The sequence below is a fragment of the Qipengyuania pacifica genome, assembly GCF_019857205.1.
GTDB classification, from domain to species: Bacteria; Pseudomonadota; Alphaproteobacteria; order Sphingomonadales; family Sphingomonadaceae; genus Qipengyuania; species Qipengyuania pacifica.
The window spans coordinates 166258-223328 of record NZ_JAHWXO010000006.1 but is presented as its reverse complement, the minus strand read 5'-3'; the positions used below and the strand labels follow the sequence as shown (position 1 = coordinate 223328).

52 protein-coding genes and 1 pseudogene (2 of these 53 only partly in view) are annotated in these 57071 nt (G+C 60.0%); 27 read left to right on the top strand and 26 right to left on the bottom strand.

Translation table 11 applies throughout. The features are described from left to right. Positions 1–362: the 3' portion of a LysR family transcriptional regulator gene (locus KYK83_RS11735; RefSeq protein WP_222828365.1), read on the top strand. Its footprint begins 556 nt before the window's first position; 362 of the gene's 918 nt are visible here — the last part of the coding sequence; the start codon falls outside the window, past its left edge; the stop codon is at positions 360–362. 163 nt (positions 363–525) lie between these two features. On the opposite strand, the gene KYK83_RS11730 is transcribed toward KYK83_RS11735, so the two are convergent. From KYK83_RS11730 to KYK83_RS11705, 6 genes are all read right to left on the bottom strand, one after another. Then, positions 526–2709: a TonB-dependent receptor gene (locus KYK83_RS11730; protein ID WP_248284415.1), complete on the bottom strand. Its 2184-nt coding sequence runs from the start codon at positions 2707–2709 to the stop codon at positions 526–528. A 161-nt stretch (positions 2710–2870) separates the two neighbouring features. Further along, on the bottom strand, positions 2871–3785 hold the full coding sequence (locus KYK83_RS11725; protein WP_011413167.1) for an SDR family oxidoreductase: 915 nt from the start codon (positions 3783–3785) through the stop codon (positions 2871–2873). A 16-nt stretch (positions 3786–3801) separates the two neighbouring features. After that, positions 3802–4947: an acyl-CoA dehydrogenase family protein gene (locus tag KYK83_RS11720; RefSeq protein WP_222828364.1), complete on the bottom strand. Its 1146-nt coding sequence runs from the start codon at positions 4945–4947 to the stop codon at positions 3802–3804. Between the two features lie 12 nt (positions 4948–4959). Further along, positions 4960–6198 (bottom strand): thiolase family protein, encoded by a 1239-nt coding sequence (locus KYK83_RS11715; RefSeq protein ID WP_011413165.1) that lies wholly within the window; start codon positions 6196–6198, stop codon positions 4960–4962. Next, positions 6195–6995: an enoyl-CoA hydratase/isomerase family protein gene (locus tag KYK83_RS11710; RefSeq protein WP_222828363.1), complete on the bottom strand. Its 801-nt coding sequence runs from the start codon at positions 6993–6995 to the stop codon at positions 6195–6197. Before KYK83_RS11710 ends, KYK83_RS11715 begins: the two co-directional genes overlap by 4 nt. Positions 6996–7018: 23 nt before the next feature. Continuing rightward, on the bottom strand, positions 7019–8563 hold the full coding sequence (locus KYK83_RS11705; RefSeq protein ID WP_222828362.1) for a class I adenylate-forming enzyme family protein: 1545 nt from the start codon (positions 8561–8563) through the stop codon (positions 7019–7021). A gap of 296 nt (positions 8564–8859) precedes the next feature. Between KYK83_RS11705 and KYK83_RS11700 the strand changes: the two genes are divergently transcribed. Further along, on the top strand, positions 8860–9999 hold the full coding sequence (locus KYK83_RS11700; protein WP_222828361.1) for a CaiB/BaiF CoA transferase family protein: 1140 nt from the start codon (positions 8860–8862) through the stop codon (positions 9997–9999). Positions 10000–10650: 651 nt separating this feature from the next. Here KYK83_RS11700 and KYK83_RS11695 read toward each other — a convergent pair. After that, complete coding sequence (locus tag KYK83_RS11695) at positions 10651–12036, bottom strand: alkaline phosphatase D family protein (RefSeq protein ID WP_222828360.1); 1386 nt, start codon at positions 12034–12036, stop codon at positions 10651–10653. After that, positions 12036–14351, bottom strand: a complete 2316-nt coding sequence (locus tag KYK83_RS11690; protein WP_222828359.1) for a TonB-dependent receptor plug domain-containing protein — start codon at positions 14349–14351, stop codon at positions 12036–12038. The genes KYK83_RS11695 and KYK83_RS11690 overlap by 1 nt, the downstream gene beginning before the upstream one ends. Positions 14352–14492: 141 nt before the next feature. Here KYK83_RS11690 and KYK83_RS11685 point away from each other — a divergent pair, with 141 nt between their 5' ends. Further along, the gene (locus KYK83_RS11685; protein WP_011413158.1) at positions 14493–15494 is read left to right on the top strand and encodes a DUF2855 family protein; all 1002 of its coding nucleotides are present in this window, start codon (positions 14493–14495) and stop codon (positions 15492–15494) included. Then, positions 15491–15919, top strand: coding sequence for a PaaI family thioesterase (locus tag KYK83_RS11680; protein ID WP_011413157.1), 429 nt, complete (start codon positions 15491–15493; stop codon positions 15917–15919). The genes KYK83_RS11685 and KYK83_RS11680 overlap by 4 nt, the downstream gene beginning before the upstream one ends. An 8-nt stretch (positions 15920–15927) precedes the next feature. Here the strand turns inward: KYK83_RS11680 and KYK83_RS11675 are convergent, their stop codons facing one another. The 4 genes and pseudogenes from KYK83_RS11675 to KYK83_RS11660 all read right to left on the bottom strand — a co-directional run bounded on the left by KYK83_RS11675 (position 15928) and on the right by KYK83_RS11660 (position 17844). Further along, positions 15928–16632 carry a LysR substrate-binding domain-containing protein gene (locus tag KYK83_RS11675; RefSeq protein WP_222828358.1) on the bottom strand — a complete coding sequence of 235 codons (705 nt, stop codon included), beginning with the start codon at positions 16630–16632 and terminating at the stop codon, positions 15928–15930. 12 nt (positions 16633–16644) lie between these two features. Next, positions 16645–16713 (bottom strand): annotated as a pseudogene (locus tag KYK83_RS17620) (helix-turn-helix domain-containing protein); the annotation flags it as partial. Positions 16714–17138: 425 nt separating this feature from the next. Next, positions 17139–17360: a helix-turn-helix transcriptional regulator gene (locus KYK83_RS11665; protein WP_041685475.1), complete on the bottom strand. Its 222-nt coding sequence runs from the start codon at positions 17358–17360 to the stop codon at positions 17139–17141. Then, entirely contained in the window at positions 17353–17844 is a 492-nt protein-coding gene (locus KYK83_RS11660; RefSeq protein ID WP_222828357.1) for a hypothetical protein, read from the bottom strand. The genes KYK83_RS11665 and KYK83_RS11660 overlap by 8 nt, the downstream gene beginning before the upstream one ends. Positions 17845–18196: 352 nt before the next feature. Between KYK83_RS11660 and KYK83_RS11655 the strand changes: the two genes are divergently transcribed. After that, positions 18197–18781, top strand: coding sequence for a lytic transglycosylase domain-containing protein (locus KYK83_RS11655; protein WP_222828383.1), 585 nt, complete (start codon positions 18197–18199; stop codon positions 18779–18781). After that, a complete protein-coding gene (locus KYK83_RS11650) occupies positions 18757–18975 on the top strand; it encodes a DUF5818 domain-containing protein (protein WP_011413095.1) in 219 nt (72 codons plus the stop codon). Before KYK83_RS11655 ends, KYK83_RS11650 begins: the two co-directional genes overlap by 25 nt. A gap of 18 nt (positions 18976–18993) precedes the next feature. Here the strand turns inward: KYK83_RS11650 and KYK83_RS11645 are convergent, their stop codons facing one another. The 3 genes from KYK83_RS11645 to KYK83_RS11635 all read right to left on the bottom strand — a co-directional run bounded on the left by KYK83_RS11645 (position 18994) and on the right by KYK83_RS11635 (position 21374). Next, positions 18994–20163: a tyrosine-type recombinase/integrase gene (locus KYK83_RS11645; RefSeq protein ID WP_233457121.1), complete on the bottom strand. Its 1170-nt coding sequence runs from the start codon at positions 20161–20163 to the stop codon at positions 18994–18996. Between the two features lie 261 nt (positions 20164–20424). Beyond that, complete coding sequence (locus KYK83_RS11640; RefSeq protein ID WP_222828356.1) at positions 20425–20697, bottom strand: hypothetical protein; 273 nt, start codon at positions 20695–20697, stop codon at positions 20425–20427. Positions 20698–20750: 53 nt separating this feature from the next. Then, positions 20751–21374: a TetR/AcrR family transcriptional regulator gene (locus KYK83_RS11635; RefSeq protein ID WP_222828355.1), complete on the bottom strand. Its 624-nt coding sequence runs from the start codon at positions 21372–21374 to the stop codon at positions 20751–20753. A 126-nt stretch (positions 21375–21500) separates the two neighbouring features. Between KYK83_RS11635 and KYK83_RS11630 the strand changes: the two genes are divergently transcribed. Next, entirely contained in the window at positions 21501–23822 is a 2322-nt protein-coding gene (locus KYK83_RS11630; protein ID WP_222828354.1) for a TonB-dependent receptor, read from the top strand. 61 nt (positions 23823–23883) lie between these two features. On the opposite strand, the gene KYK83_RS11625 is transcribed toward KYK83_RS11630, so the two are convergent. Continuing rightward, positions 23884–25188, bottom strand: a complete 1305-nt coding sequence (locus KYK83_RS11625) for a sulfotransferase family protein (protein WP_248284413.1) — start codon at positions 25186–25188, stop codon at positions 23884–23886. Between the two features lie 125 nt (positions 25189–25313). Between KYK83_RS11625 and serS the strand changes: the two genes are divergently transcribed. Genes serS through KYK83_RS11610 form a run of 3 tightly spaced genes read left to right on the top strand, consistent with a single transcriptional unit; the run spans position 25314 to position 28525 of the window. After that, the gene (gene serS / locus KYK83_RS11620; RefSeq protein ID WP_222828353.1) at positions 25314–26594 is read left to right on the top strand and encodes a serine--tRNA ligase; all 1281 of its coding nucleotides are present in this window, start codon (positions 25314–25316) and stop codon (positions 26592–26594) included. Continuing rightward, a complete protein-coding gene (surE, locus tag KYK83_RS11615) occupies positions 26594–27358 on the top strand; it encodes a 5'/3'-nucleotidase SurE (protein WP_222828352.1) in 765 nt (254 codons plus the stop codon). Before serS ends, surE begins: the two co-directional genes overlap by 1 nt. A 48-nt stretch (positions 27359–27406) precedes the next feature. Then, complete coding sequence (locus KYK83_RS11610) at positions 27407–28525, top strand: potassium channel family protein (RefSeq protein ID WP_103022462.1); 1119 nt, start codon at positions 27407–27409, stop codon at positions 28523–28525. A 1-nt stretch (position 28526) separates the two neighbouring features. On the opposite strand, the gene KYK83_RS11605 is transcribed toward KYK83_RS11610, so the two are convergent. Next, positions 28527–28925 (bottom strand): DUF1761 domain-containing protein, encoded by a 399-nt coding sequence (locus tag KYK83_RS11605; protein ID WP_222828351.1) that lies wholly within the window; start codon positions 28923–28925, stop codon positions 28527–28529. Positions 28926–29002: 77 nt separating this feature from the next. Between KYK83_RS11605 and rimO the strand changes: the two genes are divergently transcribed. The 8 genes from rimO to KYK83_RS11565 all read left to right on the top strand — a co-directional run bounded on the left by rimO (position 29003) and on the right by KYK83_RS11565 (position 39631). After that, positions 29003–30379 carry a 30S ribosomal protein S12 methylthiotransferase RimO gene (gene rimO, locus KYK83_RS11600; RefSeq protein WP_222828350.1) on the top strand — a complete coding sequence of 459 codons (1377 nt, stop codon included), beginning with the start codon at positions 29003–29005 and terminating at the stop codon, positions 30377–30379. Positions 30380–30616: 237 nt separating this feature from the next. After that, a complete protein-coding gene (locus KYK83_RS11595) occupies positions 30617–32983 on the top strand; it encodes an EAL domain-containing protein (RefSeq protein ID WP_222828349.1) in 2367 nt (788 codons plus the stop codon). 196 nt (positions 32984–33179) lie between these two features. After that, the gene (locus tag KYK83_RS11590) at positions 33180–33977 is read left to right on the top strand and encodes a transglutaminase-like domain-containing protein (RefSeq protein ID WP_222828348.1); all 798 of its coding nucleotides are present in this window, start codon (positions 33180–33182) and stop codon (positions 33975–33977) included. 82 nt (positions 33978–34059) lie between these two features. Continuing rightward, positions 34060–35502, top strand: coding sequence for a glucose-6-phosphate dehydrogenase (gene zwf, locus KYK83_RS11585; RefSeq protein ID WP_221597957.1), 1443 nt, complete (start codon positions 34060–34062; stop codon positions 35500–35502). Further along, a complete protein-coding gene (gene edd / locus KYK83_RS11580; RefSeq protein ID WP_222828347.1) occupies positions 35492–37309 on the top strand; it encodes a phosphogluconate dehydratase in 1818 nt (605 codons plus the stop codon). Before zwf ends, edd begins: the two co-directional genes overlap by 11 nt. 2 nt (positions 37310–37311) lie before the next feature. After that, positions 37312–38283 (top strand): glucokinase, encoded by a 972-nt coding sequence (glk, locus tag KYK83_RS11575; RefSeq protein WP_222828346.1) that lies wholly within the window; start codon positions 37312–37314, stop codon positions 38281–38283. Then, on the top strand, positions 38280–38891 hold the full coding sequence (gene eda / locus KYK83_RS11570; protein ID WP_222828345.1) for a bifunctional 4-hydroxy-2-oxoglutarate aldolase/2-dehydro-3-deoxy-phosphogluconate aldolase: 612 nt from the start codon (positions 38280–38282) through the stop codon (positions 38889–38891). Before glk ends, eda begins: the two co-directional genes overlap by 4 nt. Positions 38892–38974: 83 nt before the next feature. Further along, complete coding sequence (locus KYK83_RS11565) at positions 38975–39631, top strand: L,D-transpeptidase family protein (protein WP_222828344.1); 657 nt, start codon at positions 38975–38977, stop codon at positions 39629–39631. A 9-nt stretch (positions 39632–39640) separates the two neighbouring features. On the opposite strand, the gene tilS is transcribed toward KYK83_RS11565, so the two are convergent. The 5 genes from tilS to KYK83_RS11540 all read right to left on the bottom strand — a co-directional run bounded on the left by tilS (position 39641) and on the right by KYK83_RS11540 (position 45127). Continuing rightward, the gene (tilS, locus tag KYK83_RS11560) at positions 39641–40561 is read right to left on the bottom strand and encodes a tRNA lysidine(34) synthetase TilS (protein WP_222828343.1); all 921 of its coding nucleotides are present in this window, start codon (positions 40559–40561) and stop codon (positions 39641–39643) included. Positions 40562–40625: 64 nt separating this feature from the next. Then, positions 40626–41555: a tetratricopeptide repeat protein gene (locus KYK83_RS11555; RefSeq protein WP_103022451.1), complete on the bottom strand. Its 930-nt coding sequence runs from the start codon at positions 41553–41555 to the stop codon at positions 40626–40628. A gap of 104 nt (positions 41556–41659) precedes the next feature. Further along, entirely contained in the window at positions 41660–42487 is an 828-nt protein-coding gene (locus KYK83_RS11550) for a helix-turn-helix domain-containing protein (RefSeq protein ID WP_222828342.1), read from the bottom strand. A gap of 142 nt (positions 42488–42629) precedes the next feature. Further along, positions 42630–44900, bottom strand: coding sequence for a phosphoenolpyruvate--protein phosphotransferase (gene ptsP, locus KYK83_RS11545; protein WP_222828341.1), 2271 nt, complete (start codon positions 44898–44900; stop codon positions 42630–42632). 71 nt (positions 44901–44971) lie between these two features. Next, a complete protein-coding gene (locus tag KYK83_RS11540; RefSeq protein WP_103022448.1) occupies positions 44972–45127 on the bottom strand; it encodes a YdcH family protein in 156 nt (51 codons plus the stop codon). A gap of 165 nt (positions 45128–45292) precedes the next feature. Between KYK83_RS11540 and KYK83_RS11535 the strand changes: the two genes are divergently transcribed. Together KYK83_RS11535 and KYK83_RS11530 are read left to right on the top strand one after the other, a co-directional pair. Continuing rightward, entirely contained in the window at positions 45293–45502 is a 210-nt protein-coding gene (locus tag KYK83_RS11535; protein WP_103022707.1) for a YdcH family protein, read from the top strand. Between the two features lie 94 nt (positions 45503–45596). After that, a complete protein-coding gene (locus tag KYK83_RS11530; RefSeq protein WP_103022447.1) occupies positions 45597–46052 on the top strand; it encodes a DUF1465 family protein in 456 nt (151 codons plus the stop codon). Here KYK83_RS11530 and KYK83_RS11525 read toward each other — a convergent pair whose 3' ends face one another. Then, a complete protein-coding gene (locus KYK83_RS11525; RefSeq protein WP_222828340.1) occupies positions 46053–47516 on the bottom strand; it encodes a glycerol kinase in 1464 nt (487 codons plus the stop codon). Between the two features lie 62 nt (positions 47517–47578). Between KYK83_RS11525 and KYK83_RS11520 the strand changes: the two genes are divergently transcribed. The 6 genes from KYK83_RS11520 to KYK83_RS11495 all read left to right on the top strand — a co-directional run bounded on the left by KYK83_RS11520 (position 47579) and on the right by KYK83_RS11495 (position 54564). After that, positions 47579–48451, top strand: a complete 873-nt coding sequence (locus KYK83_RS11520; RefSeq protein WP_222828339.1) for an MBL fold metallo-hydrolase — start codon at positions 47579–47581, stop codon at positions 48449–48451. Continuing rightward, a complete protein-coding gene (locus tag KYK83_RS11515) occupies positions 48436–49122 on the top strand; it encodes a DUF4230 domain-containing protein (protein ID WP_103022444.1) in 687 nt (228 codons plus the stop codon). The genes KYK83_RS11520 and KYK83_RS11515 overlap by 16 nt, the downstream gene beginning before the upstream one ends. Positions 49123–49212: 90 nt before the next feature. Continuing rightward, on the top strand, positions 49213–49989 hold the full coding sequence (locus tag KYK83_RS11510; protein ID WP_248284411.1) for a hypothetical protein: 777 nt from the start codon (positions 49213–49215) through the stop codon (positions 49987–49989). A gap of 70 nt (positions 49990–50059) precedes the next feature. Further along, entirely contained in the window at positions 50060–51046 is a 987-nt protein-coding gene (gene nadA, locus KYK83_RS11505; protein ID WP_103022442.1) for a quinolinate synthase NadA, read from the top strand. Between the two features lie 24 nt (positions 51047–51070). Further along, positions 51071–53188 (top strand): prolyl oligopeptidase family serine peptidase, encoded by a 2118-nt coding sequence (locus KYK83_RS11500; protein ID WP_222828338.1) that lies wholly within the window; start codon positions 51071–51073, stop codon positions 53186–53188. A gap of 59 nt (positions 53189–53247) precedes the next feature. Next, positions 53248–54564, top strand: a complete 1317-nt coding sequence (locus KYK83_RS11495; protein WP_222828337.1) for a DUF2254 domain-containing protein — start codon at positions 53248–53250, stop codon at positions 54562–54564. A gap of 2 nt (positions 54565–54566) precedes the next feature. Here the strand turns inward: KYK83_RS11495 and KYK83_RS11490 are convergent, their stop codons facing one another. Further along, positions 54567–55475 carry a DMT family transporter gene (locus KYK83_RS11490; protein ID WP_222828336.1) on the bottom strand — a complete coding sequence of 303 codons (909 nt, stop codon included), beginning with the start codon at positions 55473–55475 and terminating at the stop codon, positions 54567–54569. Positions 55476–55529: 54 nt separating this feature from the next. Here KYK83_RS11490 and KYK83_RS11485 point away from each other — a divergent pair, with 54 nt between their 5' ends. Next, positions 55530–56642 (top strand): alkene reductase, encoded by a 1113-nt coding sequence (locus KYK83_RS11485; RefSeq protein WP_222828335.1) that lies wholly within the window; start codon positions 55530–55532, stop codon positions 56640–56642. Between the two features lie 22 nt (positions 56643–56664). Here the strand turns inward: KYK83_RS11485 and KYK83_RS11480 are convergent, their stop codons facing one another. Together KYK83_RS11480 and lipB are read right to left on the bottom strand one after the other, a co-directional pair. After that, positions 56665–56988, bottom strand: a complete 324-nt coding sequence (locus KYK83_RS11480; protein WP_221597971.1) for a hypothetical protein — start codon at positions 56986–56988, stop codon at positions 56665–56667. Continuing rightward, positions 56985–57071, bottom strand: the final stretch of a protein-coding gene (gene lipB, locus KYK83_RS11475; RefSeq protein WP_222828334.1) for a lipoyl(octanoyl) transferase LipB. The gene runs 585 nt beyond the window's last position; only the last 87 of its 672 coding nucleotides appear in the window; its start codon lies off the right edge, out of view; the stop codon is at positions 56985–56987. The genes KYK83_RS11480 and lipB overlap by 4 nt, the downstream gene beginning before the upstream one ends.

The following is a 57071-nucleotide window of genomic DNA, read 5'->3' as shown; positions in this document are numbered from 1 at the left end:
AGATGTTGGCGCGATGCGACTTCGTCGTCCCTTCGTCGTCCGAGCCGTATACACCTATCATTCGACAGATATACGAAGTGAACGATCAGCGCCCGGAAGATCGCATCCATATGACGGATTATTTTCCGCTCGTTCGCAGGATCGTGGCCGCTACCGATTCCGTCGGATTGGTGGCTAGCGCATTCACCTCTGCCGGATGGTTTCGCGACGAATTTGTCACGCTGCCACATACTGGTCTGCTGGAACCGCTGGTGCTAGCGTACGCCGCACGTGCTCGCTGGCCGGTCAAGCCCGCCGCTAGGGATCTCATCGCCCGAGTGCGACAGAATTGGTCATCAGAGTCTAATGCTCAGAAACAGTAGGCTGGAGCAAGTATATGTCCGGCCATATGCATGCTCGCATCGTAAAGGTCAAATGACAGACCCTCAGTATATAGCCTGTCCCGATTTTGTGGAATCGGAACAGGCTATGACCTTTTTATCTTCGTTTGTTCGTGTGAAGTTGGTCAATCAATCACAGATCACTCTAGAAACTCAGCGCCACTTCTCCGCCGATCGTCCGACCCTTATTCAGGGGTGACAAGCTGGCGCCTGGGCCACCGAACGCGGCTGGCAACGGCGTATCACCGCCATATGTAACCTCGTTGAGTAGATTGCGCCCATAAACCGAAAAGCGCCAGATCTGGTCCGCGGTTTTGTATGTCAGACTTGCATCGAGCATGTCTGCTGGCGACAGAAACCCAGCATTATTGTCAGTGAACCGGGCACTGTCACGATGAGTGAAGTCTATGCGGGCCGTTGCAGTACCTGCTGAGCCGAGTGTCTGATCGTAGGTCAGCCCGGCACCATAGGTCCACGGTGAAAGCCTGGGAAGCTTCAGGTCGCGATCTACATCGTTGATGACGCCATCGCCGCTTATGTCAAACTGGATATTGCGATATTTCCCGTGAACATAGCCAACCTGTCCTGAGAGCACCAGATTTGGCACAATGAAGAACTGGCCTTCCGCTTCGAAGCCCGTGATTGTTGCATCCGCCGTATTGCGGATCACTTGGCTGACTCCCAGCGGGCCCGGGAGGTTGATTTCGCGTTGGAGGTTCTTCATCTGGTTGTAGAACGAGGCGATGTTGAGGCGGCTTCTTCCGAACTGCTTCTTCGCGCCTATCTCGAAGCTGTCCTGCGTTTCCTGATCGAAAGGGCCGGGCGGAACACCGGGATCGGTATTGCGCAAATTGTAGCCACCGCTGCGGAAGCCGCGGGTATAGAAGCCATAGATTTGGGTTTGATTATCCGGCTGCCATTGTAGCCCAAGCTTCGGAGTAAAGCTTTTCCAGCTTTCGTCATCGATGAAGTTCGTGGCACAGCGCAACGTGTTCACGTCACACCCATTTGCACCCAGCGGTGCGATGCGCACGGCCTTGCGTTCCCAACTGTATCGCCCGCCGATATTGAGCGTGAGCGTATTGCTGAAATGCCAGTCAGCTGACGCGAACGCTCCCCAGGTTGTTTGGTCCTGAGTCCCGCCACCCGATAAGATCCTCGCACCGCCCAAAAGGTCGCGTTGCTCTGCGTATGCCAGGTCCTGCGCGAAGTAATATAGCCCGGTTGTCACCTCGACGGCGCCGATCTTTCCTGAATAACGCAGTTCATCGCTGATCTGTTCTTGATTGATGTTAAAGTAGCCGTTGAAAAAATGCTGTGGCGTCCCGTCAATATCGCTGGCAGCCCTCGACCGAAATTGCCGATAACCCATGATGTTGGTTATCACACCGTCTCCAAGGCCGACATCGATGTTGGTCTCTGCGATTGCTTGATTCCAGGTCGCATTATAGTACCCCGGAAAATCGATCGATATTCCGAACGTGTCGCGCGGGAAAATCGCGTGACTCTGCACTGGCGCGCCATCGCCATCAATGTCGCCGTGCTCATAGCGCAGATCCATCCGGAAGTTGTCGCCGCCCTTTACGCTAAGCGCGGGGCGAATGATGATGTCGCGGGATTTGCCAAAGCTGCTTTGATCAAACTGATTGCGGAACCATCCCTCATCCTTGCTGTAGTAGACGGCCAACTTTGCGGCCAGGACGTCCTCAGCGATCGGTCCTGTGACCATTGCACTGACGGTTTTCTTCAGACCGGTTTCCACCGATGCCTTGGTACTGGCCCTGAAATTGAAATCCGGGCGCGTCGTCCGCATCACGACCGCCCCACCCGTTACATTGCGGCCGAAAAGAAGTCCCTGCGGGCCGCGCAACACCTCGATCCCCTCGAGATCGAAATTGTCGAGCACAACGCCTGCATTGATCCCAAGATAGATTCCGTCGGTAAAGACGCCAACCGTCGGGTCGATGGAAGGGATGGTGCTATTGATGCCCAGTCCGCGGATCGTGAAGTTTGCGTAGCCTGGAGCCGTTCCGACACCCTCGAGCTGGACGTTGGGGACATCGTAGCTCAAGCTTTGAAGGTTTTGCACGAATTTCGCATCGAGCTGCGCTTCGCCAAATGCGGTCACCGCGACAGGCACATTCTGCAGGTTTTCGCCGTACCCCTTCTTGGTCGCCGTCACAATGATGACGTCAGACAAGGCGTCGGCAGTAGTTCCAGACGACGTTTTCTCAGATGGTGCCGTCTCAGTTTGATCGACTTGAGCTTGTTGAGCGAACGCTGGCCCGGACCAGACCAAGGCAACAGATGCCAAAAGCAAATATCTCATAGTTCCACCTCCCTAACTATTTGAAGCAATTTTTGGTGCGAAGGATGATCTGACTTGGGCCAATCGTCAAATTCAATATGCGGCCGATGTATTCCTTTTGCTCATGTCAATGCCAGAGGTGTTGAGCATAGTCCTCGGGCCAGCCAACCAATACGTTTGGATTAATCCCGGCGATCGTCCGCCATGATCCGCTGTACTGCATCGAGGCTGTCGTTCATGACAGTTGGATGCTCAGCGTCTGTGAAATCGACGATACTGTTCCAATGCTGGGCAATTTCTTCGGGCGCGAAAATGCCGTTCCTACCCAAGTGATAACCGCACGTCCGTTCCCAACGAAGTTTCGCGACATAACCGGCACCGATTTCGAACAACCCTTTGGTCTCGTAACAGCTTTCGTGCGCGAGCCAGCCAACCAACGCACTGACCGCCTCAGGCCGCAACCTGTCGAGCAACGCCTTGGGAAAGACCGTTTCAGTCATCCTCGAAGCCGCGATTGGAGCGATCGTATTGACGTTGATGTTCCGCGAACGCCCTTCCTCGGCCAGTGCATTGGCGAGACCTAGGATACCCAATTTGGCAGCTGCATAATTCGCCTGGCCAAAATTGCCGTAGATGCCCGCCGCCGAACTGGTCATGATGACACGGCCGTAGGCCTTGTTGCGCAGCGTCGGCCATGCCGCTTGAGTGACGGCCCGGCTGCCGTTGAGGTGGATGTTCTGGATCAACGTCCAGTCCTGGTCTGTCATCTTGTGGAAGCTGACGTCGCGCAGGATGCCGGCGTTGTTTATCACGACATCGATCGTGCCGAACGCATCGAGCGCAGTTTCGACGATTCGAGCGCCATCCTCGACCGAATCATAATTGGCAACCGCTTCGCCGCCGGCAGATCGTATCTCTTCGACGACCCGATCCGCTGCGCTGGAAGATCGTCCATCCCCCATTCGATCCCCTCCGAGGTCGTTGACAACCAGCCTTGCACCGCGTTTGCCGAACATTAGCGCATGCTCGCGGCCGAGCCCTCCACCCGCACCGGTTACGATCACCACCTTGTCGTCGTATCTTAGTTCTTCGTGCATCGGGTGGCGCCTTCTGTTATCGAAACGCGGCGACGCCTGTCAGCGCGCGCGAGACGATGAGCTTCTGGATTTCCGTCGTGCCATCGGGGATCGGGCAGATAATCGCTTCGCGCACGAGCCGTTCTACGATGAACTCACGCGTAACGCCGTTGCCACCATGGATCTGAAGTGCATCGCGCGTCACTCCAATCGCCATCTCCGTAGCATACCATTTGGCCATCGCGCACTCAGCCTCAGCGCGCACGTCGGCGTCGACCAGCGAGATCGCCCGGTGCGCCAGTAGCCTCGCCGCGTCGATCCGTGTTGCCATGGTTGCAAGCTTGTCGGCGATCAGTTGATGACCCGCAAGCTTGCGGCCATGCTGGGAACGCTCCTTCGAATAGGCGATCGCTTCGTCCAGCGCGCGGCGTGCAATACCGATGCTCCACATTGCCATGTGGCAGCGCGCGATCTCAAAGACTTTCAACGTGTTTCGTAGTCCATCGCCTGGCTGGCCCAGCATGTTGGACGCAGGCACGCGGCAATCGGTAAGAAAAATCTGCGCGGTCGACTGACCATTCAGTGCCATCTTTTCGATATCGCGCACTTCATAGGGACTTTCGGCGCGATCGACCAGGATGTGGCTGATCTCCTTCTCTCCGGTCCGGCAGGTGCAGATAAGTAGGTCCGAATATGCGCCACTTGTAATCCACGTTTTTTCGCCGTTGATCACCCAATAGTCGCCGTCGCGAATGGCTCGCGTTCTTACCGCCGCCACATCTGAGCCTACGTCCGGCTCGGAAATGCCCATTGAGACGAAGAGCTCGCCGGCGACCAAGCCGGGCAGGTAACGCTGCTGGATTTCAGGTGACGCGCTACGCCGGATCAGTTCGGCGCCGACCGCGTTGATGAAACCTGGAATAGCGACATCAAGCGACGAATAAGCGATCTCTTCGAAGATCAGGAGATGCGTCAGCCAACCTATATCGAGGCCGCCCCATTCCTCGCGGTGCGGGGCACTGATATGACCGAAGGCGGCAAGTTCGCTGGTCCATTTTTGCATCAACGGCCGCTCGATGAAGCATTCGCCGTGAGCGCGAATTTCAGGCTCCAGCTTTTCGTCGAGGAAGCGCCGAATGCTCTCGACTGCCATCCGCTGCTCGTCAGTGGGTGTAAAATCCATATTATCCGCTCCTTAACGACCAAGGATGGTGACTGCGACGACGGCTTCCTCCACGCCCAGAACCCCGCCGCCATTCTGCGCTACCGCGACCCGCGCTCCCTCGATCTGGCGAGCGCCGGCATCGCCACGCAGTTGCGACACCAGTTCGTAGATCTGACCGAGACCCGTCGCGCCGATCGGGTGCCCTTTGCATTCGAGGCCGCCCGACGGATTTACGGGGATGCGGCCGCCAATGACGGTGTCGCCACGCTCAGCAGCAATCCCTCCCTCGCCAGGCGGCACGAGGCCCAGAGCCTCAATTTCGATGATCTCGCCCATCGCCGTCGCGTCGTGCACTTCCGCAACGTCGACGTCTAACGGGCCGAGCCCCGCCATCGCATAGGCGCGCATTGCCGCCAGCCTTGTGACGTGCCGATCATAGTCGTAAGGGTCGCGCTCGGCACTGGTCTGGAGCACCGACGCAAGTACTCGGATTGCCCTGTCGTCAGACACCGCCAGCTTGCGCAAGCCTGCCGAGTTGCAGATCACCGCAGCCGCAGCGCCGTCACTGATCGGTGAGCACATCGGCAGTGTCAGCGGAAACACGATTGGCGGTGCGGCCAGCACGGCCTCTACCGTGTAGGGTTTGCGGTATTGAGCGAGCGGGTTGTGCGTCGAATGGACGTGGTTTTTGGCTGACACCGCTGCGATCTGCGCCTGCGTTGATCCGTAAGTGCGCATATGGGCGCGCGACATCGCAGCGTAGATGTCCATGAATACGCTGTAGGGTTGGTTTGACACCGACCCTTCTGGCACCTCAACGCCTTGGCCCATAGCGAGCAGTGTCTCGCGGCTGCACTCCGTCTCGTGCACGTCCCACGCCCCATCGAAAGCGCTGAACATCAAGGCCTTGTCAGGCGAGCACATCTTCTCCGCGCCGAGCGCGAGCACGATGTCCGCCATACCCGACCGGACATAAGCAGTCGCCATCGCGACCGCCGTCGAGGCTGTGGCGCAGGCATTCTCAACGTTGACAACTGGCACGCCCTGCATCCCAACCGCGCGTGCTACGAGCTCGCCACGGATCATGTCCTGCCCTTCCATGTGGCCCTGCACGCAGTTGCCAAAGAAGACCGCCTCGATGTCCTCCCGGCCGCATCCGGCATCGGCGAAAGCCCGAGCACAGGCGTCCGCCGACAGGTCCTTGAGGCTGCGGTCGAGTTGCCGACCGAACTGCGTCATGCCAACGCCGGCGATATAGATGTCGCTCATTTTCCTTTGAACTCCGGTTCGCGCTTCTCTGCGAACGCCGCTAGTCCCTCGCGCAGATCGTGTGAGGCAGCATAGGCTCCGATGATCTCGAGTTCCTGGCGCAGGCCATCTTCGAGGATGCAATCTCCAGCGATTGCGGCCAACTCCTTGATGTGCACAAGCCCAAGGGGACTCTTGGCGGCGAGCATTTCCACCACCGCCTGCGTTGAATCGACGAGCGCCTCCGCTGGCACCACCCTGCTCACAAGTCCTGCACGCTCCATCTCCCTCGCGGAGACGAATTCACCCGTCATCATGAGGTAGGTCGCGCGCGCCGGTCCGATCTTGCGGGGAAGGCGGATCGAGCCGCCACCGCCTGGCAGAAGGCCATAGTTGGCATGCGCGTCACCGAACCTGGCGTCTTCGGCAGACACCACAAGATCGCAGCACAATACGAGTTCGAGCCCGCCGGCAAGCGCCAATCCGTTGACCGCGGCAAGGACCGGCAAGCGCGACAACTCGATCCGCCTGAGCACGCGCCCGAGTTCCGCCAGGAAGTGCTCCAGTGGTTCCATGATCGACCCACCATAAGCATTGAGCGCGGCCAAGTCGGCTCCGGCGCAAAAGGCGCGTCCCGTCCCGGTGATGACGAATGCCCGCACCGCGGGATCGGCCTCGGCCGTCTCGATCGCCAACTCAAGATCGCGGGCCATTTCCAACGTCAGGCTGTTCAGCGCATCTGGACGATTTAGGTGCACCCATAAAGCCGCGCCACGCCTCTCAACGGTGATGGCTTCGAGCGACACGAGGTCTGCCACTTTTGAGTCAGGAGAAGTTGCCCTCATGCGCCTGAAACTCTGCTGGCCCGCCCCGCCCAGTAAGGCTCTCGGAGTTTCGATCGTAGCACTTTGCCGACGTTGCTGAGCGGCAGAGGTTCGGTGGTGAAGACGACCTTGCCGGGCTTCTTGAACGAACCCAACCGTTCGCTAACCAAATCGATTATTTCCTGCTCTGGCAATTCAGTGCCGGGCGCGACCACGACCAGCGCAAGCGGCGTTTCGCCCCACTTTTCATGAGGGATACCGAATACGGCGGCGGCAATCACTTGAGGATGATCGGCGATCACATTCTCGATTTCGGCCGGATAGATGTTGTATCCTCCCGACACGATCAGGTCGTTTGCGCGATCGAGCAGATAGAGGAACCCGTTTGCGTCGATGCGACCAATATCGCCAGTCTTTACCCAGCCGTCGACGAGGCGTAGCGCGGTCTCCTCAGGATCGTTCCAGAAGCCTTGCATCTGGCCGTTTTCGAACCGGGCGACAATTTCTCCGGGTTCGTCAGGCCCAAGAGCGCGACCGTCGGCATCACGGATTTCGAGATCAACAAAGCTCATCGCCCGGCCCACCGATTGGAGCGGCGTCGATCCTTCGGTTTCGCCGAACCATTCCTTTGGGCCTAGGGCAGTCACCGGCAGAATTTCGGTCTGTCCGTAAGCGGTGTGCAACACATCGTCTCCGAAAATCGAGCGGGCCTTACGCAACGTCGCTTCGGAAACTGGCGCAGAAGCACTGAGCAAACATCTCAAGCGCGGAAAAACGTGCCCACGCGGATTGCCGTGGTGAACAACTGCGTTGAGCATGGTCGGAGCGACGAACGCATAGCCGACCTCTTCGTGTTCCAGTATCTCGAGGAAGCTTGCCGGGTCAAACGCCTCCACCATAATGTTGCGGCTACCCACCGCCCAATAGGGAGAGAACATGAACCCGGAGGCGTGCGAAAGTGGCCCCACATGCAATACCGTCGCGCCTGGATCAGGTCTTGGTCCCACCTCCAGAAAGCCAGCGCAGCAAGTCATCCACGTGCGATGGGTATAGGCGACGCCCTTCGGCGCACCGGTCGTGCCCCCTGTGTGACGGATAACGCAATAATCATCTGGCGAGATGGTAGGGTCCGGATCCTGATCAGATGCCCGGGCGAGCCATTCCTCGTAAGTCCCGTCGCGCACGATCAGTCGCTTCAAGTCGGGCAATTCGGTCTCGAGTCCCGCGACCTCGGGCAAGAGCGCGTTGTCAACGAGCGCTAACCGGCAGTCGGTGTTGCGCATCATATGGGCATGGGATTCTCGGCGATTGCGGGCATAGAGCGGTACACGAACGAAATTGCCGATTGCTGCCGCGAGGAAAATGTCAGCCGCTTCAATCGAGTTCTTCTCCAGCGTGGCGATCTTGTCGCCCGGCCGCAGCCCCGCGTTCGTCAGCGCGTTCGCAAGCCGCACCCCCCGCGACCACGCTTCGGCAAAGCTGAATCGGCGCTCGCCGTGGACCAACGCTTCGTTGCAGGCGAAATAGCCGGCCGCCCGGCGGAGTTGGGTGCGCAATTCCATTAGCGCTGCCCCTTGCACGGGGCGGCGCTGCATCCGTTTGCGCAGTTTCCACGCATATGTATCCTCTCCATCGGATTTTCTCCGCTTAGACTTCAAACATCCCCGAAATGATCAGATTGGGTAAATCGTCACACCTGTCCAATTCATTATCCGCCGCTAATATTCCTCTAGTTCATGGTGGCAGGGCCCATTCAACATTCCATCTGGGAATATTTTGGAGCTTGAATGAATTTGATGCCCGATAATAGATCGGCGATGATCTCCGTAGTGTTCGAGCCATTGGAAAGAAATTGCAGATGTCGGGATGCGGTCCGCTCGCTGGTATCAGGGTCATCGAGATTGCCGGTATCGGTCCAGCGCCATTTTGCGGAATGTTGCTGGCAGATCTTGGAGCCGACGTTGTAGTTGTCGATCGTGTTATCCCTAATCGGGATACGATCGACCTTGGCCGTGAGGCGATTCTCAATCGCGGTAAGCGATTTGTATCCCTCGATTTGAAGCAGTCCGCAGCGGTCGAGCACGTCCTCGATCTTGTTGAGCACAGCCATGCGATCATCGAGGGCATGCGTCCTGGTGTAATGGAACGGTTGGGTCTTGGACCCGATGTTTGCCTCGATCGCAATCCGGCGCTCGTGTTCGGCCGGATGACTGGTTGGGGGCAGGATGGACCTCTCGCGCAGACCGCCGGCCACGACATCAACTATATCGCACTGTCCGGCGCGCTCTGGTATGCTGGCGAACCGGGTGCGCTTCCGATGGCACCTCCCGGACTCGTCGGCGACATCGGCGGTGGCGCGCTCTATCTGGCAGTCGGCCTGCTCGCCGCCATCCTTAGCGCCCGTGAATCGGGGAAAGGACAAGTCGTGGATGCCGCCATCGTGGATGGAAGCGCGCATATGATGAACCTGCTGCTCAGTTTGAAAGCAACAGGACATTTCGTCAACGAGCGCGGTCGCAGCATCCTTGACGGTCCGCACTGGTATTCGACCTATCGATGCGCGGACGATCGATACATCTCTCTGGGGTCGCTCGAACCGAAATTTTACACATTGCTTTGCCAGAAGCTGGGCATTGCGGATCAACCGGATTTTGCAAACGGCTACGATCCGGCCTGCTGGCCAGACCTCAGACATCGGTTCGAGGAACTATTCCGACGAAGGACGCGCGACGAATGGATGACCTTGCTGGAGGGGACCGATGCATGTTTCGCGCCGGTGTTAGATCCGGACGAAGCCGCTTCGCATCCGCATATGGCGGCCCGACAAATCTACAAGAAAATCGATGGAATCATTCAGGCAATGCCCTCGCCGCGCTTCTCGAACACACCGCCACCCGAGCCGACCGTCAAGTCGGCCGGGCCGAATCAGAAACGGACAATCTTGCAGCAATGGCGAACGACGCGCCGCCGCCATGTATCTCGATCGAAACTTTCGTGACATGAGCCGCAGTGCTCTCTCCACTGGTTTCAGAGTCGGACCGCCTTGCCACGTATGATCGTGACAGACGTCATGGGTCTCATTCCAGTCGAACCTCACAATCGATGGGTAAGGAGAACTTGTCGCACGTGCTAGGGCCGCTCAATTGATAGTTCGTCAGACGGCGGAAGCAGGGAGCCCGGCCAAGGCTGACAGCAATACTTGTGTTGAAGTATCCGCCGAGCGGGCTGTCAAAGGTGAGAACTCTGGAGAGCGAGAACCGTGGACTGCAGCGTACTAATGAGGCTGTGCGCAAAGCGTCGTGATATTTTGACCAGGCGGAGCAGTAAAGCGATGACTGCATTCATTGACGAGTATCGACGTAATTCGGGATCGAACCAATCTGCCGGGGCTCTGCCAATCTGGAGCATCTCGCCCGTCAAGCTGTACGCTCACGTTTGGCGAGAACCAAGAAGCTCAACCCGGCATCCCCCAATAGCGTTTCGGAAGTTAGATTCGTACGATCTACAAAGCCTAAACGCTCATTTCAAAACTAAATTCTCACCCCGGGCGCCCTGTCCTCGATAGCGAACCGGCGCAAATCGAAGCTGGCGCTATTGGGATCCGTCAGATCACGAACTGCGCGAAACCGGCCGTCGATCCGTTCAGCATCTATGTCGAGCAGAGTGTATCCGGCGTTATCATTATCATGGAAGCGGACCTGCGGATTGCGGCCCTGGATGCCTGTGAAGAGCTCTTCGGGGCCGCTGCGCGAGGCGAGACAGGACGTGACGATCTCGCTCGCGACCAACGACATCCCATCCACTCCGGATCGGATGGGATGTCGTTGGCCCAGAAGGAATGGACGTCGCCGCCAAGCAGCACCGCATTGCGCACCGCCGGCTGGCGCAGTGCAGCGATCAGGCGGTCGCGAGAGGCGGCGTAGCCATCCCAGATATCGGACCAGCGCGCATCGCCTCCGCCCGGCAAGGGCAGCCGCGAGACCATCGTCGCCTGACCGATCAGGCTCCAACGGGTGCGCTCGTTCGCCAGGCGATTGCGCAACCACGCCTCCTGTTCGAGCCCGAGCATGGTCGCCACCGGATCGAAGACCTCCGCGCAGTCCGCGATCACCTGCCCGCCGCGTCCACACGGCTGCGACGTGCGGAACTGGCGGCAGTCGAGAACCGAGAGGCTGGCTAGCGCGCCCCATTCGAATCTGCGCACAATGTCCGCCGCGCCATGCGGTGTTAAGCGGCGCGGCGATATCGGCATGTGTTCGAACCATGCCTGATAGGCAGCGGCCCTGCGCGCAACGAAAGCGGCAGGGTCTTCTGTGACGCTGCCCTGAAGCGAGGCATAGTCATTCTCTACCTCGTGATCGTCCCAGGTCGCGATGATCGGGAAGGCAGCGGTGGCGGCCTGCAGATCGGGATCGGTGCGGTAGAGCGCATGACGAACGCGATACTCGTCCAGCGTGAACGGATCGGGCGCGCCGAAACTGCGAACGTCGGGGCCGGTCCCGAAAGACTTCTCGTAGATGTAGTCTCCGACATGCAGGAGAACATTGATCTCCTGCGCGACCATGTCCCGATAGGCGGAAAACCAGCCATGTTCCCAATGCTGGCAGGCCGCGAGCGCGAGGCGCATGCGCGTGGCCTGCGGATCGATCGTGGCTGTGCGACCGATGGGGCTCGTCGCTCCATCGAGGTGAAAACGGTAGAAATAAGTGCGTGCTGGATCGAGGTCGACCGGCTCCACATGCACTGCGTGCCCGCGCGCAGGACTTGCGGTGACCGAACCACTGCGCACGATCCTGCGGAAACCATCGTCGTCGGCGATCTCCACACCGACCGTAGCAGTGCCCGACAGACCCAAAGGCCGAGTCCAGAGCACGAACCCATCAGGACGCGGATCGCCCGAGGCGACGCCGAGCATAAAGGGATCGCCATCGGCATATGGTTGCGGTTGCACAGCGATGGCCGTTACCGGAGACAGGAAGCGAGACGCAGCCAGCGCCAGCGCCGTCCGGCCAAGCAATGCGCGACGCGACACCATCAGAAATTCCCTCGTAGCTGCACGAAATAGCTACGCCCGTTGACGCCGAGCGGCGTCTCCTCGCCCGTGGGAAAGCTGCCGCCGGTTGCGGCGATGAAGCGCGCCTGATCAGCAATCTCTTCCGGCCGGTCGTCGAACAGGTTCTGCACGCCGGCGGTAAGCATGATCGCGGAAGACAGGGCGTAGCTCAGCGACAGGTCGAATGACGTGCCGCCATCGAAGGTCTGCGTCTCCACGAGCGGTTGCGAGGTGTAGGTGCCGAAACGGGTCAGCGCTGCACGTGCGCTCACTGACCGGTGCTCGACGACAGCCTGCACGGTTAGCTTGTCGCGCGGCTGCGCTTCGGTCAGGAACAAGATCGACTTCTCGCCGAGCAACGGCAGAGTCGGCAGCACCGGATTGGCGCGGAGACTTTCCAATTCCGTGTCATAGAGCGCGAAGCCGACATCCATGCTTGCCCGCGTTTCCGGACTGAGGCTGGCCGACCAGCGCGCGGTGGCCTCCACACCGGTAGTCCTGGTATCGACCGCGTTGGTGAAGAAGCGTACCTGCGAGAAGCCAACTATACCAGCGCCGGCCAGAATGGCATTCACCGCCGCCCCGCGCAGCTGTTCACTCAGCGCGATGCGATCATCGATTTGGATGTGAAACGCATCCAGGGTGAAAGCGAGGCGGGGCGTCGGCTCCAGCACGATACCCGCGCTGTAATTACGTGAGCGCTCGGGTCGCAGATCTCCCGCACCCAACGCGCGCGCGATCGGGTCGCTCACCGGCAGCGTCGCTACCGAAACCAGCTGCCCTGCCGAAAGTGCGCCCTGCACCGCGCTGAAATTCTGCTGTTGCAACGAAGGCGCGCGGAACGCAGTTCCGATCGCGCCGCGCAGCGCCAGGCCCTCTGTCAGATCGGCGCGGGCTGAAACCCGCCAGGTCGTCTCTCCACCGGAATCGTCATACTCGTCGTAACGGACCGCCCCGCCGATCAGCAGCGCCTCGATCGGGCGCAGCTCGGCGTCGAGATAGAATGCAAAGGCATCGCGCGCCTCATTCACCGGTCGGCGCGGAGCGAACCCCGCGAAACCGTCCGCACCGACTCCGGTCGAAGCGGCGGGTTCTCCCTCGCGGATGGCGTAGGTTTCGCGGCGGTACTGCGCGCCGGCGGCGATATTGCCTCCGGCGAGAAGTCCGAGCGAGCGCGAGACGCCGAAATCGGTGACATATTGTTCATAGGTCACGCCGCCCGAATCAAAGCTGGTCGGGCTGTCGAGACCCAGCGACACATTCACCGTATCGAAGACGCGGAAATCCGCCTCGTTGCGGCCGTAGGTCTGGCTCAGATCGAGCGCGAAGCCGCCGAGATCGGCGGAGATACCTAAGGTCCCGCTGCCATCCCAGATGTGCGGTTCGATGACCGGCAGGAAACCGTCGGGATAGAGCAGCGAGGTGCCGGGCACGCGAAAGCCCGCACCGTTGTTCGAAATTTTTTGCGCGACCGTGCCGAAACCGTAGAGTTCCGCGTCGCCGAGTGGCAGGCCGAAATTGACCGATCCGCCAAAAAGCGAGGCTTCCGGATCGCCTATCCGGTAGGTTACCCGGTCGAAGCGCTGATCGACAAAGGCGCGGTTGGTCGCTTCCTGCGCGCGGACCAATGCACTGAGAGTCAAATGACCGCCCCGACCGATCGGCAGCCCGCCGCTGGTCGAGGCGAGCCCGTTGAGCCCGTCGCCTTCCTCGGTGATGCCACCCAGCAGTTCGAACGAAGCGCCCTGGGCATCGTCCTTCAGGATGATGTTCACTACCCCGCCGATCGCGTCCGAGCCATACTGCGCTGCCGCGCCGTCGCGCAGGATCTCGATCCGCTGGATCGCGTTCTGAGGGATCGTGTCGAGATCGACGCCCGCCGATCCGCGCCCGATCGAATTGTTTACATTGAGCACGGCGTTGGTGTGGCGGCGCTTGCCGTTAACGAGCACGAGCGTCTGATCGGGCGACAGGCCGCGTAGCGTGATCGGCCGCGTGTTCGCCGCCGTGGCGGTGGTGGCCGCGCGCGGAGAATTGACCGACGGCTCGAGGAAATTCAGCGCGCGGTTGAGATCGGCATACCCGGTGGCGTTCAGCTCCTCTTCGCTGACAACGTCCACCGGTACAGCTGCCTCCAGTGCGCTACGTCCGGCGCTGCGGGTGCCGGTCACCACGATGGTATTGGCGGGGTCCTTCACGACCGGGCCCTCCGCTTCGGAAGGCAAATCCTGAGCTTGCAGAGGGGAGGTGACGATAGCGCCGGCGGTTATGGTTAAAGCGAGAAGCGCGAGATTCATCGTTGGCCCGATCCGATTTGCTGCAACTGCGAACGGGGCCGCATGTAACGAAGGCTTGGCCGGGCCGGGTATTGCGCAGACCGGCACGGTGTTGCTTGTCGGGCAACAGCAATTCTGCAACACTCCTGCTACAACCGCTCGATGGCGTGGCGATACGAGCTGGAGCGGGAAGATCTGCGATCTGACAGGATCGAGTGGAACCCCATCTTTCCTTTCAAACCGGGAGCGGTGCTGCAACTCGCGCTAACCGCCAATGTCGTGACCTATGCCCTGACCGGCGGTCAGTTCGGCTACTGGAAACTGTTTCCGACCGAGCCTCCCAGGATCGTGCCGCCTGCCTGGGGCGAGGTGCGCCTCGCCAATGGAACGATCGCTTACGGACTGGTTCCGATGGCATCGCACGCCATTCTGCGTCTTGAGCCAGCAAAAGGAGGATGGCGGGAAACGAGCGACGAGCGCGCGGCGGTCGACCGCGGATACAACAGATATCTTCCCGCGGCCGGTTCGCTCCGCGAGCGCGAAGATGCGCTGCTGTTTCGCCCGCTGGTAGTGCTGGGCCTCGTGCTCGATCGCTGGTTACGTGAGGAGAACTGGTTCGGAGCGTCACAGATCGCGGTGACCAGCGCGTCCAGCAAGAGCGCACTTGGCTATGCCCTACGCCACGGTGACGGTCCGCCGTTGCTCGGGCTGACGAGCGCGCGTAACCGGGATTTCGTCGAGCGCACAATGGTCTACGACAGCGTCGCGGCTCATGATGAGCTTCCGCAGCTTGCCGCCGGCACGCTCATCCTGGATTTTACCGGAGACCCTTCCCTTATCCGCGGTCTGAGCGAGCGGAACGGCGATGCCCTCCGTGTCGTGCGGATCGGGGCAACACATGCGGGAGCCGCCTCGTTGAACGACGATACCGTGTTTTTCGCACCGGAGCGGATCGGTAGGGAGATCGCGCTCAATGGCCTTGAGGTATTCGAACGTGATCGCGCGGCCGCGATTGCGGAATTCGCCTCGCGATCGACCGACTGGTTCATCCGCGAGCATGTCGACGGACCGGACGCGATCGTAGAAGCCTTTCGCGATTTGCTGACAGGGCGAGTATCGCCCGAACGGCTATTGATAGCTCGTCCTGAAGGAGCGTTCGAATGACCTTGCCCGACACACCGGAAGCTATGCGCGCCCATATCGAACGCGAAGGCGTCGCCGCCTCGCCCTTCACCAGCTTCTTGGGCCTGGAAGTCGTCCGCTGCTGGCAAGGAACCTGCGAACTGGCGCTAACCGTGCGTCCGGACCTAACCCAGTCGCACGGAACGCTACATAGCGGGGTGCTTTCAAGCCTGGCTGACATCGTGTGCGGTTTTGCTGCGGTTTCGCAATGCGGAGCGGTCGTTACTGCGAATGTGACGACGCATATGCTCGGCCCTGCACGTGTCGGTGACCGAGTGTATGCCAATGCAACGGTTAAACGCGCGGGTAAGCGTCAGGTGGTGGTGACTGCCGATTTCCATGCGAGCAATGGTGCCGAGGAAAGGCTTATCGTCACCGCCAGCGCCACCTTGGTGCGGATCGGCTAGAAGGTTGATCAACCAATTGCCGCGAAGCGATCGCCCGCCTTCCTTGCCTCCCTGCGCGCCCAATGGATGAAATGCGTTTCCGGTGCGGACGGACCCGCACGGCTGCGGCGCCGATAGAGTCTGTAATGCTCCCCGATCAGTCGCGACTGGCCGCACGGGACCAGCGAACCGCGGGCCAGGTGCTCCTCGCACATGAAAGGGATCGCGAGAGCGACGCCGAGTCCTGCAGCCGCGGCCTCGTATGCGAGCACATTCGTATCGAACAGTCGAACGTCGATCTCTTCGTGATCAAGACCGGCCAAGGCGAGCCAGCGCGGCCAGAGATTCTCCGGCAAGCGCGGCGCGAGTAGAGGAAGGCGAGCGATGTCGGCTTCGCCCAGTTCACCGCCTTGTTCTTCAATGAGCGATGGAGCGGAGACGGGGCACCCCAGAACTTCCAAGACGTTTTCCGAAAGGAGATCCGGATCCTGGAACGAGGCCCAGATCGCCAACTGTGCTTCCCCGGAACGCAGGATGTTCGGATCGCGGGTCGGTCGAACGTCGAGATGTACACCGGTTGTAAGAGCGAAATCGCCGCTTCGGGGAATCAGCCACCGCAGGGCGAGACTGTGCGATGCCGCTACGGTAAGAGTCGCGTCGCGCTTGGGGGTACCCATGGTTTGGACGCGACCGAGCGCTTCGATCGCTGCCTCGGCCGCATTGCGATAGGTCATTCCAGCCGCGGTGAGTTGCAGTCCGCCGTTCGAGCGATTGAACAGATCGATATCGAGAAAGGCCTCCAGCGCGGCGATCCTTCGACTGGTCGCTCACGGGCTGAGCGACAGCGTCGCCGCCCCTGCGCGCACCCCGCCCGCTTCCGCCACCGCTAAGAACGCCTCGATCGCTTCGAGGGGTGTACCTTTCTGGACACGAGACGGCGATAGCCGTCATCCGTTTAGTCTAGATGACAGGATCCGTTCCGCCATGCAGTTCTGGATCGAATGTAACATGTGGTGATGGGCCGCAGACTTTGTATTCTATCGAGTCGACGATATCGAAATGTCGACCCCAGATATCCATAGTTTTTGGCAGAAGCAGAATGTCCGGTTCAGACGTGACCATGGCTGAAACCGGAAAGTCTGCTCACGGCCCCATTCCTGTCTCCATCTGTGCGACAGCGCTCGTTTGAAGCCACAGATTGCGACGTCGAGGGTAATGTGTTCAGCATTCGCCAATAGGACTATGCGCTATCGAGGCGTTGGGATATCCAAACATCGATAGCTCGCTCTTCCCAAGCGACCGAATACCCACCGAGCTCCACCGGTCCCGGAAACTTGCCTTCGGCCATCCAGCGGTAGATCGTCGAACGGCCAAGCCCGACACGGTGCTGAACCTCGGGCAAGTGAATGAGCCGCGTCACCTGGCGTGGCTCTGTCGATCCTTTGTCGATCTCTTCACCCACGATGGCCTCCATCGGCAACGGTGAAGACATCGCCAAGCAGCGCATCCTTACGTTCGAGCTCATCGATGTGGTCTGAAAGCAGCCGTGCAACACGTTGCGCGGTGCCCTTGGCCCAACGCGGCTTCACCTCATGAACCTGGTTGCCCAAGACACGCTCGAGCGCTGAAGGCAGCTCGCCGGAAAAGTCCTCGAAAAATTGTGCGAGGTCCGATTGCAGCCACGCAATCGCGTGATCTCCGCTGCTGACGAGGAAAAGAAGCAGGTGTGCGTGCGGCGCGACGCCGCTCGCGGCGAGAATGCGCAGGGCTTCCCCTAGGCTGGCCGAGCGTTCACCGGCAAGGACGCGGCGCATAGCATCCTTATGGATCTGCGCGTCGCGCGCGATGTCGCAGCGGTGACGGCCGCTTGCTTCGACGGCAGCCAAAAGCAGCCGGGCGAGGTCGGCGCGAACCTGTTGTTCGGCAAAGAGCGCTATGTTGGTCATCGACGAATCCTTAGCTCCAGAGGTGATCAACTTACCGGCTAACCGCGAAGGAAGCCTGTAGGAAAACGAAAAGAACATTAAGAGAACATAGAGGAAGGAACGAATCAGCTTCCTTCGACGATTCGCGCGAATTCCGGTCGTGTTCGCGCATATGGCGGCACGCTTTGCGCCAAAGCCGGCACAGTAGGCGCTGCTCTGCGATCAGCCTGCGCGAATCCCGTCCATTGCCCCTTTCGACGTCGCGTTCTGTTTGGTCGGCAGCCCCAAAATCCAGTTCCCGATTTCCTACACCTCAGTGTTCTACTTATGTTCTCGCACGAGTCGAAACAAGGCGAAAGGTAGTGCGATGAGAATGTCCTTGGTGACCTGTGGGTGCGGTGCCTTTGCGATTGCGATCTCTGGATCTGCCTGCGCGCAGGAATTTCAGGTTTTCGATCACGACCTAGGCAAGGTTGAGGTTACAAGCGACCAAGGTCCCGGTGTCCACCCAACTGCGTTCTATCTCGGCAAGCCAGATGGCGAACCGGATCATATCGATCGAAGCTTCAAGGAAGCCCTGTACGAGCCACTCATTCGGCAAGCAGAAGCGCGATACTCGCTCCCCCCTCGCCTCCTCCTGGCTCTGGTGTGGCAAGAATCTCGCTTCAATCCCATGGCAATCAGTCCGGCTGGCGCGGCGGGGCTCGCTCAACTCATGCCGGGAACCGCGAGGCAACTTGGTGTCAGCAATCGCCACGATCCGGTTCAGAACATCGACGGTGGCGCGCGGTATCTGAAGCAGATGCTCGATCGCTTCGGCGCGATCCATCTCGCGCTGGCCGCTTACAACGCAGGCCCTGGCGCTGTGTCGCGAGCCGGCGGGATACCGAAAAATCGAGAAACACCTGGATATGTGAAGAGCGTTATCGCGCGATGGATGGCATACAGCTCGACATGAATGCGAATCGGAAAAGGATCAGCGGACGGCTCGAGCACCTTCCTCGGGGAGCTGCAATTGTAACTGATGCAGGGGATCACTGGGTTCTCGAGGGCTTTGAGCCGTCGAATGATGACTTCGGGTTTGAAGTCACCGCAGAGGGTGTTGTCGTCGGCCTTGATCGGCTGCGGGTAGATTGGCTGGGTGCCTGCTAGTCGAGAGTCGCTTGGCAATCAAAGCACAAGTTGCGCCAAGGCCTCCTCAGCGTCGTTTCGAACAAGATGCCCATAGTGGCGTTCGATCATAGCGACACTAGTATCCGCCATTTGCGCAACCGTAAGAATGGGAAGACCACCGCGAACCAAGTCGGTTATCACGCTGTGGCGCAAAGTGTATGCTGATGTTTGCGCAGGCAGCTCAGATGCTACCACAGCCTTCTTGATCGGACCCTTCCACATATCTTTCGACCATGGGATGCCGTCACTACGAGTAAACAACCATGCAGAAGGCAGCTTGCTTTTGGACTGCTCGCTCAAGAAGCTGGCGATGCTTTCCGGCACCGATATCTGTCGGGGCACGCCGTTCTTGTCGGACCCGATTGTAAGTGTTCTCGTCCGTTTCTCAAAGTTGCTCACATTGAGCGCAGCCAACGCACCCGGCCGAAGCGGAAGCAAACACAGTGCACGCACGAATGGTTCAATATCGGCGTCGAGCTCCGCAAGCAGCCGACGACGTTCTTGCCTGTCCAGATAGAGGTCTCGCCTCCTATCGGCGCCTTTGATGGGCTTCAACGCCTCTTGCCACGCCGCGTCTGTCTTCGGTGCGCCGGGCGGTAAAATTCGCCAAAGCGCTGCGCGAAGCGGCACCATATCTCGGTTGATCGTGGCAGCCGAACGGACCTTGACTCGTTTCTCGCCTTTCTTGCTTCGACTGATCAATGCGGGAGTATCTTCCAGGCGCTTTCGCCAGTCGCGAAGGTGTCGTCTCCGAAGCTTGGAGAGCTTGATCCGCGCGAGTGGATCGCCGAAAACATGGCGGCGAAACACGCCCTCTGCGATCGAGCCTGGCTTTTCGCTCAAATAGGCTCGACATGCGTCGGCCACGGTCTCAAGCTTCTCAACTTGGATGCCTCCGCTCTCGACGAGTTCCGCAAACGCCTCGGCTTCTTTCCTCGCCGCAGCAAATACGTCGTTGCCAGTGAGAGATCCAAACCGTCCGAGCGCCTTTCGGCGATACTTCCGCAGATCCTCATCGTAAGCGCGAGCGAACCAGGTTCCATGGCTTCCAAGTTTGGAGGGCCTATACCCGACATACCAGCCGGCTTGGAGGCGCTGCCAATAAGGCTCCTTGTCCGCTCTCGGCTTCAATTTGTCGCGCGATCCGATCTTGCTGAGGTCCGGCAAGCCATCCTCCATCCGCGCCGCAAATCGAAAAAGTATGAAAAAAGTATGAAAAACTTATGCGCACGCTTGAGGATGACCATAGACGAAAGATCCTGTTTTTCAAGTATAATTTTCGTCCGCATGCTTCCGCATGTGTCCTAAAACCCATCTTTCACACGGGTGGGGTCGCAAGTTCAATCCTTGCCGCGCCCACCATTTCCGCCCTTACCAATGCAAAAGGCCGCCCTCACAGGACGGCCTTCGCATCTCGTCGTCGATAGATCAGGCGACTTTCGCGGACTTTGCGGACTTGGTCTTGTGCGGGGCTGTCGATGTCGCAGGAGGCGTAGTTGCTTCGTTCTCCGCATTCCGCTTGTCGAAATGCTTCTTCGCGAAATAGCCGCCTGCGCCCAGTACCACCATTGCAGGCAGGCTGAGACGCCGGATGGCCGTGGCGGCCACTACACCAAGCGCAGCACCTGCCGGTCCTCCGACACCGCGGGTTTGTTTGGCGACCCTGTCGCCGACGACTGCTCCGATAATCTTGCCGATCATGTCGATTTCTCCTTTGGGCACTGAACGGTCTGGCCCGTCGGGAGTTCCGCGGATCAATCCCCGGATGAAGCGATGCCATGCGCCAGCAAATCGTTGGCGCGCCGCGCGATTTCTTCGAAAGCCGGGTCGCCCTCTCGCGCCCATATCGCATAGCGTAACCCCAGAAATACGTTCATCCCCATAACCGCCCAGGCTTCCGGCGCGCCGAGACCGGATATGAACTCGCCGTTATCGTCGCCTGCCTTCAGCCGCTCTTCAATACGCGTGCCGATGGTTTCGTAATGTGCGCGGTAGCTGTCGGGATCGACGAATTCCGCCTCGTCGATAATGCGGTAGATTTCCTTGTTCTCCGACGCGAAGGAAAGAAACGCGTGCAGCGCCGCATGTTCGATTTCCAGCGCCCCCATCGATGGCGAAAGCGCTTGGCGCGCGGCCCGGCCCACGCCTTCGCTCATGTCCGAAACCAGCGCCCGGAAAATCGCGTCCTTGCTATCGAAATAGGTGTAGAAACTGCCCAGCGCCACCCCCGCACGGCGGGTAATGCCGCTGATCGACGCATCGTGAAATCCGTGATCTGCGAACTCCCTCGTCGCTGCATCGAGCAGTTTGCGCAGCGTCTTTCGCCCACGTTCCGTACGGGGCGCCTTGGCTTGGTCGGGCCCCTGCTCAGCCTTCATTTCAATCCCCCTCGCATGGCTCGACGCTACCGATGCCATCCACTCGACGCAACAACAAACTTGAAAGGTGGTTCAGGTTTCAGTATCAGGGAGGCATATAAAGAAATTGGGAGGGAGATCCACATTATGAAAGCCACCAGATTCCTCGTTGCGGGCCTGCTTGGCAGCGCCGCAACCGCCGCGTTCCTTACAGCGCCCGCGTCTGCCCAGACCGCGGACGCACACCAGGCGGCCCCTGTCGTGGATGACGATAAAGTTATCGTGGTGACAGCGCGCCGGCGTGAGGAGAGCATCCAGGACGTACCGCTTTCCATCACTGCCATCTCCGGCGAAGCACTGGCCAAAAATGGCACGCTCGAGATCACCGAGATAGCGCAGGAAGTGCCCAACCTCACGCTCGAGGTCAGCCGCGGCACCAATACAACCTTGACCGCATTCATTCGCGGCGTCGGTCAGCAGGATCCTGTGGCTGGCTTCGAAGCCGGAGTGGGACTCTATGTTGACGACATCTACCTGAACCGCCCGCAAGGTGCCGTGCTCGATATCTACGATGTCGAGCGGATTGAAGTTCTACGCGGACCGCAGGGCACTCTGTACGGCCGCAACACGATCGGCGGCGCGATCAAATACGTCACGGCCGCCCTGCCCGACGAGACCGAGATCAAGGTCCGTGGGACCTACGGATCTTATAATCAGGCAGATCTGATCGTCACCGCATCGACACCAGTGTCCGATAGCCTGAAGGTGGGTGTCAGCGGTGCCCGGCTGTCGCGCGGCGGTTTCGGCGACAATCTGGTTCAGGAAGGTGTCGAAAACTACAACAAGGATGTCTGGGGGGCCCGCGGCACGATCGAATTCGACAATGGCCCTCTCTTCATCCGCCTGTCTGGCGATTATGTGAAAGACAATTCGGACCCGCGCCAGGGCCACCGCCTGCTGCCGGGTGCATTTTCCGGCGCGCCCGTCCTCGACGATGTCTATGATACCCGCGCCGGGCTTGATGTCGTGGATCAGGAGGTCGAAGCCTATGGCGGCGGCCTGACCATCGCGTATGAGCTGAATGACACCATGACGGTCAAGTCGATCACCGGCTATCGCAAGGATCATTCGACCACTCCCATCGATTTCGACAGCCTGCCCCAGGCCGATCTCGATGTGCCCGCCATCTACCGCAACAAGCAATTCAGCCAGGAACTCCAGTTCCTTTATGAAGGTGATCGCCTATCGGGCGTCCTTGGTGCCTACTATCTCGATGCCAGTGCCTTCACTGCATTCGATGTGGCACTGTTCACGACGGGCGCCATTCCGTCCGTGAATCTTCCCGGCCTCAATGCGCAGACGCTGGGTGATGTCGATACCAAGACCTGGTCGATATTCGGCGATTTCACCTACGATCTGACCGATCAGTTCAGTCTCTCGCTTGGAGGCCGCTATACATGGGACAAGCGGACCAGTCGCATCCTGCGCACCACGTTCGTCGGCGGGTATTCCGATCTTTTCCCGCCCACTGACGCGGTCCCGATTGCTGTCACGAGCGACTTCAACGGCAGTGCTACGTTCAAGGAATTCACCCCGCGCGCCTCGCTCTCTTTCAAACCGAACGCTAATCACACTTTCTACGCCACCTATTCGAAAGGCTTCAAGGGCGGCGGTTTCGATCCGCGCGGCCAGACCAGCCAGGCGCCGGACCTCGATGGCGATGGCGATATCGACTATGCGGACCAGTATGAATTTCTCAGCTTCGCGCCCGAAACGGTCGACAGCTACGAAATCGGCTGGAAAGCCTCCCTGCTCGACGACAGTCTGTTCATCAGCCTGGCCGCTTTCAAAGGCGATTACACCGACGTGCAGATCCCTGGCTCGGTCGGCGTCGACAGCAACGGCGATGGCATCAGCGACAGCTTCGTGGGCATCACATCCAATGCGGGCGATGCGGACGTCAACGGCGTCGAATTCGAAGGGCGGGCCGTTGTCGGCCGCAATTTTGCCGGACCCGGCAGCCGCCTGACCTTCAACTGGGCGCTGGGCGTGCTGGATGCCAAATACAACACATTCATCGACGCTCTCGGCAATGACGTTGCGGATCAGCGCGTATTCCAGAACACCCCCGATGTGACCGTAAATACCGGGTTCGATCTGGGCATTCCCGTGGCCAGCGGGATCGTGGATTTCCTCGGTTCGGTCTCGCTGCGCTCAGACGCGAGCCAGTTCGAACTGCCCGGGCCGCTTGATCAGGATGGTTATGCATTGGTCGATGCCAGCATCGTCTACACCGACGACAGTGATCGCTGGTCCATCGGGGTCCATGGGAAAAACCTCTTCGATCAGCGCTACATCGTGTCCGGATACGATTTCGTCACCGGATCCGTCCTCGGGCTGGAGGGTAACCTGACTGCCTTCTACGGCGATCCGCGCCGCGTATTCGTGACTGGACAGGTCAAATTCTGACCACACGAAAACTCAGCGGGATGTAAATGCAAGGGGTGGAGCGATTGCTCCGCCCCTTTCGTCATGCGCCTGACCGAAGACGCTTCGCATCGCTAATCGGCGTGCCAGTCGGAATACCATAAGTCTCGGTATAATCGGCGAACCGTTCACTCACCTCTTGTTCCCTTAGCCCGAATTGCTCCAGACTGTAACGGTGCGGTCGGCGCTTGAGCCTCGCCGAACGGTCGAGATAGCGCTGCATGGCGGGGATTGCCGGCGCCATATCGAGTCCGAGGAAGCGGTAGACACGTTCCATCGTTCCGCGCCAGTCGCTTTCCATATCCTCGTACTGGATGTCGATCATGCGGTTGGCCGGAATCAGGTCGCGCGAAGATCGCATCCGTTCGATCATGGTGGCGGTCTTGCCCAACCATTCCCGGCCCGTACGCGCAGCGTCGCAGTGATCCGAATAGATGATCTGCTGATTCCAGGCCAGCGAGGCTGCGCTGGCCACGAACTGCTTCGGATCGCGATGAGTGAATATCAACCGTGCATCGGGAAACACTTCGAGCAAGGCTGGCAGGTCGAGCATATGTTGCGGCGTTTTCAGGATCCACGGGCGCAGGGAACTTTCCTGCTGTGACCAGCCGATCAGACGCAGAAGGTTCGCCATGTGACGATATGCGGGGACCGGGTCTTCGTCTTCGCACCACTGCGCATAGGAGGGCACGTGCCACTGGGCGTCGTGTTTCATGCTCCACATGCTCGCCACCAGCAGACCGAGTTCCTCTTCAGGTTCATACGGGCCGGTGGGATGGATGGAGAGAGTGCGCGGATTGGCCAGCCTCGCAACCTTCATGATCCGGCTGGCCAGCTTCGGGCGGAAATCCTTTTTTTCTCCGGCCAGCACCTGTTCGAACTCCGGACGTGGTACCGGGCTGATCGTCTCGAAACTGCGCAGATGCGCGAAACGTTTGTCTCCCGCCAACAGACGATGAAGGCGCGTCGTTCCGGACCGCATGGGCCCGACGATCACAACCGGGTTCCTCAATGGCCGAGCCAGAATTTCAGGGTGCCGCTTGAACCACATCTGCGCATACAGCCGATCGCGCAAAATATGGTGAAATTGCTTCATAGCGGACAGGTCGCCTGCCGCGTTGAGCCGCGCTTCGCCCTTCACGCTGTCCAGTAGCGCATCGAAGGGCCGCTCGAACCAGTCATCGCCGAAATCATCGAGGCCGGTTGCCTGCATCGCACCGTCCAGCAATGCATTCTTATCCAGTAGGGCGGGATCTATCGCCCCTAGCTTGCGACCCGCTCTTATTACGCCATCGGCCACGTCGATGAAATGCGTACGTCGCGGCGGCTGGATTGGCTGGTCGATCAAGGTGGGGCCTCTCGAACTGTGGTAGGTGCCCCTCAACGTATTCTTCGACAAGTCGTGCCCGCAAAAGGGGGGCCACGCGGGAAGTGGCTGGCCAATCATGGTACGAAAAGGCATAGGCCGCGACCATGCACGACATCGCCTATATCAGAGCCAATCCGCAAGCTTTCGACGCCGCTCTTGCACGTCGCGGCGCCGATCCTGTGGCGGATCGCATTATCGCCCTCGACGCAAAAAAGCGCGAGGCAAGCACCAAGGTCCAGCAGGCGCAGAGCCGCCGCAATGACGCCTCCAAGGCGATCGGACAGGCCATGGGCCAGGGCGACAAGGACAAGGCCGAAGCGCTCAAGGCCGAAGTTGCCGAAATCAAGGCCAGCATGCCGCAATGGGAAGATGCCGCCAGTGCCGCCGGCAGCGAACTCGACGATCTGCTCGCTACGCTTCCCAACCTTCCCGCCGACGACGTGCCCGATGGGAAGGACGAGGCTGACAATGTCGAAGTCCATCAATGGGGCAAAAAGCGCGCATTCGATTTCGAACCGAAAGAACATGCCGATCTCGGCCCTGCGCTGGGTATGGACTTCGAAACCGGGGCCAAGCTGTCGGGCGCCCGCTTCACTTTCCTGCGCGGCGACATGGCGCGGCTCCACCGCGCGCTGGCGCAGTTCATGCTGGATACGCAGACCCGCAAGAACGGCTATACCGAGTGCAACCCGCCGGTCCTGGTCAATGACGACGCCATGTATGGCACCGACAAATTGCCCAAGTTTGCCGAAGACAGCTTCCGCACGACCGACGACCGCTGGCTGATACCGACGTCGGAAGTTTCGCTGACGGCTTCTGTTGCGGGTGAGATCCTGCCCGACCTCACCCAACCGATCCGATTGACGGCGCACACCTTGTGCTTCCGCTCGGAAGCAGGCGCCGCGGGCCGCGATACGCGCGGCTTCATCCGCCAGCATCAGTTCGAAAAGGTGGAGATGGTCAGTATCTGCCGCCCTGAGGATAGCGCTGCCGAACACGAGCGTATGACAGAGTGCGCCGAACAGCTACTTCAAACGCTTGATCTGCCATACCGCCGCGTACTGTTGTGCACCGGCGACATGGGTTTCGGCGCGAGAAAGACATACGATCTGGAAGTCTGGCTGCCTGGCCAGGGCGCGTGGCGCGAGATCTCCTCCTGCTCGAATACGGGAGATTTCCAGGCTCGCCGCATGAACGCACGCTATCGCCCGGAAGGTGAAAAGAAGACCGCTTTCGTTCACACTCTCAACGGCTCTGGGCTTGCAGTCGGGCGCACCTTGGTGGCTGTGATGGAAAATTACCAGAACGCCGATGGCAGCGTTACCGTGCCGGATGCGCTCAAGCCCTATATGGGCGGAGTAGACAGGCTGGAGGCCGTATCCTGATGCGAATCCTCCTTACCAATGATGATGGCATTCACGCTCCTGGCCTCAAGGTTCTGGAAGGCATCGCACGCCAGTTCAGCGACGATATCTGGATCTGCGCCCCGGACGAAGAACAGTCGGGCATGGGACACGCCCTTACACTCGCGCGCCCCGTGCGGCTCCGCAAGCACGACGATCGCCGCTTTTCCGTGACCGGGACACCCACCGACGCAGTGACCATGGGCATGCGCAAGGTCATGGACGCGCAACCTGATGTGATTTTGTCAGGCGTCAATCGCGGTGCCAATCTGGCTGACGACATCACCTATTCCGGCACTGTCTCGGCCGCGATTGAAGGAGCACTAGCCGGCATCCGCTCAATCGCGCTCAGTCAGGTTTATGCGAAGGAAGGCATGGGCGCGGACGTCCCGTTCAGCGCCGCCATCGAATGGGGTGCCAAGGTGCTGGCGCCGCTGCTCGACACACCGCTGCCGCAGCGCACACTCGTCAATGTTAACTTCCCACCCCTTCCCCCAGCGGAAGTCAAAGGTATCCGCGCAGTTCGGCAAGGTTTCCATGACTACTCGCGCGGAACCGTAGTCGAGGGCCGCGACCCGCGAGGGTTCAAATACTACTGGTTTGGCTTGGAAGCGATCGAACACACGCTGGATCATGGCACTGATCTGGAGGCGATCGACGAAGGTTATATTTCGGTCACCCCCCTCCAGCTGGACCTGACCCACCACTCGTCGCTCGGCGCGCTCGCAGACCGTTTTACCTCGTAAGCGCGATTATGTTGACCTTGCACCGTTCCCCGCCCACCTAGCGTAAGCATGAGCAGCAATAAGCAGGTCGACCGGATTGCCGCCAGCACCACGGTGCGCACCTATCGCGGTCCGCGCTTTCAGCCGCTAAGGCGCGCGTTAAAGATACCGGTGTGGGGGGACCTTGGTATCCGCCTCGGTCTCGCGCTGTTCCTCATCTTCGTGGTCGTCATGATCCACTGGTGGGACCGTGAAGGGCTGGTCGACAATCTCGACGGCGAAGTAAGCTTTCTCGACGTCATCTATTTCACGATGATCTCCATTACCACGACTGGTTTTGGCGACATCGCCCCCATTTCGGATCGCGCGCGGCTGGTCGAGGCGGTGATCGTCACGCCCATTCGCTTCGCGGTTTTCTTCATTTTTGTGGGTACGGCCTACAATTTCATCATCAAGCGCAGCTGGGAGAAATGGCGCATGGCCCGCATTCAGGAACAGCTTTCCAACCACATCGTGGTGCTCGGCTACGGCATTTCCGGCTCCGAAGCTGTCGGTGAACTGATCGAACGTGGAACCGACCCGTCCTGCATCGTCGTTATCGATCCAAGCGAGGAAAGGCTTCACGAGGCAGAAGCCCTGGGCTGCAACATAATGGCTGCCGATGCGACGCGCGATCAGACGCTGAAGGCCGTCCGCATCAGCGAAGCTCAGAACGTTCTGGTATCCGCGGGTCGCGATGATACGACGATACTGATCACATTGACCGTGCGCGCCCTTGCGCCGCATGTGCCCATCAGCGCGGTTGTGCGGGCGGACGATAACGAATCCCTGGCCAGGCAGGCTGGCGCAAACAATGTGATCAACCCCGTTCGTTTTACCGGACTGCTTCTCGCCGGAAGCGCAAAGGGCGAACATATCGCTGAATATCTGGCCGACCTCGCCAGCGTTTCGGGCCGCGTGCAGCTTGTCGAACGCCGGATTACCGATGAAGAGTGCGGCCTGGCCATCAGCGAGCTAAAAACAGGCGGCCGCGGCTTGCGCGTTTATCGCAACGGGCGGGCGCTCGGTTTCTGGGAAGACGAATGCCAAACTCTTCAGAGCGGCGATGTGGTGGTGGAAATCATACCCACGCCGAATGGCGAAACCAATGGCGATGGGCGGGATCGCGACGATCTGATCGACGCATAGGCTAACGGAACAGCAGAAAAACTCCGCCCATCGCTGCCATGCCGACAATGAAGTGCCCGGCATCGATAAGAAAGAGCGTCAGCGTTTTGCGCATAAAAAGATAGTTGATGCCGATCGCCGGCACCATGATTGTGGCGCCGAAGCCAACGGCCATCATCATCACAGCACGATCACTCGCCCCGCTACGCGCAATCGAATGTCCAAGTGTAAGTGCGATCACCAGTTCAGCGATGAAGGCGAGACCGAAAATCAAGCCCATGTTGCCGTGCTTTAACTGTTCATCGGAAAGGCCTGCCGCTTTCTGCCAAGCCTTTCCGAACACCATTCCATACCAGATGACGCCGACCAGAAAGAACGCCACGGCACCGAGCACCACCGCCAACCAGTTGATTTCGCCCATTTCCCATCCTTCCACTATTGCGCAGTACGCACGACGCTAGCGCAATGGTGCATAGAGGTGTAGAGGCGCGCGCAATCATGACCACCACTACCACCCCGATCCCCGACCAGAAGAAGGTCGGTATGGTTTCCCTCGGCTGCCCGAAAGCGCTGGTCGACAGCGAACGCATTCTAACCCGTCTACGCGCGGATGGCTATGCGATGAGCCCGGATTACGCCGGTGCCGATGTGGTCCTTGTGAATACATGCGGCTTTCTCGATTCGGCCAAGGAAGAAAGCCTTGCTGCCATCGGCGAAGCAATCGCAGAAAATGGTCGTGTGATCGTGACCGGCTGCATGGGTGAGGAGGCCGACGCCATCCGCGCTGCCCATCCGCAGGTCCTCGCCGTGACAGGTGCGCATCAGTACGAACAGGTGGTGGACGCGGTCCATACCTATGCCCCGCCCTCCCAAGGTCCGTATGTCGACCTGATCCCCCAGCCGGATATCAAACTGACGCCGCGCCATTACAGCTATCTGAAGATCTCCGAGGGCTGCAACCACTCCTGCGCCTTCTGCATCATTCCGGATCTGCGCGGCAAGCTCGCCAGCCGCAGGATCGATGCGGTACTGCGCGAGGCGGAAAAGCTGGTTGCCGCAGGAACGAAGGAACTGCTGGTCATCAGTCAGGATACCAGCGCCTACGGTGTCGACACACGCCACGAAACCCGCAGTTGGAAGGGTCGTGATGTTCGTGCGCATATGACCGATCTTGCGCGGGAACTGGGACAGCTCGACGTTGGCGGCGGCACCCCTCCGTGGGTGCGGCTGCATTACGTGTACCCCTACCCCCATGTAGATGCGGTCATTCCGCTCATGGCCGAAGGGTTGCTGACGCCTTATCTCGACATACCCTTTCAACATGCGAGCCCCAAGGTCCTTCGCGCAATGAAGCGTCCTGCAAATGAGGCGAAGGTGCTGGAACGCTTGAAGGGCTGGCGGGAAATTTGTCCTGAAATCGCTATTCGTTCTAGCTTTGTCGTCGGCTTCCCCGGAGAAACCGAAGAGGATTTCCAGTACCTGCTCGACTGGCTGGAAGAGGCTCAACTGGACCGTGTAGGCGCATTCCGCTTCGAACCGGTCGATGGTGCACAGGCCAACAATCTGCCTGATCCGGTGCCGGAATCCGTCAAGGAAGACCGCTATGCCCGCATCATGGAAGTGACCGAGCGCATCAGCGCCGCGAAGCTTCGCGACAAGATCGGCAAATCGATCCCCGTGATTATCGACGAGGTAGGCGAGCCCGACGAAGATGGTGACATTGGCGCAACCGGTCGCAGCCAGGCCGACGCGCCAGAAATCGACGGCGCGGTTTACCTTCGCAACGTACGCCCAGACCTGTCGGCAGGCGACATCGTGGATGTTTTGATCGAAGATAGTGATGCGCATGATCTTTTCGGAGCAGCCTGCGCCTAATGCGGATTTAGGGCGTCGCGCGAATGCGCTCCGTCAACATCGCAACCCTTATGCGGTTCAGCAACAAGGGTAATTTGCCGCCGCGTTCGCAACTGCCTGTCGACGTATCAGCGGTCTTCACCGGTAATTCCTAAAGCCAAATTTACCACTGAAACCCGCGGTTTGCTGCGAACCCGGTGGATTCTCTCACCCTTCGTCAAACCTTTTTTAAACTTAAGACCTCCATAAGGGTACTCGATGGGCGAAACACGCACCTCGAACCCTGCCAGGCATCTCCTTGCCCGGACACGCGCGCTTATTAGCGGGCGCCTGTTAGAGCGTCTGCGGCACGCAACATGGGCCTCGCTGATCAGCTTGGCTATGTCTGCCGTTTTTCTGCTCGAGCCATTGGATCAGTTTTGGTGGCTTTTTCAATCACGTATTGCGGACCGCGACCCTTCTGGCGACGTGGTTTTCGTAGGTTCTGATCAACCGTTGAATGATCCTGATTTGTCTCAGCAACGCTATAAGGTCGCGGCGGCGCTCGACGAACTTGATCGGCGCGGCGTTGGAAAAGTGTTTCTCGATGTGACCTTTACCGCGTCGAACGATCCACAAGCGGATCAGAGGCTGGCGCGCGCTATTGCCGATCTTGGACCACGCATCACGCTCGTTGATCATGCGGTCGAGGGTGCAAACGCTGACAGGGTGTTGCGGTCCACCACGCTAGAAATCCCTACCTCCGTAACTCGGGTTCTTTCTGACGAGACCGACCGACACTGGTTTGGAAATGCATGGGAACTGCATTACTCATATAATATAGATGGAAAGCAGTTTCGCTCGCTCGGGGCCGCAATCGCTGGAGTAGAGAACGATAGCAACGTTCCCTTCAGTGTCGATTATGGATTCAACTATCAAAAAATCCCAACTATTCCTCTGGATGAGTTGATTGGCAAAACGCAATCAGCGACAAGAACTTCCCCCGATGTGACGGGAAAGGCAGTTGTACTGGGTCACACTAATCAGGTGACGGGCTCGCAACAGCCCATTCCAGGTAAATACGACGCCCCGGCAGCTTTTGTGGACATCTATGCCGGCGAAACTCTCAAAGCGGGATACACTGCATATCTGCGCGGTCCGGTATTCTTAGCCATTATCGCCGCACTGCTCTGTATCGCTCTGATCCTCGGTAACACGCGCAAACGTCGCTGGGCAGCCTACGCTGGGGTAGTAGCCGCTGTCCCAGTGCTGCTCGTTCTAACCGCAAAGCTAGGCATAAGAATCGATATCTCCTACGCGCTTGCTTTCCTCGTTGCTTTCGCCGTCTTTCGATCCCGTACGCGATGGAAGCGCAGGATTGAATTGATTAATAGCGAAACGGGGTTGCCAAAAATTCGAGCTTTGGAAGCACGTTTAGTACGCGAAAATGTAATGACAGGATACGTTGTCATTGCCAAGATCCAAAATTACGAACGTGTACTTAAGACACTTCAGGCGAATGAAAAAAGTAGCTATGTTCTGAAGCTTGTTGATCGACTGCGCGCAGCTGATCCTAAACTAGTAGTTTACAACGATGGACATCATCTCGGCTGGCATGTCGTCAACAACGACGTAGAGGATGTAGTCGAACATTTGGAGGGGTTGCGGGCGATTTTTGCCGCTCCAATCAAGGTGGGCGGGTTTTCTGTCGACGTTGGCATAACCTTCGGCATCGCCTCCCTTGAGGGTGACCCACCGGCGCGCTTGGCTGCAGCAGTAGCAGCTGCTGAAGAAACCTCGGAAGCTCACAATCCGATCGCCATTGCTGAGACCGGTACACAAACCGACCTGCTGTGGGATATTTCTCTTCGGGCCCGCATCGATCAAGCCATGGAAGTTGGCGAAATCTACTGTGTTTACCAACCGAAGATCGACTTGAAGTCGAAAAGTCTCGCCGGTGTGGAGGCGCTGGTGCGTTGGCACGACCCCAGCCGAGGGTTCATTTCGCCAATGCACTTCATACAGCAATGTGAAAAAGCTGGCCGAATGGAGCACCTTACACGTTACGTATTGCAGAGCGCATGCTCTGCGGGGCAATTGTTGCACTCCCGGGGTCGCAGAATCACAATGGCGATCAACATCTCGGCGACTTTGCTTGGAGATATGCGAATTGTAAGTGTGGTTCGCACCATCCTCGACGCGACCAGCTTCGATCCAAAGTTTCTCGTTCTTGAAATTACCGAGACCGCAAGAATTACAGATTATGCCGCTGCTGGAAGTGTTCTGGAAGAGTTGCGAACGATCGGCGTTAAGATTTCTATGGACGATTTCGGGGTCGGTGCTGCCAGTTTTGAAGCTTTCTATGAATTGCCTTTCGATGAACTCAAAATCGACCGGCTATTTGTGTCCAACATGGCACAAAACTCGAAGGCACGTGCGATTGTAGCCAGCGTCGCTGCAATGGGTCATGAGGCGCGAATCACCGTCGTAGCTGAGGGTCTTGAAAACCCACAAGATATCGGATTGTTGGAAGCAATCGGCTGCCAGCAGGTGCAGGGTTTCGCATTTTCCCGGCCAATCTCGTTAACCAACTTATTGGAATATAACGAGGCGGACCTACCCAAGCCTGCAGCGAAGATGGTTTAAACTTTACAAACAAACATAGTTAATGAAAGGTATCTCTTGCACAAGCAGGAGGTATGATCATGTGGAATATCTGGGAATGGCTCATGACCCGCTAATCTTGGCGAGTTGATTGAGTTTCAAAGGGCTCCCTTGTGGAGCCCTTTATCGTTTCTGAGCTTGGTGAAACGAACGCCCCCGTGCAGCGTTCAACACGCATATGCCGATCATCATAGAAACCCGCTTCGCCTTTCACCTCGGCGCCCCGACAGATGTCTTGCTGCAATTCGAAGCGGCGGAAATTCCCGAACAGAGAATTCTTTCTACCGATACTCGGCTGGGCAGCAGTGCCCATTGCGCGCGCGTTCCTGCGAAAGACGACATCGGTGAGAGGATCTGGGTCCGTACCGAAGGCGACTTCGAAGTCGCGTATCGGGCCGAAGTCGAACTCGATCGGCAGCTTTCCCCGCTCGAAGAGCTATCAGGCCTTCCCCCACATGAAATGCCCGGGGATGTGGTCGAGTATCTGTTCGATAGCCGTTATTGCCCGGCCGACGACTTTCAGACATTCGTGGAATCGCGCTTTGCCGATACAACCGGTGGAGCAAGGGTCGCGGCAATCCGTGACTGGATTAACCAACATTTCAGCTACGTTCTTGGCAGTTCGACGACCAAGACCGGTGCGGCCGAAAGCTTCATCGCTCGCCAAGGCATCTGTCGCGACTACGCGCATATGCTCGTAACGCTTGCGCGCGCGAGCACCATTCCTGCCCGCTATGTCGCGTGTTACGCGCCTGGCGTCGATCCGCCCGATTTCCACGCGGTAGCGGAGGTTTTCCTGGCCGATCCGTTTACACGCGACGGGGGCACATGGCAGCTTGTGGATGCTACGGGCATGGCCGACCCCGCCGAAACCATAAAGATCGGCGTAGGCAGGGACGCCGCCGATGTCAGCTTTCTGACAAGCTTCGGCGCCAATGATTTCCGTTCAAGTTCGGTTCGCGTTACGAAAGAATAGGAATGCAGCCGGCTGGCATGCATTGCCTGCCCCTGATAACCGCCGCTCGAGGGAGAAAAGATGTGAGTGGGTGGCCCCAGGCATGACCTTGACCGCAGATCGACTGCTTTTGTTCGGCGCGACTGGCGATTTGTCGCAGCGCATGCTGCTTCCATCCTTATGCGCTCTCGACGCCGATGGGCTGCTCGAACCCGACCTCAAGATCGTGGGGACGGCTCGATCGGAAATGTCCACGAAGGAGTTTCGGGATTTCGCTCGGGAGGCGCTCGAAAAATACCTGCCGGATCACCGACGCGGCGGCGTAGCCGAATTCCTCAATCGCCTAAGCTACGTGCCGGTCGACGCTACCACGCTGGAAGGCTATGACGAACTTGCCCGCGAGGTAGGCGAGTACGTCAAAGGGTTGGCGATCTTCCTGTCGACCGCACCAAGCCTGTTCGAAGCGACGATCGACGGTCTTGTTCACGCCGGGCTGACCAAAGGCAATGTTCGTATCGGTCTGGAAAAGCCTCTCGGCATCGATCTGTCATCGAGCGAAGAAATAAACGATGCAGTAGCCAAGGCGTTCAGCGAAGACCGCATTTTTCGCATCGATCACTATCTCGGCAAGGAGACGGTCCAAAACCTTCTCGCATTACGGTTTGCCAACATATTGCTCGAGCCGGTGTGGAACTCGAACTACATCGATCACGTCCAAATCACCGTAGCGGAAACCGTCGGCCTAGAATCGCGCGTAGCCTATTATGACGATAGCGGTGCGTTGCGTGACATGGTTCAGAACCACATGCTGCAGCTGCTGGCGCTGGTGGCGATGGAGCCGCCAACGAGCTTTGGCTCGACCGCAGTGCGCGACGAAAAGGTCAAGGTTTTGCGCGCCCTTCGTCCAGTAGCTGCCGATGAAACCGTTACCGGCCAATACAGGGCAGGCGCAGTCAATGGCAGCCCGGTCCCGGGCTATGATGAAGAGCTTGGCAGGGACAGCGATACCGAGACGTTCGTTGCGCTGAAGGCGCATGTCGACAACTGGCGCTGGAAGGGAGTCCCCTTCTACCTGCGAACCGGCAAACGGTTGCCCGAGCGGGTAACCGAGATCGTCGTGCAGTTTCGGTGTGTCCCGCATTCGATTTTCGAAGGCCGGGGTGCGACCACTCAGCCCAACCGCCTCGTCATCGGAATCCAGCCGGAAGAGAATGTCCAGCTTTCCATGATGGCGAAGGTCCCCGGGCTCGATCGCGAAGGGATCAGGCTGCGCCAGATTCCGCTCGATATTGCCATGCCGGATGCATTTTCCGGGACCGTGAGGCGCATCGCCTATGAACGTTTGCTGCTTGACCTCATCGAGGGCGACCAGACCTTGTTTGTGCGGCGCGACGAGATCGAGGCGCAGTGGGAATGGATCGATGCCATCCGCCAATTGTGGGCAGACAAAGGCATAAAACCAAAAACCTATGGGGCGGGCAGTTGGGGACCAAATGCCGCCATCGCTCTTGCAGAACGGGACGGGGTGAGCTGGCATGACGAATAAAACGCTCAACGATACTATCCATCGCGTTACCCAGCGCGTGATCGAGAATTCCCGGAACAGTCGGGCCGACTATCTCGACTTGATGGATCGGGAGGGCGAGCGGCAGGTCAATCGCGGCTCCCTGTCTTGCTCCAACCTCGCCCATGCCTTTGCCGGGGCGGAAGAGGATCAGGAAGCCATCCGTGCTGCGAGGGGACCCAATCTGGGCATCGTGACCGCCTACAACGACATGCTGTCGGCGCATCAGCCCTATTATCGCTATCCCGAGCGGATGAAGATCTGGGCACGCGAAGTCGGTGCGACGGTGCAGGTGGCCGGCGGGACCCCGGCCATGTGCGACGGCGTCACTCAGGGCGAGGCCGGCATGGAGCTTTCGCTTTTCAGCCGCGATACGATCGCGCTCTCGACGACGATCGCCCTCAGCCACGCGATGTACGATGGCATGGCGCTACTGGGCATTTGCGATAAGATCGTTCCGGGGCTCCTCATGGGGGCGCTGCGTTTCGGGCACTTGCCAGCGATCTTTGTGCCCTCTGGACCGATGGGCACAGGCATATCCAACAAGGAAAAGCAGCGCACCCGGCAGCTCTACGCAGAGGGCAAGGCCACCCGCGATGAATTGCTGGCGAGCGAAATGGGCAGCTATCATTCGCCGGGCACATGCACGTTCTATGGAACCGCCAATTCCAACCAGATGATGATGGAAATGATGGGCCTGCATGTCCCGGGCGCAGCATTTGTGCAGCCTGGCGCCAAGTTACGGCAGGAGCTGAGCCGCGCAGCTACCCATCGCCTCGCCGCAATCGGGAAATCGAGCGAAGACTTCCGTCCGCTGGCGCGAGTGGTGGATGAAAAGGCCATCGTGAACGCGGCCATCGGCTTGCTGGCGACGGGCGGGTCGACCAATCATGCGATCCACATACCGGCAATGGCACGCGCGGCAGGCATCCGGTTCGACTGGAACGATCTGTCAGAGCTGTCCAGCGCCGTGCCGCTGGTAGCGCGCGTTTACCCCAACGGATCGGGCGACGTGAACCATTTCCATGAAGCTGGCGGCATGGGCTATGTGATCGGCACGCTGCTCGATGAAGGATTGGCGCACCGCGATATCCTTACCATCTGGGACGGCGGCTTCGAAAGCTACAGCAAAGAACCCGGCATGAACGGCGACGACCTGACGTGGCGCGACCCGGGACCGTCGGGGGATACGGAGATGCTGCGGCCGGCATCGGACCCGTTTCAGGCAGACGGCGGCATGCGTCTCGTGCAGGGGAATTTAGGAAGGGCGTGCTTCAAATCCTCCGCCGTGAAACGCGAGCGCTGGACCATCGAGGCGCCCTGCCGGGTTTTCGAAACGCAAAAGGATGTCAATCAAGCGTTTGAATTGGGCGAACTACAGTGTGATGTAGTGGTTGTAGTGCGGTTTCAGGGGCCGAGAGCAAACGGTATGCCCGAATTGCACAAGCTGACCCCTGCCCTCGGCGTTCTGCAGGACCGAGGGTACAAGGTCGCGCTGGTGACGGACGGCCGCATGTCGGGCGCATCGGGCAAGGTGCCCGCGGCAATCCACTGCACGCCCGAAGCGCTGGGCGGAGGGCCGCTGTCGAAACTGCGCGACGGCGATATCGTGCGCGTTTGCGCAGCGACCGGACAGCTTTCGACCGATGCCGATCTCGATGCACGCCAGCCGGCCCCTGCGCCCCAACCCGAAACGGGAATGGGCCGCGAACTGTTCGCCATGTTCCGCAGCAATGCCGACGGTGCCGAACAGGGAGCGTCTTCGATGATGGCGATGGCAGGCCTGTGACGATGGAACTGGTCAGCGTCGACATCGGGGGCACCCACGCACGCTTCGCCATTGCGACTGTTGCCGATGACGGCACGATCAGCCTGAGCGAACCGGAAACGCTGCATACCGAGGATCATGCCAGCTTCCAGACGGCGTGGGAGGATTTTCGCGGCCGGATGGGCGGATCCCTGCCGCCGCGCGTGTCGATGGCGATCGCGGGCCCTGTCGGCGGCGACGTCATCCGCTTTACGAACAATCCCTGGATCATTCGCCCGGCATTGGTGAGGGAAAAGCTGGGCGTCGAAAAATACTGCATCGTCAACGATTTCGAAGCGGTTGCCCATGCGGTCGCGCGTGTCGACGAGGACCAGTTCATCCACCTCACCGGCCCCGACAAGCCGCTGGCACCGACGGGCCGGCTGAGCGTGCTCGGCCCCGGTACCGGCCTGGGGGTGGCGCATCTCTATCGCGAGGCTGACGGCACATACCGCGTGTCGGCGACCGAAGGCGGCCATATCGATTTCGCCCCGCTCGACCAGATCGACGATGCCATCCTGGCGCGTCTGCGCAAGCGGCACGTGCGGGTATCGGTCGAGCGCGTGGTGGCGGGCCCGGCCATCTCCGACATCTACCAGGCGCTGGCATCCATGGAGGGCCGCCCGGTCGCCGAGGAAGACGATATCGCGATCTGGAAGCGCGGGCAGGATGGCAGCGACAGCCTTGCTGCTGCGGCAGTCGATCGTTTCTGCATGTCGCTGGGCAGTGTTGCGGGCGACATCGCCCTTGCCCAAGGCGGTTTCGGCGGGGTCGTGATCGCGGGCGGCCTTGGTTATCGCATCCGGGACACGCTGCTCAAATCGGGCTTTTCCGAAAGGTTCAAGTCCAAGGGACGCTTCCAGGAGCTGATGGCCTCGATCCCGGTCAAGCTCATCGTTCATCCCCAGCCCGGCCTGTTCGGGGCCGCCGCAGCCTTCGTCAGGGAACACCCATGACCATAGCCGACATCATGCAGACCGCCCCGGTAATCCCGGTGATCGTGGTCGACGATCTGGAACATGCCAAGCCGCTGGCACGGGCGCTCGTCGCTGGTGGCCTGCCCATCCTGGAAGTGACCTTGCGGACACCCGTCGCGCTGGATGCGATCCGTGCGATGAGCGAGGTCGAAGGTGCTATCGTGGGTGCAGGCACTGTGACCAATGAGCGCGACCTCGCCAGCGCGGTCGATGCGGGAAGCCGGTTCATCGTTTCGCCCGGCCTGACCAAGCCGCTGGGCAAGGCGGCAATCCGCGACGACATTCCGTTTCTGCCCGGCATCGCCAATGCCGGAGACATCATGCGCGGGCTCGATCTGGGGCTGACGCATTTCAAGTTCTTCCCAGCAATGGCGGCTGGCGGATTGCCGGCCCTCAAAGCCTTGGCAGCGCCTTTCGGCCAGTGTCGCTTCTGCCCGACCGGCGGCGTTTCGCTGGACAATGCGGCAGAGTGGCTGGCGTTCGATCCCGTGCTCTGCGTGGGCGGCAGCTGGGTCGCGCCGCGCGGAGCGGTAGATGAAGCCAAAGTCGAACGGCTCGCCCGTGAGGCGTGCGCGCTGCGCGGTTAGCGCGACCGCTTTCCATCGTGCCCCAATGGGACGGCTTTTTGCGCAAAGTGGAACATTAAGCGTTTTGCGGGCATAACCTGTCCATGGATGTGATTCTGAAGTGGATCGGCGGCGGAACCGTCGCGGCTGCGCTCGTTCTGGCGGGCGTTGTGATCGGTAGCGGAGCGTCCGCCGAAAACCCGCTTGCCGGCGCATCGGTGTCCAATGCGCCTGTCGCGGCGAAACCGGTTTATGCCCATGGAGCGATCGCTGCAAAGGCCATTGCCGATGCAAAGCGGCTTTATACCGTGCGCCGCATCCTTCCAATCGAAGGGCCGATCAAATACGGCGAATGGCACTGGGACGACGAAGGCGTGCCAGACGGCCCGCTGCTGGTCACGGTGGATCTGGAAGCGCGAGTCATCTCGATCTTCCGGGGCGGTTATGAAATCGGCGCGGCTGCAGTCATGCTGGGCACGGACGACCACCCGACCCCCACTGGCGTATTCCCGATCCTGTGGAAGCAGCGGCACAATGTGTCCGAGAAATACGGTAACGCGCCCATGCCATGGAGCATGTTCCTGACATCCGACGGCGTTGCCATTCATGGCGGTAGCGAAGTCCAGAACGGCTATGCCAGCCACGGCTGCGTAGGCGTGCCGGACGAAATCGCCGAGCGGCTGTTCGCCATTGCCAAGAAGGGCGACAAGGTCGTGATTACCAATGGCCAGCGGATGAGCCACGGCGACAGCATCATCTAGCGATGCGGGTCATCCGGTCCGGCGCGGGATTTCCGGGCGGAAGACCCACAGACATTCGTCCCCACGGTCCTCCACATGGGCCTGCAAGCCGCCGACATTCGATTTTCTGCCAGCGACCAGAGTGTCCGCCAGTTCCGCCGCCTCGCCCTGCCCGATTCTTTTGCCGAACCGGCGGTAGATCGTGCGGATCACGCCTGCCCTGATCAGGCCATGCGGTACGCCGGTTCGCAGGGCCGCATAGCAAACCGCGTCGTCGACCGGGGTCACGCATTCGGCATATTCACGGCCGACCATCCATTCGATCGCGTCGTTGGCTTCGGCAAGAAAGCCGGCACTTTTCTCGATCGCCGAAATGTCGAGCCAGTCGCATTCGGCCAGCGCACGGCGCATGCGCACCCTGTCGTAGCGATCGTCATGGTTCGACGGGTCATCGACAGCCGACCAGCCAAACCGTTCGACGATGGCCGCCAGTTCATCGCGGCGCCAGCGCAGCAAGGGACGGACTAGCCCGACCGGAACCGAGGGGACCGAGCCAAGGGCCCGGATCGCCGACAGCCCTGCCAGGCCGCTGCCGCGATTGAGCCTCATCAGGAATGTTTCGGCCTGGTCATCCATCTGATGAGCCGTCGCCAAGGCGCCGAGATCGTATTCTTCGGCCCAATCGCCGAGCGCCGCGTAACGGGCCTTGCGCGCCTGTTCCTGCGTATTGCCGCGCGCAACGGATACGGTGAGCGTCGTATGCGCCATGCCGAGTTCGGCACAATAGCGGGCCACCCTGTCCGCTTCATCGGCGCTTTCCGGACGCAAGCCGTGATCGACCGTTGCCGCCTTTACCCTGCCGGGCAGTGCCGCATGGGCGAGCAGGAGCAGGGCGAGGCTGTCCCCGCCCCCTGAAACAGCGAGGCCCAATGCGGCCCCGGGCCTGTCCATTCCCGGCCAGAGAGGAGCGAGGTCGCCCCGAAAACGCTCGATCAGCGGCGGATCGAGCGATCCGTCAATTGCACTTCACCTTGCCGCGATTGGCATCGTACTGGCCTTGCAGGCGGCCAGAGGCGAGCGCGGGATATGTTTCTGCAAATTCCGCCAGGGCGATACATGCGCGGCGCGTATCGTTCAGCGCGATCATCGATTCTGCCAGATACAGCAAGCTGTCACCAGCGCGCGCACCGGTCTTGTCGTCCTGATAATTCTTAAGGAACCAAGGGGCCGCTTCCTTGGCCTTCCCATCGTCGAGATAGGCACGGCCCAGGAGGTTGCGGCCATAGGTAGCGCGCCAGTGATTGGGGTTCTGTTCCACGAACATGGTCAGCTGCTGCTGCGCTTCGGGATAAAGCTTCGCTTCCCACAGGCGGAAACCGTAGGAATATTCATCGTCGAGCGGATCGTCGGTCTGGGGTTTGGCGATGGCCTGGACCTTCGCCAGTCGTTCCTGCGTCGGCCCGGCCTGGGCCGCAGGGGCTGGAGCCGGTGCGGGCGTCGCACCGGCACTGGACGACGAGGTCGAGGTGGGCACCGGTGTGAAAGTCGACGAAGGCGCCGGCATGCTGCCCGACCGCGCCGCTTCGAGGGCTTCGACCCGTTCAGCCAGCAGACGGATGGTATTGCCGTTTTCTTCGTTCAGGGCAGTCTGGCGCTGGAGCTGCGTTTCCAGCGCATCGAGCCGGGCCAGAATATCCGTGACCGCAGTGGTGGATGTCGACGGAGCGGTCGGCCGCGCTGTGGGCTGTGCGCTGATTTCCGGTTCGAAGAACCGCCCGTCGGCGCCGGGGAATACCTTGCGCTGAAGCGCACGAACTTCCGATTCGAGACGGCGCAGGCGCGCTTCGTCATTGCCGTCCTGCGGCAAGGCAGGCGTCGAAGTGGCCAGCAGGGCAAAACCCGCACCCACGAAGGAGAGGTGACGGGCGAACGATCCGAAAGTCATCGGGAGAAGCTCCACACGAGTATTTATAGTAACCAAAACTGCACTAGGGCCGCGAAGCTGTCGAGGCCATGAAGGGGCTTATCCCCTTTCGACAGAAGGGCGATTCAGCCGCCGCTGGGCGCCGGTGTCGCAGGGCCGCTAGGCTGCTCGGCGCGCGCCAGCAATGCCTCTGCCGTCACCGGAACATCCTTGATGATCTCGTCCTCTTCAGAAAGCTTGGGAACAGCGCGGCCGCCGACCGTAATTGCGAGGGCATAGGGACGCCCGGTCCAGACCTGCGGCCCTTCGGCATCGGCGGGAATGGTGAAACTGTCGCCCTTGGCCATCTGCGCTTCGAACAGCCGATCCCCCTTGCTGTCGTAGAACTTGACCCAGGTATCGTCCATTTCGCTGGTGAAGACCACGGGCCCGGTCGCGGCCGGAGTCTGCGCCGGGGCAGGCGTGGCAGCGCCCTGGGCATTCGCCGCCACCTGTTCTTCGGGCCCCTTCAGCGGTGCGGGGCCGAGGCCCGGCGCGAAATAGCTGCTGTAGAAGGCGTAGATGCCGCCCATCAGAAGCACGGCGGCGAACAGCGCAAACCATGCAAGACCACGGCCGGGTACACGCGCAGGATCGCCCGGTTCGAACTTGGCCGGGGTGACGCTGCGATCGTTGCCCTGCGCCAGTTCTTCGCGCACCTGATCGACTATTTCGCGTTCATCCAGCCCGACGAGCCGGGCATAGGTTCGCGAGAAGCCGACGGCATAGGTGCGCGCCGGCAGATCTGTCAGGGCGCCTTCCTCTATCGTCAGCAGGTGTCGCTGCGGAATGCGCGTTTCGGCGGCGACCTGTTCGATATCGAGCCCGGCCTGTTCGCGCGCGCGCTTGAGCCGCGCACCGACGCCGCCAGCCTCTGGCACCGCTTCGTGTTCAAGAGTTTCTTCGTCGCTCATGCGATCCCCGATTTATCCGATCCTGCGGTTGTTCCGCATGTAGTCCTGTTGCCACGCAAAGCGAACCTGCCGGGCAACTGTCAAGCATGCTTAATAACACATATCCGAACGACCGACCAAAAGAGGCGCATTCGAGACGAAATCAGTCGAACTCGATATCCCGCTCGTTCGCCCACTGCTGCAGTTCGGCGCGCATGTTGGGGGGCGGCGATGTCAGCAGACGATTCATGAATTCGGTGATCTCGCCAAGGTCGACCTTGCGGACCAGTTCCTTGATCGGGCCGACCGCAGCCGGAGTGATCGACAGGCGCCGGTAGCCGATGCCGAGCAGCGCCAGTGCTTCCAGCCGCCGCCCACCCATTTCGCCGCACACGCCCAGCCTGACGTTCTGGCCGATCAACGATTGCGAGACGCGCGCCAGATACCGCAGGATCGCGGGGCTCAGCCAGTCGTAACGCTCCGCCAGTTTGGGATTGGCGCGGTCGGCCGCAAAGAGGAACTGGGTGAGGTCGTTGGTCCCGACCGAGATGAAGGACAGCTTGGGCGCAAGCAGATCGAGCACGTCCGCGAGCGCGGGTACTTCGAGCATGCAGCCGTATTCGATCGTTTCGGGCACCACCTTGCGGCGATCGCGCAGGAATTTCAGCTGGTCTTCGAAGACCTGGCGGCCGGCGTCGAATTCCCACGGTTCGCTAACCATGGGGAACATCACCGACAGCGAGCGCCCGGCTGCCGCTTCGAGCAGGGCGCGGGCCTGTGCCTTCAGCAGGCCTTCGCGTTCGAGCGAGAGACGCAGGGCGCGCCAGCCCATGGCCGGGTTCTCGTCACGCTCGGCCACGGCATTGTCGAGATAGGGCACCGCCTTGTCGCCGCCGATGTCGACCGTGCGGAACACGACCGGTTTGTCGCCGGCGGCGTCGAGCACATCGCGATAGAGGCGCATCTGCCGGTCGCGCTGGGGAAGGGTCGAGGATACGAGGAACTGGAATTCGGTGCGGAACAGGCCGACGCCGTCGGCACCGCTCATCGCCAGCGCGCTCATATCGTCGCGCAGGCCGGCATTCATCATGACGGTTATGCGCGTCCCGTCGCGGGTGAACGGTTCCACCTCGCGCAGTTCGGCATAGGCTGCCTGTTTCTCGCGCGTCTTGGCGAAGCGTGTTTCGAACGCTTCGAGGACCTGCTGGTTCGGGCGCAGGGTGACCATGCCGCGGTCGGCATCGAGTATCACCTCGTCCCCTTCGGCGACGCGCGAGCGGATCCCGGTGACGCGCCCGAGCACCGGCACGCCCATGGCGCGCGCCACGATCACCACATGGGCAGTGAGTGACCCTTCATCCAGCACCACACCCTTGAGGCGGCGCCGGTCGTATTCGAGCAGTTCCGCCGGGCCGAGGTTGCGCGCGAACAGGATCGCATCGCGCCGCAGACCTTGCGTCGCGGCGGTGCCGAGCTGGCCCGAGACGATGCGCAGCAGACGGTTCGACAAATCCTCCAGATCGTGCATGCGATCGGCCAGCAGCGGGTCGTCGATTTCACGCATGCGCATCCGGGTGCGTTGCTGGACGCGCTCGATCGCCGCTTCGGCGGTGAGGCCGCTGTCGATCGCCTCGTTGATCCGGCGGCTCCACCCTTCGTCGTAGGCGAACATCTTGTAGGTCTCGAGAACCTCGATGTGTTCGCCGCCCTTGCCGAATTCCGCTTCCCTGCCGAGCGTGTCGATCTGGTCGCGCATCTTGTCGAACGCGCGGTAGACGCGCTGGCGTTCGGCCTCGATATCCTCGGCCACGACCTGATCGATCTCGATCCGGGGCTGGTGGAAGACCGCCTTGCCCGCCGCCAGGCCCTTCACCAGGGTAAGCCCTTCGAGCACATCGTTTTCGACATGCGCGATTTCGAGGTCGATCTGCTCCTCGTCGTCGACCAGTTCCTTGTGGGCAATAAGCTCCGACAGCACCATGGCGGTGGTCTGCAACGCCTCGATCTCGACCTCTTCGTAGCGGCGCGGGTCGACATGCTGGACGCACAGCACACCCACGGCGCGTTCCCGGTAGACGATCGGCACACCGGCGAAGGAATGGAATTTTTCTTCGCCCGTTTCGGGGCGATAGGCGAAATCGGGGTGAGCCTTGGCCTCTGCCAGGTTCAGCGTCTCGATATTCTTCGCGATCGTGCCGGTCAGGCCTTCGCCGATCGCAAGGCGCGTGACGTGGACGGCTTCGGGATTGAGGCCCTGCGTCGCATAAAGTTCGAGAGCGCCTTCACGAAGCAGGTAAATCGAACAGACTTCGCTCAACAGGCTTTCGGCGATGATTTCGACGACCCGGTCGAGCTTGTGCTGCGCGTGGGTACGCCCAGCCATGATCTCGTGAAGGCGCGTGAGGATCTGGCGGGCGGATGCTGCAGCTGACATGGCTACAGCCTATAGCAAATATACCGAAAGGCGGAAGCGGGACGCATGGCCCCGCTTCGTTTTGGTCAAAGTCAGCAGGAAGCGATTTCTTCCTTGATGCGCAGCTTCTGTTTTTTGATCTGCTGCATCATCGCAATGTCGGGCGAAGGCCTGATCTGTTCTTCGTGCAGGCGAGCCTCGAGCCCGGCGTGCTTGGCTTTGAGCGCGTCGACATGGGATGATTGCATCGGGTTGTCTCCTTGACGTTTGTGCGACCCCAGGAACGACTCGTTTGCTTGTGCGGAACGAGCCGCCGGGAGAGCATGAAACCATAGGATTGCCAATTTACAAAGGGGCATCTTGCGGGCATGCGGCAAGGCGGTCGATTGGGGCGATTGTCCGGGAAGGTCGTGGTGAACGAACAGGAACTGCGCAAGAGGCTGGCATTGCTCCGGAGCGAGCATCGCGACCTCGACGTGGCAATAGCCGCACTGACCGAAGCCGGCGACCAGCGCGGCTTCGTGGACCAGTTGCAAATGGCGCGACTGAAGAAGCGCAAGCTGGTGCTGAAGGACCGCATCGCTGCGATCGAGGACGTTCTCCTGCCCGATATCATCGCGTAGACGGACCGGCCCACGCCGCCGGAGTGCGTCAGGCCGGGACAACAAAGATTAATCCGCTGGAGCCTTCGGCAGGTTGGGTTTATCGGCCCCCGCCATGTCGGCACGTAATATCAATCACGAAATCATCGAAGAACTGTATTCGGAAGCGCTGGTCCTGGCGGACGACGCACGGGCAGCCTTCGACCTCCGCTTTCAGGACAATGCAGCCGACTGCAATGATCTGACGCGCGTAGCACTTTCGATTGAAGGTCTGCGCACCACCACGCGCCTGATGCATGTACTGGCGTGGCTTCTCAATCACCGCGCCTACATGGCTGGCGAATTGTCCGATACGCAGCTTGAGCATTGCGGCACCTTGCCGGAAGAACGACAGGCCGATGCCGACAATCTTGCCCGGCTGGAACCGGAAACGCGCGCGTTGATCGAAGAGAGCGAACGGCTGCATGCCCGGGTCGCGCGACTCGATCGCGAAAGGCGCGCAGATATCGCCGTAAAGATGCCCGTGGCCTCCCTACAGGGCCGCATTGCCAAGGCGTTTGCCACAGGCTGATCAGGCCGCGCTGAGCGCTTTCGAGTAGCGGGCAAGGCGCGACGTTCTCACATTGCCATCCATCTTCGGCGAAAACGTAGTCGTTTCACTGCGCATGGTGAGAGCTGCCGTTTCGAGGTCGGCGTGGAGACCGCATCCAACCGCGGCCAGAATGGCAGCCCCGAGAGCCGTGGTTTCGATAAAGTCCGGTCGTTCGACTTCTATTTCGAGAATATCTGCAAGGTCCTGCGCCATCCAGTCATTGGCGCTCATCCCGCCATCGATCCTCAAATGCGTCCAGGGAGCACCATCGGCAGCGAAGGCCGATGCGAGATCGTGCGTCTGATGGGCCATCGCCTCCAGCGCGGCCCGGGCGATCTGCGCGCGTCCGCTGGCAAAACTGAGCCCGGAGATGACCCCTCGCGCATCGGGCAGCCAGTGCGGCGCACCGAGCCCCGCCAGAGCCGGAACAATAACCACCTCCCCGCTATCGGATATCGAGCGCGCGAGTTCTTCCGTTTCCGCTGCGCTGCCAATAAGGTTCAGTTGATCGCGCAGATACTGGATCAGGCTGCCCGCAACAAAACACGCCCCTTCGATCGCATAGGTCCTCTCACCATTTTCCTGATAGAGCACGGTGCCCAGCAGGCGGTTATCCGAATGCGGGATCTCCCGTCCCTTGTTGGTGAGAACGAAAGCACCGGTACCATATGTCGCCTTGGTTTCCCCGAAGGACAGACAACCCTGCCCGATTGTCGCCGACTGCTGATCGCCGGCAAGACCGCAAATGGGAACGGCGGCGCCCAGCCATTGCGGATCGCATTCGGCGAGCCTCCCATGCGTATCCACCACTTCGGGCAAGGCAGCAGGCGGGACCCCGAACAATTCGCATAGATCGCCATCGAACTGCGCCCCATCGAGCGAGAGCAGCAACGATCGACCGGCATTGCTGGCATCGCTGATATGTGCCCCGCCGGATAGCTTGTAGACCAGCCAGCTCTCTATCGTGCCGAAGGCGAGCGAACCATTTTGTGCGGCAGCCTGCACCGCAGCGTCGTGATCCAGCATCCATCGCATCTTGGTGCCGGAAAAGTACGGATCGAGTAACAGGCCGGTTCGCTTTTGGACCATCACTTCGTGGCCATCGGCTTTCATGGTAGCGCAGAAATCCGCCGTACGCCGGTCCTGCCATACAATCGCGCGAGCGAGCGGTTCGCCCGAATTGCGGTCCCAGGCCACAACTGTTTCGCGCTGATTGGTGATCCCGATGGCGGCGATCCGCGGAGCATCCTGGCCGACGACCTCTCGCGCGCATTTCAGGGTCTTGTCCCAGATTTCGCCTGCATCGTGCTCTACCCAGCCCGGCCGCGGGTAATGCTGGGTCAATTCGGCCTGTGCGACTGCCTCCACCGTTCCATCGCCCGCGAACACCATTGCACGGGTGGAAGTGGTCCCGGCGTCCAGGACGAGGATACAGTCGGCCATGCTCTCTCCCTTGCATCAGGCTGGACGTGACATGGCGCACCCCAGCCCCCATATGCAAGACCATGGCTGGACCTCCTCCCAAACCGTGGCCCACAGGCAAGGCAATGCAGCTCGAACCGCTGGTGCGCCGCGTACTCGCGCCGAACCCGTCGCCCTATACCTATACCGGCACCCAGACCTACATTGTCGGCATGGGCGATGGATGCGCGGTTATCGATCCCGGACCGGATGAGGAAGCGCACCTGCTTGCACTGGATGCGGCCATTGGCGATGAGCATGTCTGCGCGATCATGTGCACGCATACGCATCGCGATCATTCGCCCGCCGCCAGAACACTCGCAGCACGGACCGGTGCGCCCATCGTAGGTTGTGCCCCCCTGGTGCTGGACGATAGCGGCCCGCGTGCCGACGCCGCCTTCGACCGGACGTATGAACCCGATCGCGTGATGGAAGATGGCGAACAGATGACCGGCCCGGGCTGGACGCTTACCGCCGTCGCAACGCCGGGGCATGTATCCAACCATTTCTGCTTTGCGCTGGAGGAGAGTGGCGCACTGTTCACGGGCGATCACGTTATGGGCTGGTCGACCAGCGTGGTCATTCCGCCGGATGGCGACATGAACGACTATATGAAGAGCCTCGAGAAGCTCTACGCCCGTAGCGACACGGTTTTCTATCCTGCCCATGGCGAAGCGGTCGAAAAGCCTCGTCAGCTGGTACGCGGCATGATCGGTCATCGTCGCCAGCGGGAGAATCAGATTGTCCGGCATCTTGCCGAAGGGCCACACCGGGCGGCCGATTTCATACCCAAGATGTACAAGGGCCTCGATCCCAAACTGTTCAAGGCAGCAGAGATGTCGGTGACGGCCCATCTCATCGATCTGGAACAGCGCGGCCTAGTCGCTCGTTCGGGCGATATATGGCAGACGATCTGAAGACCCGCAAAACCACCGTAGAGCCGCAAGTCAGGCGCGAACAGTCACTCGCTCGTACGCAGGCGGTGCCGTGGCTGATCGTCATCGTGCTGCTTGCAGCGGCAGCCTGGCTCGGCTGGCGTGCTTTTTTCTATCACGAGGAAGGCGATCCGGTGGGAAGCGCCATGCTGGCCTTCGAAAAGCAGAATTCGCTGACCGTCTTCTCCAGTCGCTTCGAAGTCGTGGCGGAAAGCGAGGATCGACGCGGTATCATGGGGGTGGATCTGCTGAAAAGCAGGCAGGCGGCCATCATCCCCGCAACAGTCGAATATCGGCTCGACCTTTCGACCATGGACCGCGACCGGTTTGAATGGAATGACAGCAACGACACGATGACGGTGGTGTTGCCGCAGTTGCGCATTTCGCGCCCCAATCTCGACGAGGCCGAGCAGAAGACCTTCACCGAAGGCACCTATGTGAGCCGCGATGCCAGCGCCGATCTAGCACGGAACAATTCCCGTCAGGCCGAACGCAAGGCGGCGGAGTTTGCCAAGAATCCAGAGGTGCTCGCCCTGGCACGCCAGGCGGCCAAGGACGCGGTGCGCCAGAATCTCGCCATTCCACTCGAAGTGGCAGGGTATGGCAATGTCACCGTGAATGTGCGGTTCGATGGCGAGAAACAGCCGGGCTGATCCATCCCGGATTGACGCACTGGCACCTCTGGGAGTAAATCTGCGCACACAGAACAAGGTCGCTCGGTTCATCGCCTGAGGATTTCGAGTATGGCCACTGCTGCAGCGCCGCAGGTTCTTGTCGATCGCGGCAATACGCGTTTTTTCACCACAATGGCTTTCGCAATGGCGGCGGTCATTGTTACCGGTTTCTCGCTCAATCTGGCGATGGGCCGATCAACCTTCGCATCGCCGATCGTTTTTCATGTGCATGCCATGATCTTCATGGGTTGGGTCGGCCTGTATGTAGCCCAACATGTCACGGCCTCGCGTGGACAATGGGCCTTGCACAGATCGCTGGGCAAAATCTCCTATTTCTGGGTGCCTGCCATGGTGGCAGCGGGCTGTACGATCATGATATTCGTCGCGCGGCGCACCGGTGGGCCATTCTTCTTCAATGTCAGCGAATTTCTGATTGGCAATCTCGTCGGGGTGATGACCTTTGGCGGTCTGGCGTGGTGGGCGCTCAGAATCCAACGCTACACAGGATGGCACCGACGGCTGATGCTGGTCGCGATGAGCATTCTGACCGGCCCGGGTATCGGGCGGCTTTTGCCCATGCCCCTCCTGATACCCAATGCGTGGACAATTTCCTTTTGCGTGACGCTGATTTTTCCCCTGATCGGCATGGTTGCCGACAAGCGCAAGTTCGGGCGCGTCCATCCCGCTTATTGGTGGGGCATAGGGATCCTCATCGGAAGTTTTACCGCATCGATGGTTCTGGCTTTCTCTCCGGCCGGTTATGCCATCACCAATTGGGTGATTGCTGGCACGCCCGGGGCCAAACGCCCGATCGAGGCTTATCTTCCGCCTGGCTTTACCATGTGAAACCCGGAACGCCCTCGCCTTCCGGCCCGTTCGGTCTATAGAGGCCACAATTGGACCAACGGGACACGCAATGACCGCACAGACCGACCTGCCCACCGGACAGGATTTGCTTGCCGAGATCGACCGCCTCCGCAAGGAGAAGAACGCGATCATCCTCGCGCATTATTACCAGACCGCCGATATTCAGGATATTGCCGACTTCGTCGGTGACAGCCTCGAACTGTCGCGCAAGGCTGCCGATACCGATGCTGACGTGATCGTTTTTTGCGGCGTGAAGTTCATGGCCGATACGGCCAAGATCCTGAGCCCTGAAAAGATCGTGGTCCTGCCGGACATGGACGCTGGTTGCAGTCTTGAAGACAGCTGCCCGCCCGAAAAGTTCAAAGCCTTCCGCGAAGCGCATCCGGATCACATCGCGCTCACTTACATCAACTGTTCGACGGAAGTGAAAGCGCTGAGCGACGTCATCGTCACCAGTTCGAGCGCAGAAACAATCATCAGCCAGATTCCTGAAGACCAGAAAATCATCTTCGGCCCCGACCGGCATCTGGGCGGCTATATGAGCCGCAAGTTCAACCGCGAAATGCTGCTGTGGCCGGGCGTGTGCATCGTGCACGAAGCCTTCAGCGAAACTGAACTGCTGAAGCTCAAGGCGCAGCATCCCGGCGCCCCGGTTGCCGCTCACCCCGAATGCCCGCCGACGATCGTTGATCATGCCGATTATGTCGGCTCGACCAGTGGCATCCTGCAATTCGCGCAGACCTTCGAAGGCGATACGCTGATCGTCGCGACCGAACCGCACATCATCCATCAAATGGAAAAGGCGCTGCCTGAAAAGAATTTCATCGGCGCCCCCGGTGCGGATGGAAACTGCAGCTGCAACATCTGCCCCTATATGGCGCTGAACACGATGGAAAAGATGTACGCCTGCCTGCGGGATCTGGAACCGCGCATCGAGATCGAGGAAGGCCTGCGCCTGAAAGCCAAGCAGAGCCTCGACCGCATGCTGGAAATGGCCAGCGGAACGATCGGCAAAGGCGATCTGGGCAAAGTCTGAACTGAGTACGAGGGGAATTACATCATGGTCGCACGCTGGGCGCTGGCCGCCGCACTTGCATTCGCTCCCACGACGATAGCCGCACAGGATACGGACGCAGACGATCCGTATATCTGGCTTGAGGAAATCCAGGGCGAACGGGCCTTGGCAAAGGTCGATCAGTGGAACGCCGATACCGAAGCCGTCCTGACGGATCAGCCGGAATATCCGCTTGCCAAGGCATGGGCGAAGCAGATCCTCGACGATACGCGCCAGATCGCCCTGCCCGATGCCATCCAGGGCGACATGGTGACCAATCTGTGGCGCGATGCGGATAACCCCCGCGGGCTGTGGCGGATCGCCAGCCTGGAAAGCTATATGGCCGGGGCTCCCGAGTGGCGCGTTCTGATCGATGTCGATAAATTGGGCGAAGACGAAGGACAGAGCTGGGTCTGGCACGGAGCCAATTGCCTTGCCCCCGACTACGCCCGCTGCCTTATCGCGCTCAGCCCCGGTGGCACCGACGCTGATGTCGTCCGTGAATTCGATGTAACTACCGGTCGCTTTGTCGATGGCGGCTTCACCTTGCCGGAAGCGAAGTCGAACGTCGCGTGGTTCGATGAGGATACGCTGTTCGTCGGCACGGACGAAGGCGAGGGATCGCTGACGGATTCGGGTTATCCGCGCCTGGTCAAACTCTGGGATCGTGGCACGGATTTCTCCACTGCGCGCCAGATTGCGGAAGGCGAGCAGGCCGATATCAGCGCTTCGGGCTTTTCGGTGCTCGACGGGGATACACGCTGGCGCTTCGTCAATCGCAGCCCGAGCTTCTGGACCAACCAGATATCCCTCGTAAAAGCGGATGGCAGCACGGTTCCCCTGCCCCTGCCCGAGGATGCCGAATTCGAGGCGGTGCTGAACGGCCTTGTCATTGCAAAGCTCAATTCCGCGCTCGAAACGACGGGCGGCACCGAACAGCCGGGAGCCCTGGTTGCATGGTCGCTCCAAAGCGTTCTCGACGGCTCCGACCCTGCGCCATTCGCCGTTTTCCGGCCGAGCGACACGCAGGCAATCGAAGAAGTGGCCGCTTCGGAAACCAAGCTGTGGGTCAAGGTTCTCGATGACGTTTCAGGAAAGCTGATCGAACTTTCGCCCGGCCAGTCCGGATGGACGGCGCGCGACATGGAACTGCCTGCGAACAGCACGGTCCAGATTGCCGAAACCAGCGGCACGGGCGATACTGCCTTCGTCACTGTAGAGAGCATGCTCACGCCTCCCACGCTCTACGCCGTTCCCAGCGAAGGCGAAGCGGTCGCCATCGCCAGCGAGCCCGCCCAGTTCGACGCGAGCAAGTTCACGGTCGAACAGAAATTCGCCACTTCGAAGGATGGCACCAAGGTTCCCTATTACGTCGTACGACCGAAAGATGCGCAGGGTCCGCTGCCCACGCTAATCCATGCCTATGGCGGGTTCCGCGCGGCGCAGACACCCAAGTACCTCACGGCGGAGCCCTATCGAAGCGGGCCGCTGGGGCTGTTCTGGGTGGAGAGCGGCAACGCCTATGTGCTCGCCAATATCCGGGGCGGCGGCGAATACGGGCCACGCTGGCATGAAGACGCCCTGCGCGAAAAGCGGCAGAACAGTTTCGATGATTTCCATGCGGTGGCCGACGATCTCGTGGCGAGCCGTCTGACGACGCCGGGCCACATCGCTGCGAGCGGCCGGTCGAACGGCGGTGTGCTGGTGGGCGCCGTCGCCAACCAGCGGCCCGACCTTTACGGCGCCATCATCAGCGGAAGCCCGTTGATCGATATGCGCCGTTACAACAAGCTTCTCGCGGGTGCGTCCTGGATGGCTGAATACGGCAATCCCGATGTTCCCGAGGATTGGGCCTTCATGAAGGAATGGTCCCCCTACCAGAATATGTCGGACGGACCCGACGTACCGGCCGCCTTCTACTATCTGTCCACATTGGATGACCGGGTGCATCCCGGCCATGCTCGCAAGGCTGCTGCCAAGCACGAAGCGTACGGGCAGACATTCTATTATCACGAATACCGCGAAGGTGGGCATTCGGTCGGTTCCGACCATGAAGAAGACGCGAAGCGCGCGGCTCTGCTGCTCTCCTATCTGAACCGCGAAATCGGCAAGGATGCGGATTAAGGCACGCAATTGCAGGTAAAGCGTTCATCCCCTGATCAACATTGGCAGGGGATGGCCGCTTGACCGCCGACATTCGTTTTTTCTGGGCACGGCTTAACGCGAATTACTGGTTCTATCCGGCGTTGTTTTCCATCGTCGCGGGAGTGCTGGCTTTCGTTATGGTCGCCCTCGACCGCGCAGGCTTCGCGGAGTTTCTGAACGACATAAGCTGGATCGTCCCCGCACGTCCCAAGGGCGCGTCCGACATGCTCACGGTCATGGCGGGCAGCATGATCGGCGTCGCCTCGACCGTATTTTCAATTACAATCGCTGCAGTGGCCTATGCCAGCGGCAATTACGGTCCGCGCCTGCTCACGAATTTCATGGAAGATCGTGGCAACCAACTGAGTCTGGCGACCTTCATCGGCAGTTTCGTTTATGCTCTCGTCGTTCTGCGCGCTGTCAGGACAGAAGACGAAACGCCGACGAATGCCCTCGATGCGGCGACCACGGCCCTTCCCGGTTTCGTCCCGCAATTATCACTGCTTGTTGCATATGCCCTCATGGGCATGTGCGTCGCCGTCCTCGTTTATTTCCTCAACCATATCCCTTCCAGCATTCGCATCAACAAGGTTCTCGAGGGGATCGGAGAGAGATTACTCAAGGCAATCCGGGAAACATATCCTGTCGAGGAAGAGTTTCGCGACGCGGTTGAACAGAAAGGCGGCGAGCCGCTGAGAGCTTGGCATACCGGGTATGTGCAGCTGATCGATTTCGAAGATCTGGAGAAAATCGCCAAAGAATGCGGCTGTACGTTTTCGTTACGCATACGCACCGGCGATTTTGTTCATTGCGAGATGCCGTTCATCGATGTCGACGGATGCAACCCGGACGACGTCGAGGAGCGGGTTCGCAAATGCTTTACCCTGGGCCCATCACGCACTCCCGAGCAGGATCCGCAATTCCTGATCGACGAGCTGGTAGAGATCGGACTGCGGGCCTTATCGCCGGGGATTAACGATCCCTTCACCGCCATAACAGCCCTGCATTGGCTTGGGGCAGCCACAGCAGAAATCGGGCGACGGGATCTGCGTAAGGACATCTGTGGTAAGGATGCGGACGATTGCCCGGTCATCCCCCTGCCCGACGATTTCGCACATTATGTTAGTCGCGGTTTCGGAGCGATCCGCAGCGCGGTCGCGGATTCCCCGATTGCAGCAGAAGTGATGCTGGATACGCTCGCCAACGCAGCCATCCCGGTTCAGGATGAACGCCGTCGCGCCCTTCTGAAAGACCAGGCGGACAAGCTTGCTGGTCAGGCTCGCCTATCTTTAGTCGGGCCCGACCTCGACCGTTTCGAACGCCACGTAAACACTTTCAACAAGGCATTCTGGTAATCCTACCGAACGCGCCCAGCCTTGCCCGGGGCTCGTGCCAAGACCAACGCTGCGCCGACCAGCACCATACCAAAAATATCGAGCGGCTCGAGCAATTCGCCGAATGCCAGCCATCCCACGGTTGCCGCGATCGCAGGCTGGGTCAGCAGCGCCATGCCAATGACCAGCGGCGGGAAATTTCGAAGAGAGAATACCAGCAACCCCTGGCCGATGACCTGGCTGCTCAGGGCGAGCACCAGAATGGGTGTCCATCCAGCGGCACCGGGCCAAACGGGTTCGCCTGCCGCGACGGCCATGCCCAGCAATATCGGCGCTGCCGTCAGGCTGACCAGCAACAGGACAAACCAGGATCCGAGGACCGCTCGCGCCCGTTGGGCAGGCAACAGATAGAACGCATAGAATATGCCGGCCGCTAGACAGAACAGGTCGCCGATAAAGGTCGTTGCCGAAATCTCCATGCTACGGCCCAGCAGTATCCCCGCTCCTGCAATGGCAGCAATCACTCCCACTCCCTCCCGGCCCGAAGGAGCGCGACGGGCAGCAATCAGGCCCCAGACCATCAATATGATGCTGCCGGCGTTTCCGAACAATGTGGCATTTGCCAAGCGGGTTCGCTCGATCCCGATGTGCCAGCTTGCCAGATCGACCGCGAAGAAACCTCCGGCGATCAGGCAAAGCACAGTGAGCTTCTTGTCCAATGGCCCGGGCGAACGGGACCTCCAAGCTAAAAAAGCCAGTATCGGTACCGGCAGGATGAGACGCCAGAACCCTGCCGATACCGGTCCGGTATCGGACAGACGAACCAGCCATGGGCCGAGCGCCAATGCCGCATTTCCCGCAAGCAACGCTGCAAAGTGCCATGCACTTGCCTGAAAGCCATTCTTGTCCGGCCGGCTGCTTGTCTCGTCCATGACGCGCCCCTAGCTCAAAGGCCAAGTCGCGCCAGCAAAAAGGATTTGCCCCGCATGCACGAAAGTCTGTTTCAAACACTCATTATGGGCTCGCTCGAAGCCGCTAATCGCATATTCATGGCGCCGCTGACCCGCGGTCGATCGACCCAGCCCGGATCGGTCCCCAATGACATGATGACAACTTATTACCGTCAACGTGCCGGCGCAGGGCTCATCATCACCGAGGCTACCGGAATCAGTGTCGAGGGCCTTGGCTGGCCCGCTGCGCCTGGTATCTGGAGCGATGAGCAGGTTGAAGGCTGGAAGCAGGTCACCAGTGCCGTTCATGAAGAAGGCGGTCTGATCGTTCTGCAAATGTGGCACATGGGCCGACTGGTGCACCCCCTGTTCCTCGGCGGGAATCCACCAGTTTCCGCCAGCGCAACCAAAGCGCCCGGCCACGCACATACTTTCGAAGGACGTAAGGATTACGAACAGGCGCGCGAAGCCACGAAGGAAGACATCGCGCGTATCGTGGAAGATTATCGCCACGCCGCGGAAAACGCCAAAAAGGCGGGGTTCGATGGAGTGCAACTGCACGGAGCGAATGGCTACCTCGTCGACCAGTTCCTGCGGGACAGCACCAATCTGCGGACCGATGAATACGGCGGCAGTGCCGAAAACCGCACTCGATTCCTGCGCGAAGTGCTGACCGCGCTCGTCGATGTGTGGGGGGCCGATCGCGTCGGCGTCCGTCTGTCGCCAAATGGCGAAACGCAAGGCTGCGACGACAGCGATCCCGCGACGACGTTCGGTGCGGCTGCCAAGGTCGTGGAAGAGCTCGGCCTCGCGTTCCTAGAACTTCGCGAGCCGGGTCCAGACGGCACCTTTGGTAGCACCGACGTGCCAAAGCAGAGCCCGCTCATTCGCAAAATCTATTCCGGCGCGCTTATCCTCAACAGCGACTATTCGCCCGAGGAAGCGACTGCCGATATCGATGCCGGACGTGCCGATGCGGTAAGCTGGGGCCGGGACTTCATTTCGAACCCCGACTTACCGACCCGCTTCCGGATCGGGGCGGAAATCAGCCCCAATGTGAACGTACCGCATAGCTGGTATGGTCGCGGGCCTGAAGGATATGTCGATTATCCGGCGTTGAGCGAAGCGGAGCAGACCGCCGCAGAATGATCTCCCTTGCCGGTCGGGGATCTCAATCCTCGGCCGGCTCGGCAGCCTCATCCGGTTCGATCGACGCCGATGCGGCATCCGTTTCCGGATCGACACCCGGTTCTGTAGACTCGCTCGCTTCAGCCGCTGTCTCTCCACTTGAGCGTGACGGAGTTTCCGGCATGGGCGGCGATTGAGAACGCAGTTGATCGAGCGGGATCATAGCGTCGCTGATCGTTCCGCCGAGTACTTCCCCTTTCGCACCTCGTCCGGCTTCCGCCTCGGTTTCCTCAGGTGGCGCATCGTCGCCGCAGGCGGACAGCAAGATCGCACCTGCGACGAGACAAAGTGTCGAACGATAATTCATGGCTGCGCACAGGCCTTTCCATCGAGCGCTCCGAGAAAATCCGCGAAGCGCGCCCGCAATGCCTCATCGAAGGCTGCGGGTGC

Excerpts from the sequence above, each read along its gene's own strand:
- KYK83_RS11675 (WP_222828358.1), bottom strand. The coding sequence starts at position 16,632 with ATGACCTATCGCAATGCGGCCGAGGCAGCGATCGAAGCGCTCGGTCGC.
- KYK83_RS11485 (WP_222828335.1), top strand. The coding sequence starts at position 55,530 with ATGCACGAAAGTCTGTTTCAAACACTCATTATGGGCTCGCTCGAAGCC.
- eda (WP_222828345.1), top strand. The coding sequence starts at position 38,280 with ATGACCATAGCCGACATCATGCAGACCGCCCCGGTAATCCCGGTGATC.
- KYK83_RS11605 (WP_222828351.1), bottom strand. The coding sequence starts at position 28,925 with ATGGGCGAAATCAACTGGTTGGCGGTGGTGCTCGGTGCCGTGGCGTTC.
- KYK83_RS11635 (WP_222828355.1), bottom strand. The coding sequence starts at position 21,374 with ATGAAGGCTGAGCAGGGGCCCGACCAAGCCAAGGCGCCCCGTACGGAA.
- KYK83_RS11565 (WP_222828344.1), top strand. The coding sequence starts at position 38,975 with ATGGATGTGATTCTGAAGTGGATCGGCGGCGGAACCGTCGCGGCTGCG.
- zwf (WP_221597957.1), top strand. The coding sequence starts at position 34,060 with ATGACCTTGACCGCAGATCGACTGCTTTTGTTCGGCGCGACTGGCGAT.
- KYK83_RS11725 (WP_011413167.1), bottom strand. The coding sequence starts at position 3,785 with ATGCACGAAGAACTAAGATACGACGACAAGGTGGTGATCGTAACCGGT.
- KYK83_RS11500 (WP_222828338.1), top strand. The coding sequence starts at position 51,071 with ATGGTCGCACGCTGGGCGCTGGCCGCCGCACTTGCATTCGCTCCCACG.
- KYK83_RS11520 (WP_222828339.1), top strand. The coding sequence starts at position 47,579 with ATGGCTGGACCTCCTCCCAAACCGTGGCCCACAGGCAAGGCAATGCAG.
- KYK83_RS11705 (WP_222828362.1), bottom strand. The coding sequence starts at position 8,563 with ATGGAATTGCGCACCCAACTCCGCCGGGCGGCCGGCTATTTCGCCTGC.
- surE (WP_222828352.1), top strand. The coding sequence starts at position 26,594 with ATGCGAATCCTCCTTACCAATGATGATGGCATTCACGCTCCTGGCCTC.
- KYK83_RS11590 (WP_222828348.1), top strand. The coding sequence starts at position 33,180 with ATGCCGATCATCATAGAAACCCGCTTCGCCTTTCACCTCGGCGCCCCG.
- glk (WP_222828346.1), top strand. The coding sequence starts at position 37,312 with ATGGAACTGGTCAGCGTCGACATCGGGGGCACCCACGCACGCTTCGCC.
- KYK83_RS11720 (WP_222828364.1), bottom strand. The coding sequence starts at position 4,947 with ATGGATTTTACACCCACTGACGAGCAGCGGATGGCAGTCGAGAGCATT.
- KYK83_RS11480 (WP_221597971.1), bottom strand. The coding sequence starts at position 56,988 with ATGAATTATCGTTCGACACTTTGTCTCGTCGCAGGTGCGATCTTGCTG.
- KYK83_RS11660 (WP_222828357.1), bottom strand. The coding sequence starts at position 17,844 with ATGACCAACATAGCGCTCTTTGCCGAACAACAGGTTCGCGCCGACCTC.
- KYK83_RS11610 (WP_103022462.1), top strand. The coding sequence starts at position 27,407 with ATGAGCAGCAATAAGCAGGTCGACCGGATTGCCGCCAGCACCACGGTG.
- KYK83_RS11655 (WP_222828383.1), top strand. The coding sequence starts at position 18,197 with ATGTCCTTGGTGACCTGTGGGTGCGGTGCCTTTGCGATTGCGATCTCT.
- KYK83_RS11690 (WP_222828359.1), bottom strand. The coding sequence starts at position 14,351 with ATGAATCTCGCGCTTCTCGCTTTAACCATAACCGCCGGCGCTATCGTC.
- KYK83_RS11695 (WP_222828360.1), bottom strand. The coding sequence starts at position 12,036 with ATGGTGTCGCGTCGCGCATTGCTTGGCCGGACGGCGCTGGCGCTGGCT.
- KYK83_RS11715 (WP_011413165.1), bottom strand. The coding sequence starts at position 6,198 with ATGAGCGACATCTATATCGCCGGCGTTGGCATGACGCAGTTCGGTCGG.
- KYK83_RS11490 (WP_222828336.1), bottom strand. The coding sequence starts at position 55,475 with ATGGACGAGACAAGCAGCCGGCCGGACAAGAATGGCTTTCAGGCAAGT.
- KYK83_RS11530 (WP_103022447.1), top strand. The coding sequence starts at position 45,597 with ATGTCGGCACGTAATATCAATCACGAAATCATCGAAGAACTGTATTCG.
- KYK83_RS11555 (WP_103022451.1), bottom strand. The coding sequence starts at position 41,555 with ATGACTTTCGGATCGTTCGCCCGTCACCTCTCCTTCGTGGGTGCGGGT.
- KYK83_RS11730 (WP_248284415.1), bottom strand. The coding sequence starts at position 2,709 with ATGAGATATTTGCTTTTGGCATCTGTTGCCTTGGTCTGGTCCGGGCCA.
- KYK83_RS11680 (WP_011413157.1), top strand. The coding sequence starts at position 15,491 with ATGACCTTGCCCGACACACCGGAAGCTATGCGCGCCCATATCGAACGC.
- KYK83_RS11700 (WP_222828361.1), top strand. The coding sequence starts at position 8,860 with ATGTCGGGATGCGGTCCGCTCGCTGGTATCAGGGTCATCGAGATTGCC.
- edd (WP_222828347.1), top strand. The coding sequence starts at position 35,492 with ATGACGAATAAAACGCTCAACGATACTATCCATCGCGTTACCCAGCGC.
- KYK83_RS11630 (WP_222828354.1), top strand. The coding sequence starts at position 21,501 with ATGAAAGCCACCAGATTCCTCGTTGCGGGCCTGCTTGGCAGCGCCGCA.
- KYK83_RS11640 (WP_222828356.1), bottom strand. The coding sequence starts at position 20,697 with ATGATCGGCAAGATTATCGGAGCAGTCGTCGGCGACAGGGTCGCCAAA.
- serS (WP_222828353.1), top strand. The coding sequence starts at position 25,314 with ATGCACGACATCGCCTATATCAGAGCCAATCCGCAAGCTTTCGACGCC.
- KYK83_RS11525 (WP_222828340.1), bottom strand. The coding sequence starts at position 47,516 with ATGGCCGACTGTATCCTCGTCCTGGACGCCGGGACCACTTCCACCCGT.
- KYK83_RS11550 (WP_222828342.1), bottom strand. The coding sequence starts at position 42,487 with ATGAGCGACGAAGAAACTCTTGAACACGAAGCGGTGCCAGAGGCTGGC.
- nadA (WP_103022442.1), top strand. The coding sequence starts at position 50,060 with ATGACCGCACAGACCGACCTGCCCACCGGACAGGATTTGCTTGCCGAG.
- KYK83_RS11540 (WP_103022448.1), bottom strand. The coding sequence starts at position 45,127 with ATGCAATCATCCCATGTCGACGCGCTCAAAGCCAAGCACGCCGGGCTC.
- tilS (WP_222828343.1), bottom strand. The coding sequence starts at position 40,561 with ATGGACAGGCCCGGGGCCGCATTGGGCCTCGCTGTTTCAGGGGGCGGG.
- ptsP (WP_222828341.1), bottom strand. The coding sequence starts at position 44,900 with ATGTCAGCTGCAGCATCCGCCCGCCAGATCCTCACGCGCCTTCACGAG.
- KYK83_RS11685 (WP_011413158.1), top strand. The coding sequence starts at position 14,493 with ATGGCGTGGCGATACGAGCTGGAGCGGGAAGATCTGCGATCTGACAGG.
- KYK83_RS11595 (WP_222828349.1), top strand. The coding sequence starts at position 30,617 with ATGGGCGAAACACGCACCTCGAACCCTGCCAGGCATCTCCTTGCCCGG.
- KYK83_RS11650 (WP_011413095.1), top strand. The coding sequence starts at position 18,757 with ATGGATGGCATACAGCTCGACATGAATGCGAATCGGAAAAGGATCAGC.
- rimO (WP_222828350.1), top strand. The coding sequence starts at position 29,003 with ATGACCACCACTACCACCCCGATCCCCGACCAGAAGAAGGTCGGTATG.
- KYK83_RS11515 (WP_103022444.1), top strand. The coding sequence starts at position 48,436 with ATGGCAGACGATCTGAAGACCCGCAAAACCACCGTAGAGCCGCAAGTC.
- KYK83_RS11510 (WP_248284411.1), top strand. The coding sequence starts at position 49,213 with ATGGCCACTGCTGCAGCGCCGCAGGTTCTTGTCGATCGCGGCAATACG.